This is a genomic window from Maribellus maritimus (assembly GCF_022267315.1).
GTDB classification, from domain to species: domain Bacteria; phylum Bacteroidota; class Bacteroidia; order Bacteroidales; family Prolixibacteraceae; genus Draconibacterium; species Draconibacterium maritimum.
This window is the reverse complement of record NZ_JAIKLE010000022.1, coordinates 57,672-115,342: the sequence shown is the minus strand read 5'-3', so window position 1 is coordinate 115,342 and position 57,671 is coordinate 57,672. Positions and strand designations below refer to the sequence as shown.

The window sequence follows — 57,671 nt, the reverse complement described above, 5'->3', positions numbered from 1 at the left end:
GATTTCGATTATGTTGGTTCTCCCTCAGTTCAGAAAATGTACAAAATGATTTTAAATGACATTCGCGGGATTACCACGATAAAAGGGCATAAGATTTTTGAACAGAATTACGAAATACTTCTCCATTTGAAATAGAAAACCAAAAAATAGTTATCCAAAAGTTGACAAACAATTAAAATTAGTTTTTATGAAACGAAAACAGATTACTTTCTTCATTCTTGGGCTTTTACTTTTTCACGGGGTTTGCGCCCAGGAAAAGTTATCGCTTGATATTGAAGCTGCCAAAGAGTATGCTTTGAATTTTAATAAAACGGTTAAAAACTCGGGGCTTTCTGTTGTGCAATCGCAGGAACAGCTGCGGGAAGCCATCGCCACCGGATTACCACAGGTTAATGCAACAACTGATTATTCAAACTCGCTGGGTGCAGAAATTAGCATTCAGTTTGACGAAAATGCTCCTGCATCGAAAATCCCGATTAAACCAACCAGCAACTTTAATTTGCAGGTTGGTCAGTTGATTTTTAACGGAAGTTACATTGTTGGTATTCAAACAGCAAAATTATACCAGAAAATGACGGAAAAAAATCTGGAAAAAACGGAACAGGATATTGTTAGCCAGGTGGTTGAGAGTTATTATTTGGTGCTGGTTTCCGGGGAGTCATTAAAAATACTGGAAGCCAATATGAAAAATCTTCGGGAAATTTACAAAAAAACTGCACCCATGGTTTCTGTGGGAATGATGGAAAAGGTAGAGCTCGACCAGCTATCTGTTCAGGTGAACTCATTAAGCAACGCTTTAAAATCAGCCGAGCGCCAGTATGAAATGACACAAAATATGTTGCGCCTCCAATTGGGAGTTTCCGCAGAAACAGAACTGGAACTCACTGAAAAGCTTGAAGAGATTATGAACGACGCCAATACAAACCAGCCAGTGGAAGGCTCTTTTGATATTGTTCAAAATATCGATTATCAATTGATGAATGTGCAGGAAAATATGTCGGAAAAACAGGTTGATTTGCAAAAAGCTGCTTATTTGCCAACCGTATCCGGCTATTACAATTACACCTACAAAATCCTGAAACCTGCATTTGATATGTCGCCGCCGCACATGGTTGGTTTACAAATGAATATTCCTGTTTTTTCAAGTGGAGAGAGAAGAGCAAAAGTGCGCCAGGCAAGAATTGATCTTGAAACGGCCAAAAATAACAAGGCGATGCTTGAAGATCAATTATCGATTCAGTACAAACAGTTGAAATTTAATTTTTTAAGCGCAATAGAAAGTTTTGAAACGCAGAAAAAGAATGTAGAGGTTTCACGTGAAGTTTATAAAAGCTTAAAAACCAAATATGAACAAGGTGTTATTTCCAGTCTTGAACTCACAACCGCAGATAATAATTACCTGAATGCGGAGTCGGATTACCTTACTTCGATGCTGGAAGTTTTAAGAGCACAAAATGAGTTAAATACGCTAACAGGAATAGTAAACAATTAAAAAACTATAATAATGAGACGATTAAACATTTATACATTTATGCTTTTTATGTTGCCGGCAGTTTTATTTTCCTGCACAGAAAAGCCTGCAGAAAATACCGCGGAAGGGGTTCAAAAAGCAAAAAAGGAAGTTGTGCGGGAAACAATACTTACCGAAGAAGAAATTTCCCGTTCAATTGAATACAGCTCAACATTCGAACCTTTTGAAGAAGTGCATCTGGCACCTGCTTCGCCCGGGAAAATAGAATCAATTCCGGTTGAAATAGGGGATAAGGTGAGTAAAGATCAGGTGTTGATTAAAATGGATGACACTCAGTTACTTCAGTCAAAGATTCAAATGAATAACTTACAAACCGATTTTTCGCGATTGGATACACTGCGTAAAGTTGGAAGTATTGCCCAGCAACAGTACGACCAGATGGAAGCACAATACGAAGTTGCTCAAAAAAATGTGAAACATTTGGCCGATAATACAACCATTACAGCGCCTTTCTCCGGCGTTATTTCAGGCAAATATTTTGAAAATGGCGAAATGTATTCAGGATCTCCGATTGCCGCAGTTGGAAAGGCGGCGATTGTATCGTTGATTCAAATTAACAAATTGAAAGCAATTGTAAGTATTTCGGAAAAATATTTTCCAAATGTAAAAAAAGGGATGGAGGCAAAAATTAAAGTTGATGTCTACCCGGATATGGAGTTTAGTGGAAAAATATACCGAATTTATCCCACCATTAATCCGCAAAGCCGCTCTTTTGATGTTGAAGTAAGTATTGATAACTCAAAAAATTTACTTCGACCGGGGATGTTTAGCCGGATTTCAATTGATTTGGAAGAGACAAATGCACTTGTTTTGCCTGCTGTCGCTGTATTAAAAATGCAGGGATCCAATGTGCGTTACCTTTTTGTTAATGAAAACGGAAAAGCGAAACGTATTGAAGTTGAGTTGGGGAAACGATTTGATGATAAGGTTGAGGTTATTTCCAATGAATTAAAAATTGGTGATAAAGTAATTGTAAACGGCCAGGCACGACTTCTTGACGGAGTTGAGATAGAGGTGGTCAATTGATTTTTGCAACCCAATCAACGATAATTTTAAAAAGAATCAAATTATGAGTATATATAAAAGTGCAGTAAATAAGCCCATAACCACATTGATGATTTTTGTGGCTGTTGTTGTGATGGGCATATTTTCGCTCATAAACATACCAATTGATTTGTATCCGGATATGGAACCGCCTTATATTTCGGTAATGACTTCCTATCCTGGGGCAAATGCATCAGATATTGAAGCCAATATAACCAAGGTTTTGGAGGATGCGTTAAATTCGGTTGACAAATTGAAAGAAATAACCTCGGTTTCTTCTGATAATTTATCTGTTATCTCGCTTGAATTTGAGTGGGAATCAAACCTCGATGAAGCTACAAACGACATCAGAGATGTGATTGACCGGGTATTTGATAATTTGCCCGAGGGATGTGATCGCCCAACTATTTTTAAATTCAATACCAGTATGATGCCGATACTTTTTTATGCGATTACTGCAGAGGAAAGTTATCCTGGTCTTGAGAAACTGATCGATGAGAAAATTATTAATCCTTTAAATCGTGTAAACGGCGTAGGATCGGTTTCAATGGTTGGAACGCCCAAACGAATGATTTATGTTGATGTTGACCCGCAACGATTGGATGCCTACAATTTGACCATCGAACAACTCGGAAGTGTTATTTCGGCCGAAAATATGAACCTTCCGCTGGGAAATGTGAAAATGGGGAAGATGGATTACCAGATTCGGGTTCAGGGGGAATTTACAGAAAGTGAACGTTTAAAAAACCTGGTTGTAGCCAATTACGGCGGACGCACAGTTTATGTGCACGATGTTGCTACAGTACGCGATACTTTGAAAGATGTAACACTTGAAGAAAAAATAAACGGTGAAAGCGGAGTCCGGATGTTTGTAATGAAACAGTCGGGTGCGAATACTGTAAAGGTTGCGCGCGACATAAAAGCAAATCTGGAGGAACTAAAAACTACTTTGCCACCCGATGTGAAAATTGAAGAGATCTTCGATTCTTCAAAATTTATCAAAGGTTCTATAAGCAATCTTTCGCAAACCTTGATGTGGGCAATGATATTTGTGATTTTTGTGGTCTTGTTTTTCCTTGGTCGTTGGCGGGCAACATTTATTATTGTTTTAACGATTCCAATATCGCTGATTGTGGCTTTTGTGTATCTCTATCTCACAGGAAGTTCGTTAAATGTAATTTCATTAACCTCACTTTCCATTGCTATTGGTATGGTGGTTGACGATGCGATTGTGGTACTCGAAAACATTACCAGACATGTTGAACGCGGCAGCAGTCCGCGCGAGTCGGCCATTTACGCAACCAATGAAGTTTGGCTTTCGGTAATCGTTACAACGCTTGTCGTTGTTGCCGTGTTTTTCCCACTAACATTGGTTACCGGAATGACAGGGGTACTGTTTAACCAGTTGGGCTGGATTGTAACTATCACAGTTGTAACTTCAACGATTGCAGCAATTTCACTTACTCCTATGCTTGCATCAAAATTTTTAAGGTTAAGAGCCAAAAAGAAGAGGCGGAAATTAAGTTACGAAAACACCATCGAAAAGTGGATGGATAAACTTGACCGTTTTTATGAACTTAGTTTGAGAAAGTTGCTGAAGTTCAAAACGATTGTTATTATTTTTACTTTGGTGATTTTTGTATCCTCCCTATTTCTTACCCAATTTATTGGGACTGATTTTATGCCGGAATCGGATGAAAGCCGAATGTCGGCAGCGATTGAGTTACAATCAGGTTTGAGAGTGGAAGAAACTACACAGGTAACCAGAAAGCTGGAACAGCTAATTAACGAAAGGTATCCTGAGGTTACGCTTATTTCTTCTTCGTCAGGTTCCGACGATGAAGGAGGTTTTCTCTCCATGTTTAGTACTACCGGGTCAAACATCATAAACTTAACACTGGCTTTAAAAGATATTGAAGATCGGGAGCGGTCGGTTTTTGAAATTGCCGATGATTTCAGAGAACAAATGGCTCAGTTCCCCGAAATTGTAACAGCCTCTATATCTACTTCAACTCAGATGTTGGGGGGCTCCAATACCGTAGATGTTGAGATTTACGGGTATAATTTTGATCTGACAAACGCTTACGCTGAAAAAGTATTGGAACGTTTGCGCGGAATGGACGGAGCAAAAGAAGTTATCATCAGCCGGAAAAACGATAAACCTGAGCTTCAGGTTGTTTTAGACAAAGATAAACTTGCCGAACACGGCCTTTCAACAGCACAGGTTTCTACATTTGTTCGGAACAGGGTGAATGGTTTAACTCCATCTTATTTTAAAGAAGAAGGGGAGGAGTATGATATTAAAATCAGGCTAAAAGAAGATTACAGAAATTCTATTTCAGATATTGAAGAGCTGACTTTAATGACTCCTACCGGCCAGAAAATAAAGTTAAAAGAGCTGGGTAAAGTAGAAGAGTTCTGGTCGCCGCCAAGTATTGATCATAAAAGAAGAGAAAGAGTCGTTACGATTTCTGCTCTTCCCGATAAAGTCCCGCTGGGTGTACTTGCAGCCAACATAAAAGCGGAGTTGACCGGAGTTGAACAGCCCCAGGAAATTTTAACAACAATTGGTGGTGCATATGAAGATCAGCAGGAATCGTTTACTGATCTGGTTATGTTAATGGTTTTAAGTTTGATTTTGGTTTATATTGTAATGGCTTCTCAGTTCGAGTCTTTAAGAATGCCTTTTATCATTATGTTCTCTATTCCTTTTGCTTTTACGGGGGTAATTTATGCCCTTCTTATAACTCATACAACATTAAGTGTGGTGGCAGCGTTGGGAGCTGTCCTGCTTATTGGCATTGTAGTTAAAAACGGTATTGTGTTGGTAGACTATATAAATCTGATGCGCGACCGTGGCTACGAATTGTATGAAGCCATTGCTATGTCAGGAAAGTCGAGATTGCGCCCGGTATTGATGACTGCCATGACTACCATTCTTGGTATGTTGCCTTTGGCTATGAGTACGGGAGAAGGTGCTGAAATTTGGCGCCCGATGGGGATTACTGTTATCGGAGGGTTGATTGTATCAACACTGGTAACAATGATTATTGTTCCAACCATGTACGCCGTGTTGGCAAGTAAAGGCGAACGCAAAAAGAAAGAGAAGATTAGAAAACAATTTGTATTTATGGACAAATAATTTTAAAAAAATGAAAGCTGTATTTATTGTCTTTAACCAGGCAAATACCGAAAGAGTAGAATATATGTTGGATAAGTTGGAAATCAGAGGATATACATGGTGGAATGATGTGATGGGGCGCGGTACTGAAACCGGTGAACCACGAATGGGAACACACACCTGGCCCGAATTAAATTCTGCTATTCTTACTATCGTTCCCGATGAAAAAGTAGATATTCTTCTTGAAAAAATAAAAAAGATGGATGATATTAATGTTGAAGTGGGTGTGAGGGCTTTTGTGTGGGACGTGTTACAAACAGTTTAGTGCCAGGGAAAAATTGTTGATTATTTACAGAAAACTGTTTGAAATTTGTTTTTGAGATCTTGTTTTCCGCAGTGTGTAAAGATCATAATCTTTTTTAATTGCAGAATGCACATACCACGATATTTCGATTTTTAATACGAGTGAGGAATTTGATAAAACAGAGTTCCGGGGCTTTTGGCTCCGGAATTTTTTTTAGTCGATTCGTTTCAGGTAATTAAACTCTGTTACGGAAAAGATTTGGATTCGTCAAATATAAATGTAACACCTCCTGCAAATCACTGCTTTCGGTTTTGAAAAAAGATGCAATTAAATGTTATGAATAAGACTATTTCAGCGGCTTTGTCTTTTTACTTTTTTTTCTTAAATATACTTTTAATTGCGTTCCAAAGTGGTCTCGTTTTTTGCTCTTCTACCTGCCTTTCTTTTCTTTCTTTTAGCTCTGCATCATCTTTCCCACCAAAAATTTTAGCCAGATCAAAGAATTTTTTATCCGCCTCAAGAATCTCCTTGTATTGAGGTTCATCCAACATTGCAAGCAGTTCCGGTTCCGGCTGTTTAAATGTACTGTATTTTAAAGAAGCAAACTTTTGGTCGCGATACGTTTTATAGAAGAATTTTCCTACAATGGGCAAAGCCATGTATGCACCTTGTCCGTAGGTTGTTGTTCTGAAATGTACCCGGGGATCATCAGCGCCAACCCAACACCCTGTAACCAGGTTGGGGGTTATTCCTATAAACCAACCGTCTGAACTGTTTTGCGTTGTACCTGTTTTGCCGGCGAAATCTCCGGGAATGTGGTACACCGTTCGTATTCCCTTTCCGGTTCCGACTTCAACAACAGCTTCCATCATATTGATAACAGCACGGCAATTTTCCGGTGACAGCCTTGATTTTTTATAACCAGGATAACCAAAGGTTTCCAGGGTATTTCCGTTGTTATCCATAATTTCAAGAAGATAATGTGCCTGAACCGGACTTCCGTCATTTACAATTCCAGCATACGCTTCTACAATTTCTTTTAGTGAAATTGATGCTACTCCCAACGCTAAACTGGGGGTTTGGGGCAAGTCGGCAGAGATTCCGAGACTTTTGGCCACATCAATTACATTGGAAACACCTGTTTCAAGCAATACATCAACTGAAATGGTATTTATTGATTGAGCAAGGGCACCTTTCATCGTATAATACCCCTGGTATTCTTCGTGCGAATTTCGGGGAGCCCAGTTGTCATAATCTTCATAAACTGTAAACTTGTTTTCAAAATACCGATCAGGCGATAATCCTGTTTCCAGTGCCGCCAGGTATACAAAAGGTTTAAATGTGGATCCTGTTTGTCGCGCAGCCTTAACATGGTCATATTTAAAGAAGCGAAAATCGATGCCTCCCACCCAGGCTTTTAAATCGCCATTTTGAGGTTCAACGGCAATAAACCCGGCATTGAGTAATTTCAAATAATGTTTTAATGAATCAAGTCTTGTTATTTGAACTTCTTTAAAATCATCCCAGGTAAAAAGGCTGGTTGTAATTTCTTTATTGTAGCTGGCTAAAGCTTTGTCGATATCTATATTTGAGTTTCCTTTTTCCTTTTCAATTCTTCTGATTGCACTTCTGATTATTTCCGGATTTTCTCTAAAAATATCTCTAGACTTCCAGTGGTTGTCAAAAACTTTCTGGAGATTTTTCATGTATTCTTTAACCGACTGCTGGGCATAGTACTGGAGATTGTAATCAATTGTAGTTTTTATTTTTAATCCATCGGTATATAAATTATAATTTTCACCTTTTTCGTTGGTGTTATTTTTACACCATTCCAAAAGTTGGGGTTTTAACATTTCCAGAAAATAGGGCGCCGGCCCCTGGTTGTATGAAATCACTCTGTACTTAATCTCAAGCGGTTTTGCTTTGTATTTTTCGGCTTGTTCATTCGTGATATATTCATATTTTGCCATTTGGTCTATCACCAGATTTCTTCTGTCTAGAGCATGTTCGGGATATTTTCTGGGATTATAATAATTATTTGCCTTTAATAATCCGACTAAAACAGCTGCTTCATGAAGTTCAAGATTGGCTGGTTTTTTTGAGAAAAATCGTTCGGCAGCCACTTCAATTCCATAAATATTTTCGGAGAATGGGACCGTATTCAGGTACATGGCAAGAATTTCCTGTTTTGAATAAATACGCTCAAGGCGGTAAGCGATGATAGCTTCACGAAGTTTGTTTACAGGCATTGAAAACGGGCCAAGTTCTTCGCGCGGGAAAAGATTTTTTGCAATTTGCTGGCTAAGTGTACTTCCGCCACCGGCACTTTTATCCCGCAGAAGAATGGATTTAACAAGAACACGCAACAAAGCAATTTCATCAATTCCCCGATGTTCGTAAAAACGGGCGTCTTCTGTTGCAACCAGAGCATTTATAACGTTTGGAGATATGGCTTCAAACCTAATATTACTTCTGTTTTCTACGTAATAGCGGCCAAGAACTTTTCCATCAGCCGAATAAACTTCAGAAGCAACAGGTGTACTTATCTGTTTGAGCTGATAAGATGAGGGAACAGGGCCCAGTATCCCTAAAAATACCAGTAAGAAAAAAATAATTCCCAACAACATCAGCGCACCAGCTGATTTTAATACAATGGGAAGTATTTTTCTTTTTTTGCCTCTACCGGCTTTTTGTTTTGTTCGTAGAGGAGCTTTTTTTGCTGAACGTGTATTGCTGGTCTTTTTTGTTGCCATATTTTAAAATACGAAACTAAATAAATAACTCAATAGCAATAAAAATAGTATAAATCTATCGCCACTCTTACAGAAATAGTACGATATTTCAGAGTTACTTTTTATTGTTTTTGTAGTATTCAAGTGCTTTGGGCATAATCTTTTCCAAATTGCTTATTCTGTTTTCAGGGTTGGGGTGTGTCGACAAAAATTCAGGCCCTCCGCTCTGTCCCTCCGATTTCATCCTTTCCCAAAATAAAGGTGCTTCAGTCGGATTATAGCCTGCCATTGCCATAAAATATAAACCCAATTCATCGGCTTCACTTTCATGACTTCTGCTGTAAGGCAATATTACACCCAGTTGCGTTCCTACTCCAAATGCAGTCATAACCAGGTTGTGGGTTTCTTCTCTTTTTTCTTCCATGGCCTGCGACAAAGCCATTCCGCCCATTTGAAGAGCCATTTGCTGTGTTAGTCTTTCATTACTGTGTCTGGCTACTGCATGTGCTACTTCGTGTGCCATCACTACAGCGATTCCAGCGTCGTCTTTACAAATTGGCATAATCCCTTCGTAAAAAGCAATTTTTCCTCCAGGCATACACCACGCATTCATCGTTTCATCCTGAATAACATTAAATTCCCATTCGTATCCGTTAATTAATTCTCCGCGTCCAATCTGATGGAGATATTCTTCAACTGCTGATGAGATACGTTTTCCAACTCTTGTTACTGCATTTTTATATGAAGTATTTTTTGACAAGGTCGATTCTTTTAATACAGTATCATAGTTTTCATTACTCAGAGATAACATCTCAGAAGACGGGATTGCAGTAAACTGTTGCCTGTTTGTCAATGGAACAGTTGAACATGCTGTAAGAAAAACCGCAAATGCGAAATAGACAATTTTTTTCATTTTAAATACATTTTTGAAGTTATGAAAACGAAGAGTGTGCCAGAATTGTTCGATGAAATTTTTCCTTTTAAAAACACGCTTCTTAAATGAAATTCAGATTTTCGTGTTCAGTCCGTTCTAAAAATACTGTCCCTAATCGTCCGCAATTTGTGGAAATTAGTCGCTGGTTTTATACCGCGTTAATAAAGAAAAGAGCAGTGTTTCAGTTTTACACTACTCTTTTCCTCCCACAAGTAAAAATAACTATTTTGCCAACTCAGCAGTATCGCCGAGAACTGGCATGTAAGGTCTGATACTATAGTTAAATTCTGTTTTTTCAGTTTTTAGCAGGTATCTGTCCATTGGCGGCGGGCCGCAACTTGCCCCGCCAAGTCCGTTATGAGCCACATCAATCGAAAGAATTGTTTCTTTTCGTTTTGTTAGTTCGTACGGATGACTGGCTTTGTCCAAATCCACAGGAGTATAATGAAGTGCGCTGAAATCCATCACATTTTTGGCTTTTATCATAATTCCCTTTCCGGTTCGGTCTGTAACAGTAACCCATCGTACATCGCTTCTGTTTCCGCAATCCTGCGTTCTAACGTAAGGAACAAACATATCGTCAACTGTCGTTTCGTATTTGCTGATTGCGGCAGCATGTTTGCGGTCGACATAGTTTTCAAATGGGCCGGCTCCAAAATATTCAACATTTTCAAATCCTTCAGGAAGATTGATAATATATCCCAGTTTGGGTAGTGGCCATTCGGTTTCATCCGGAGTAAAAGTTGATTTAACATCAATAAAACCATTTCCGTGTACAGTGAAAGTCGTGTTGGTTAAAACCGAAAAACCTTTTGGTGCTGATGATTTCGCTTCAACTTTAATTTCTACTGTCGAAGAGTTAATATTATCAACAGAAACACTTTTCACTTCAGTTGACAGGTTCCACAGTTCTTCATTCATCCAAAATCTGGAGAAAGCTCTGTCGTTATCAACCGGCGCCCTGAAGATATTGAGCATTGGACCACCAACCGCATTGTATGTGACTGTTGGAGGAGCAGGCGGCTCATTTCTTCTTCTGAATGAACGATGAATTTCTTTTTCGGACGTTAATATATTCTGGTTGTAGTAACTTAAGTCGGTAATGGTTCCTATTTTTTTTCCAAAAACAAGATCAAAGTATTTTCCTGAAACCGTGATGTCAAAGTCATCTTCCGTAACTTTCATTTGGGGTAATTCCTCTGTCGCAGCAGTAACAGCAGGAATCATGTAGGGTATCTTAAACTGTTCCCACGCGACTGAATGTCCCTGTTTGGCCCAAATCTCATCAGTTTTTGTCGAGAATAATACTTTTAGAAAATATTCGCTGCCCGGATTTAGTTCTGGTTTTTCAATCGGGATTGTAACCGTTTTTGAATCGCCGGGTGCCAAATCAAGAGAATGCATTCCGTTTGCCTGAATAACTTTTCCGTCGCACTCCAACTGGTAAGCCAGGTTAAAGGCACTGAGATTATTAAACTGATATTTGTTGGTAATTTTTATTTTACCATTCAATAGATCAACCGGTTCAAAACCAACATATTGATACACCTTTTTTACCTCTTCCATCTTTGGTGTAATCTGTCTGTCTGGAGTAGTTAGTCCGTTGATACAGAAGTTTCCATCATTAGGGAAGTCATTGTAATCGCCACCATATGCAAAAAAGTATTCTCCTTCTTTTCCAGGTACCGGTTTGGCCAAACCTTGGTCAACCCAATCCCAAATGCAGCCACCAATTAATCGCTTGTGATTTTCGATAACATCCCAGTATTCCTTTAGATTTCCAACCGCATTTCCCATGGCATGTGCATATTCGCACATAATAAATGGTTTAGGGTTGTCTTTTGCCCCGGTTTCATCCAGCCATTCTACACTTGGGTACATAACAGATTCGATATCGGCAACTTCGTTGTATCTTTCATAATGAACCGGTCGCTCTGTATCGCGTTCTTTTATTGCATCGGCACAGGCAGCAAAATTTACTCCCGGTCCTGCTTCGTTACCCAAAGACCAAATAATTATCGACGGATGATTCTTATCTCTTTCCACCATGCTTACGACGCGTTCAACATGTGCTTTTTGCCACCTGACATCGTGGCCGAGAGATTCTTCTCCATAGCCCATTCCGTGCGATTCAATGTTTGCCTCGTCAATGACATAAATCCCATAAATATCACATAATTTGTAAAAGTCGGGATGGTCAGGATAGTGACAGGTTCGTACAGTGTTGATGTTGAATTGTTTAAAAAGTTCAATGTCCCTAATCATCATGTCCAGTCCCACATGTCGCCCGTTAAATGGATCATGTTCGTGCCGGTTTACACCTTTAAAGAGGACACTTTTCCCATTTACCCAAACCTGCTGGTCTTTTATTTCAATCTTTCTAAAACCATAATGGTTGGACAGTACTTCGCTTACTTTTCCTGAAGCGTCTTTTATAACAAAATATATCTGGTAGAGGTTTGGTTCCTCTGCCGACCACAGTTTTGGATTGTTAACTGTAACTTTTTCACTGATTTCCGATAGTTTTTTTGAAGAGACATTTTGAGCTGAAACAGTAGCAATTTTATCCTGTTCTGCCGGGACTTTACCATATTCGGCAAGATAAATATCGCAACTTGCAGAACCACGACTTCCAAAATTTCTGAATTTCATGGAAATATCAACCTCTGCTACCGTCATATCGTCGTTAAAAGTTGATTTTAATCCAAAATCCCACAAATTAAGTTTTGGAACAGAATATAAAAATACGTCGCGGTAAATGCCACTTAAGCGCCAAAAATCCTGGTCTTCCAGATAGCTCCCGTCGCTCCAGCGGTAAACTTCAACCGCAAGTGTGTTTTCTCCTTCCTCAAGATATTGAGTGATATTGAACTCTGCAGGAGTCATACTTCCCTGGCTGTAACCTACCTTACGGCCGTTTACCCAAATATAAAATGCACTTTTTACACCGGCAAAATGAATCAATACTTCACGGCCGTCCCATTCTTTCGGTATTTCAAAAGTCCGTCTGTAAGAACCTACCGGATTGGGATTTGAGTGAGCTGTGAAATTTTCAGGCACCGGCTCCATAACTTTGGGTGGATTTTTTGTAAACGGGTATCTGATATTGGTATAAATCGGTACGCCGTATCCACGGGTTTGCCAGTTCGAGGGAACATCTATATCGTCCCAGTAAGAAACATCAAAGTCGGGTTTGAAAAAATCAGTCGGTCGAAGATCCGGATGTTTTACCCAGTTAAATTTCCATTTCCCGTTTAAGTCTACCACATAAGGCGAGGCTACCAAAACATCAGAAGTTGCTTCTTTCAAGTTTTTAAATGGAACAAAGTAGTTATGAGCACTTTCTTTGTTAGTGCCGATAACTTGTTCGTTTTCCCAGTCGTGTTGTGCGTTTAACAAAGTTACCAGAAAAATGCTCGTCAAGAGCAATACGATTGATTTCATGATTTTTTAATTTTTGAAATTTTGCACATTGGTGCAATGTTTAACATGGTTTAGATTTTAGTCTGTAAAGATACTTAAGCCTGACAGAAAGGCAAGTAAATAGCTAAAGGAAAAACGAAAATGTTGTGTTTTTATCAACTATCTGTTTTAATTCTAAATTGAATGAGCTTAGGTGGTTGATAGTCAAAAGAATATTGTTTTTTGTGCCAGACAGAGTTTAAACATTTTTTTTATATTTGATGCGTGATTGAGCTGAAGATTAAATTTTTGCGTTGCATATAAAAACTATGAATTCAATTTCCATTACAGGTGCCTTTATAATCACCCTTTCGCTGCTTTCGTATGGAATAGGAAGTATATCTTTGCAACGGTTTAGAATGGTATCGCCGGGAGTTTTATGGTTTCTAACTTTGGGAGTGGTGCTTGATATTGTTGCAACTATCTTTATGATTGTGGGGGCTAAAAATCCAGGTTTTACTTTGCATGGATTTTTGGGATATTCAGCACTTCTGGTGATGTTGATAGACGTTATTTTTATTTGGCAGATTTATTATAGAGAAAATATAAATGCACACGTAGGTAAAAAACTTCTTACATACTCAAAAATTGCCTATGGTTGGTGGATAGTTGCTTATATAACCGGCAGCTTGTTAATAATTTGGAGATAGTTTATGGCAAAAGACTGGAAAGAAAGATTGGGAGTTGTATTTTCTACAAATCCTGATTTTCAATATGAAAATAAAAAAAACGAGGAGCAGGAAACACTTCCACCTCAACAGCAAAATCTGAAAGTTTCATTAGACCGAAAAAAAAGAAAAGGTAAAAGTGTAACACTTATTTCCGGTTTTGTTGGTTCCATGGATGATTTAAAGGAATTGGGAAAATTATTGAAAACAAAATGTGGAGTAGGAGGAAGTGCAAAAGATGGCGAGATATTAATTCAGGGAGACTTTTGCTCAAAAGTGATTGAAATACTTCACAAAGAAGGATACAAAGCGAAACGTTCGGGAGGATAAAAAAAGTAAATGAAAATGATTTTAAAAGAAATATTTATTGTTTTTGCATTTTTGTTTTTTTTGAATGTTGCTAGTGCACAGAAAAACAAAGATGTATACATGTTTTCCTATTTTATGGGAAATGGCGAGGACGGACTACATCTGGCCTACAGTTACGATGGATTAAAATGGGATGCATTAAAAAATAATCAATCCTTTTTAGCACCTCAGGTGGGCAAAGATAAACTAATGCGTGATCCCTGTATAATTTCCGGTCCGGACGGTAAGTTTCATATGGTTTGGACTGTGAGTTGGGGCGAAAAAGGAGTAGGATATGCGTCCTCTGAAGATTTAATTCATTGGTCAGAACAAAGATATATTCCTGTAATGGAACATGAACCAGCGGCAAGGAATTGTTGGGCTCCGGAAGTTTTTTATGATAATGATTCAAAACAATATTTGATTTTTTGGTCAACCACTATTCCCGGAAGATTTCCTGAAACAGAGTCGGGAGGTGACTCAGGGTATAATCATAGAATGTATTACGTTATTACAAAGGATTTTAAGAAGTTCAGCGAAACAAAGCTTTTTTATGATCAAGGGTTTAATGTAATAGATGGAACATTGGTTAAAGCAAAAAACAAATATGTACTTTTTCTAAAAAATGAGACCAGAACACCGCCTGAAAAGAATATAAGAATTGCGACCAGCGAGAAATTAACGGAAGGATACAGTCAGGCATCGGAGCCAATAACAGGCGATTATTGGGCGGAAGGGCCTACTCCAATAAAAATTGGGCGATACTGGATTGTTTATTTTGATAAATATACAAATCATAATATGGGAGCCGTTCGTTCCGCTGATATGGAAAATTGGGAAGATATTTCAAAAATGATTAGTTTTCCGGAAGGAACCAGACATGGAACAGTTTTTAAAGTTTCAAAAAAAGTTTTAAATAAGTTAAAGTAAAAACGGTAAATAAAATTCACCTTGGCTGAAATAGGAAAAATAAATACGCTGAAAGTTGTCAGAGAAACAGAAAATGGGGTATATCTTGACGGAGAAAATCTGGGCGAAATATTAATGCCTCAAAAGTTTGTCACCAAAGAGATTCGTGAAAACAATGAAGCTGTTGTTTTTGTATATTCTGACTCGGAAGACAGATTGGTGGCAACCTCAGAGGATCCACTGGCAAAAGTCGGTGAATTTGCTTATTTAAAAGCAGTTGCAACAAGTAGGTTTGGAGCTTTCTTGGATTGGGGGCTTCCAAAAGATATACTCGTACCTTTCAGCGAGCAAAAAAATAAAATGGAAGCTGGGAAATATTATTTGGTATACTTATTTGTCGATTTGCTAACCAACAGAATTGCTGCCTCGGCAAAACTTAACAAGTTTTTGGATAATACACCGCCTGAATATAACCAGGGAGAAAAGGTACAATTGACCATTGTTGAAGAAACCGATTTGGGTTATAAGGCAATTGTTAACAACGAACATTGGGGGATTTTATATAAAAATCAGGTTTTCACTTCCCTTTCTACAGGACAAAGAGTTACCGGATATATAAATAAGATTAGAGAAGATGATAAAATAGATTTACTTCTTGAAAAGCCCGGTTACGAGAAAATTGATTCTATTTCTCAAAAAATATTAGATGTCTTAAGTGAAAACAGGGGATTTATTGCACTCACTGATAAATCTTCACCCGAAATGATTCAGGCCATGCTTGGAATTAGTAAAAAGAACTTTAAAAAGGCCGTGGGAAATCTATATAAGAAACGAATAATTGAGTTTAAGTCGGATGGAATAAAGCTGCTTGATTAAACCGGTAAACTTCATTTTTTTGTAATCTGATTTTTATTTTATTGATTTATGTCTTTGTGTTTGGTATTGATTTTTAGTTCGATACAAATGTACTGTGTTTTTATAAGACAATGAGTGTCATATTTACGTTTTATTTTGAAATTATCATTTTATTCACTATGTTCGTTTAAAAATAAATACTTAATAAACCATAAAACCAATAATAGAATGTATCTCAAAAAAATTTTAGGCGGATTTTTAGTGCTAGTGTCTTTTTTAGCAACAGCACAGAACGAAATTGTTGTAAATACTGACTTGGGAAAAGAAACGATCAGCAAGGATATTTACGGCCATTTTTCCGAGCACCTTGGTCACTGCATTTATGGTGGTTACTGGGTGGGCGAAGATTCAAATATTCCGAATACAAATGGGATAAGAAATGACGTAGTTGACGCATTAAAAGAAATTGCCATCCCAAATTTACGGTGGCCGGGTGGTTGTTTTGCCGATGAATATCACTGGATGGATGGAATTGGTTCGCGTGATGAGCGCCCCACCATGATCAATACGCATTGGGGAGGTGTAACCGAAGATAACAGTTTTGGAACACATGAGTTTTTAGAGCTTTGCAGCCAGTTGGATTGTGAACCTGTAATATGCGGGAATCTTGGAAGCGGAACTCCACAAGAGATGTCGCAGTGGGTTGAATATCTTAATTCGGGCAATGTAAGTCCAATGACAGATTTAAGAAAGGCAAACGGCAGAGAAGAACCCTGGGGCGTGAAATACTGGGGCGTTGGAAATGAAAGCTGGGGCTGCGGCGGAAATATGACAGCCCAGTTTTATGCCGATAATATGCGCCGGTTTTCAACCTTTACAAAAAATTATGGTGAAAATCGTTTGTATAAAGTAGCATGTGGTCCTAATGTTGATGACTATAACTGGATGGAAACCTTAATGAAAAACGGAAATCCCGGGGGAAGTTTTCAGGGAATCTCTCTTCATTACTATACCGTTTGTCACACGTGGAGACAAAAGGGGTCGGCTACTCAGTTCGATGAAAAGGAATATTTTACGACCATGGATAAAACTCTTTTTATGGATGAGTTGCTTCGAAATCATATAACAATAATGGATAAGTATGATCCACGAAACAGAGTTGGTTTGATTGTTGATGAATGGGGAAACTGGCATGATGTTGAGCCGGGAACGAATCCAGGCTTTTTGTATCAGCAAAATACGCTTCGTGATGCTATGGTGGCGTCGGTAAACCTCGATTTGTTTAATAAGTATTGCAGAAGGGTTAAAATGGCCAATATCGCACAAACCGTAAATGTGTTACAGGCAATGATTTTAACGCAGGATGGCGAAATGGTAAAAACACCTTCGTATTATGTTTTTAAAATGTATAAAGTTCATCATGATGCAACTCTTTTGCCTTCTGACGTAACTTGTGATAACTATACCTACGAAGAAGAATCGGTTCCTGCTATCTCGACTACGGCATCTAAAGCTGCCGACGGAAAAATACATATAACCTTAAGTAACCTGGATCCGCACAACAGTAAGGAAGTTCTTTGTGAAATGCGCGGAACTGATAAATTATCTTTTGTTACAGGAAGTATAGTAACCGGGGATAAAATAAACTCATACAACGATTTTGGGAAAAAAGAAGAAGTCTCTTTAAAAGACTTTAAAGATGTAAAAGTAAATGGAAATTCTTTGACTGTAAAAATGCCTGCAAAATCGATTGTAATGATCGAATTGAATTAGAAACCTTAATTGCATCATTTCAAATAAATAGTCGGATTTTGAAAAAGATTCGGCTATTTTTATAGAGTATAATCCAGTTGCTGATTGATGAGTTTAAAATTCAACTTTCTTTGGCCTAGTATATTTATGTAGTCCATACAATTGAGGTAGTGAAATTCATTTTTGTTTCCAAATACCTGAAAAGATTTCACAACCCAGTCTATGGCAGCTTCCAAATCACCCTGCATTTCACAAGCTACTCCAAGGTTATACATTGATTTTGCAGCGATTTTTTTGTTGGGATTTTTTACGTTGGCTTTCCATATTTCAGCTGCCTCGAGCCATTTTCCTTTTTCTACCAATTGTTTGGTTTTTTGCAGTTCTACATGTCCCGAAATGTAATAAAGCCTTTGTTCTGTGCTCCAATGAGGGATAAGTTTTTCAACCAGCCTTATTCCCATTATATCGGCTGCGTTTAGAACTGCATCCCTTCGCGGCGGGAGACTTTTTTCAACGTATGACTTAAGTTCTTCATGGCTGTCCCATGTTAGTGTATCAAGCTGGTCATAAAAAAAAGCAGATTTATAGGTTCTTAAATCATAGAAGTTCCATAATCCAACACCATAAACAGAAGTATTACCATAGAAATGATTTGTTGGCAGTTTTTGTACAAGTTCAACATCAACGGAAGAAAAATAGTCAAGAGAAATAAATAAATCGGCATGTGTCGAATCCGCGATTTTTTTTAACTCTTCTGTAGTATATAAACCAAGTTTGGGATCCAATATTTTTTGAGTTTGTTTTCCTATTCCCGCAAACTGGTTCTGTTTAGCTATTTGACTTAACAATAAAACTGAAGGATACAAAACATATTCATCTAATTTTGAAGTGTCAACTTCATGAAGGTGAACCAGGGAATCAATAATATAATACTGTGGTTTATCATTTTCGTTTAATTCAATTATGGAGTCGAAATAAATTTGTTTATTCAGATTTTCAATAGCAGAGTTAAAATAAATTATGGAAGCTAAACTATCCAATTTTGTAGTATCGATGTGAGCCTTCGAATTTATATAATAGGTACTGTTGTTTGAATAATAAGAATCCATGATATTATTGTAGCGGATGGCTGCTGTTGTATATTTTTCAGGAAGAATGAGTTTTCCCGGTTCAACGACCTCAATGTCAATCAAACTATAACTGTATAGTGTGTTGCAACCTTGTAGTGCGCCTAGTGTAATGATTAGGAGCAGGAAATAAAGGCTTGGCCTCATTTAGTTCTGGCTATTTAGTTTCGCAATGTCTTTTTTTCTTTGTTTTAATATATTCTGATACGAGAGTATCATTTTCAGTTCTTCTTTATTTCGGTATTCAACTGCAAGATTTTGAGCCGCATTTGCCCAACGTGAGGCCATCTCAATATCATCTTTCATTTCGTAGGCCAGCGCTAGGTTATAACGGGCGTTTATAGCCAGCTTGCCGTTGTTCTCTGAAGCATATTTTTCCCACAAAGCAATCGCTTTGTTCCAATCTCCTTCGCTAATATAATTAGCTGCCTGTTCAAAGTCGGGGAGTGGCGGTATGGAATATATCCTTTTTACGGTTTGCCACGATGCAAAGAAGCGTTTCGAGTAATTTTCCCCACTCAATTGTGATGCAATTCTCAATGCTGTTTCGCGTGGAGGTAACTGGTAATTTTTGTTGTAATTTCCGCTTTCATCGTATCCATTCCAAAAAACTGTATCGATTAATGCTTTTCTTTCCACCAGATTTTCTTGTACCGGATCAAATACCGCCCAAACATTTGCCGTAATTACCTCGTTCGATTTTGGCGATTCGTAACTTTCTGAATACTCAGAAAAAAAATACGAAAATGTTTCCAGAGAAATTAACAAGTCGGTGTGAGTTGTTTCTGTAATTTGTTTGACCAAATCAAAATCTAATGGAGGAAGTTTGCTTCCCGAATGTCTTTTAAAAGAATGATAAGGCATAATTTTAATATCAGTAAACGCATTCTTTGTTTTCAGGTTTTTTGCTAATTCATTTAAACACGCAGTAACCAGAATACTATCAAGTTTATCCGGATTCGTACGGGCTTTTCGAAGCTTGTAATCATCTTTATAGTAGCGTTGAAGGGTATCTGCAGGATATTTGAAATTTCTGTAAACCAAAACTACACTTTGGGCATCAGAAGGTATCGGAATATCGCCGGGTTTATAAATATCAATCGGATATTCTTTGTAAACGGTGCATGAAGAGAAAATGGCAATGATAAAGGTGAGTAAGATAAATCGGTTCATGGCTTTAAATTTTTAAGTTCTTTTTTCCTTTTCTGAAGTTTTTCCAAATAGGTATAAGTTTGCGACCTGAACATTGTTTCATATGATTTTACCGCCCATGTTACTGCCTGATCTATATCTCCCAATATTTCGTATGCTACAGCGATATTGAACTGTGCTTTACTTTTTATTGATTTTGAATCGCTGCTACTTTCTAATTCCTGCCATACAGCTATGGCTGCCTCCCATTCTCCATTTTTGGCCAAACTTGCTCCGTGTTCCAACTCATCCGGCCCCGAGGAAAAATAAGTTCTTCTTTCGCTTCGCCACCGGGTACTTATTTTATCGGAAAGATCGAGTGCAATGGCGATTCCAGCTTCTGTTAAAGCTTGCTTAACAGGTGTAAATTGACCAAAAAGTTGCCGCGCATTAATATCTGCATCTTCCCAAATTAATGTATCCCGCAAAAATTCGCGCAAAAGCACTTTTTCTTGCTCCGGATCGTAAACACGAAACATAACTTCATAGTTGATTTGCATTTGTGCAGCCGACGCTTCAAAATAGTTGTCGCTAATCGGGTCATAAAATGTTTCCCTGCCGTAATCAGTTTCAAGTGTCGTTTTGTAGTAGTCCATAGATAAAACTGCATCGGTATTGTATGTCTCACAAAGGTTCTTAACCTCTTCCCAAGACATCTCTAAACTCAGGAATGAATTTTTTCTGAAGTCAAGAAAACGATCAACGGGAATAACATAGTCGTACCTTCCTGACTCAAACAATAGTTCTCCCAAAGCTTTCATGGTTGTGTCAACAGCTTGCAAATCATAAATCGTGGTATCGAGATCAAACTGCTTTCTGAAAAATATATTTTGCAGAGAATCGGACTCAAGATTTTGATACTGATCATCCACTGTCCGGTTTACAATTGTCAAACTCCTGATGTTGGCTGGAAGTTCCTTGCTTCCGGGTTGCGGAATTTCAATGGTCAGATTTTGCGTCGTTACACACGAAACAAAAGTGACTGCAAAAATTATTATTGAAACAAATTTTAGTGCTCTTTTTAATTGTTGTTCCATATGCTCATGAAACCTTTTAATAAATACCCCAATATTTCCTCAAAAACCATTCCACGCTCAATAGTATTAGTACAACAGCAAACAGCCATCGCAGGTTTAACAGTTCATTTATCATTTCCTGAAAATAGACAGATGGTTTTAATTCCTGGTTGTTTTTTATATCGCTAATCAACTGTGAAGTTTGCCCGGGATGATAAAATTTTCCGCCACTTAATCCGGCAAGTTGATAAAGGACCTGATGATTTGCTTTACTCAATGTATTTTCGATATTTACAGTAACTACAGTAAAATTACCTGTTTCTGTAAATGTTTCCTTACCAATATTTACTTCTGCGTTAAAGGAGTAATCCCCCTCCGGCAGGTGTCCTGCATTTAAAAAGTAATTGTCGTTTTGCTCGTCAAAAGTAAAGTCAAATTCCTCGCCGGCCTCGTTTAAAATTTTGATTTTGATCTCTTCTGTTGTAATTTTTTCATACGATTCATTATATACTTCCGCTCTGAAAATAACTTCTTCGGTTTCTGCATAAACCGGTTGGAAATTAATAATAAAATTATCTTCATTTTCACGTAATGCGAGATACTGAACCAGTTGGCTTATAAGTTCATTAAACTGGGCCTGGTTTTGTTCAAAATAATAGTTGTACAGTCGCCAGCGCCAAAGACCTTCACCAAAAATAAAACCGGTTTTTCTTCCATTTATATTTCCCGTTATAATGAGTGGTTTGGCTGTTTCAATATTTTTAATTTTTTGGTAGAAAAGTGTGGAGAACTCGGGATTTGTTTCATAATCTGCAAAAGGGGCGAGTAGCGGAGGAAAACGTCGGGCTATTTCTGTTAGTTCTTCACTCAGTGTAAAAATGCGATATCCGGGGTTTATTGTCGCCTGCACTTCCTCTTCTGAGCCGGCCAGTGGTGTAATTTTCGCTCCCTGGTCCAGTGCATTTAGTTGCGGTAAAAAGGTTTTATTTCCAACAATAAACAAAAGAGGTAACCGATTTTCCTCAGCCTTGCTGATGATGGTTGCAGCTGATTTTGATGCGCTTGGCAACTGATTTAAAATGATAAGGTTAAAATCTTCCAGATTGGACGGATAAGGCTCGTCAGTAAAAACAGAAACTTCGTAAGTTTGCTGCAGATCGAGTGTGTTTTTTATTGCCCCGATATCAGGGTGTGGCCCGTCAGAAAGAATCAGAATTTTTTGTTTGTTTTCCAATACATTTATAACAAATTCCGATTTATTGTTGTCGGTATTTCTTTCTTTTTCTGCGTATTCTATTTGTACCGAAAAGTGTTTTAACCCAGGTGAGCCAGCCTCCAAAACAAATTCCTGCGTAACAAAATAATCGTCGTTGACGGGAGTGATAACTTTTTCTGTAACTTCGGTTTCATCTTCGTATACTGTTAACCTGAACGGTATATTTCTCAATTTTGAAAAATAGGTTTCAACTTCTACCGGAAAGCGGTTTCCTGAGAATGCTGTTCGGTTTACCCTAATATTTTCGATTCGGGCATCTGTCGTCTCAAGGGTATCACCTAATCCAATGGTGTAAACCGGGTAGTTTATCTCATCAGCGAGGTTTACAGGATTTTTTCCCTGGTTGTATATTCCGTCACCTGCAATAACAACTGCGCCAATATTTTCATTAAAATGATTGTTGTTTATGGTTGAAATCAGTTCACTGTAATTTGAATTTTTATCTTCAAAATTCGGTTCGCTTGTTAATCTTGTATTTTCACCAAAAGCATAACTTACAATGCTGTAGGAATTCCCCAATTCATCAGAAATTTGTTGCCGGGTGTTATCAATTTCATTTTTTATCCGGCTGGAATCCGGCACTGAAATCATAGATGCAGAATTATCCCACGCAGTAATGATTATCGGATTTTGAACAATTTTTTTTAGGTTTTTTATAAACGGAGACAACAATAAAAATGCAACTAAAAAAAACGAAATAAAACGCAATGCACTCAATATACGTATCTGATTTTTAGTTAATTCTTTATTGTTTGTGTTTTTGTAATAAAGAACAATTACTATTATTGCCGCAGTAACAATTATAAGCGGCAAAAATATAAACCAGTATTTTGTTCCAAAATCGATCAATGCTAAGTCAAATTATTTTAAGCCCGTAAATATACATAACTCCTTTTTTTAAATCGTGATTAATGCGTAATATTACAGGCTCATTTTATAAACAGTTTTATAATTCCATGTTGTGAAACAAGAATATAAATTGAACACAAATGAAAAACATAGTCTTTATTCTTCTTGTATTTGCAGTTGTTTCATGCGGTAAGATATATAATCCCGATATAACAGTTGAAGATTTAAAAACAAATATAACATATCTAGCATCAGATTCTTTAAAAGGTAGGAAAACAGGGGATGAAGGAGATCGTCTTGCTGCGGAGTTTATTCGAACAAAGTTTGGAAATGCGGGTCTGGACTTGTTATTTGATAATGGTTTTCAAAAGTTTAGCCTTGTGGCTTCAGCGGAAGTCGGTGAGAGAAATACTTTTTCTGTTAATGAAATTTCGTTTGAAGTTGAAAGTGATTATTTGCCCTACGCTTTTTCTGCAAATACAGAAGTTGAGGCGCCTGTTATTTTTGCAGGATACGGGATAGATATTGATAAAGATACGTTGATGTGGGACGACTTTGCAGGTATCGATGCCGAAGGCAAATGGATAATGGCTTTACAGGGCGACCCCGATATGGATAACCCTCAAAGCCCATTTGTGGAGTTTTCTTCGGAACGTGCAAAAGCATTAACAGCTTCAGATAAAAATGCTGTAGGTTTAATTTTGGTGGCAGGCCCCACTTTTAGTGAGAATGATGAGCTTTCGTCGTTGTTTTTTGATAAGAACAGCAGCAGATATTCCATCCCGGTTATCCAGATTACACGTGCTGTTGCCGATAAAATTCTGGCTGGAAAAGGGGAAACAGTCACATCCCTTGAAAAACAGATATCGGATGAAAACAAACCTGTTCAACTGGAAACAGATACGAAAGTAAAAGCAATCGTAAACATTCAGCTTAAAGAAACACAATCGCAAAATGTAGCAGCTATGCTTCCCGGAAAAGACGAAAATTTAAAAGGCGAATATATTGTGGTTGGTGCACATTTCGACCATTTGGGAATGGGCGGGCCAGGGTCCGGTTCGCGTGCTGTAGATACAATTGCTGTTCACAACGGAGCCGATGATAACGCATCGGGGGTAGCTGCAGTAATTGAACTTGCCGAAAAATTTGCCGCAACCGGAGAAAACAAACGAAGTATCATATTTGTAGCCTTCGGGGCTGAAGAGATGGGCTTGGTTGGATCAAAAGCTTTTACTGCAGATCCGCCTGTTGAAACAGAAAAAATGAAGGCTATGTTTAATTTCGATATGGTAGGAAGACTTGATACCACCACAAATGCAATAAGTATCGGAGGAACAGGAACTTCAAAAGAAGCTGAAGATTTATTAAAACAATTGAACAATGGTTTTGAACTTGCTTTTTCTGAAGAAGGGGTTGGGCCTTCTGATCATGCTTCTTTTTATTTACAGAATATTCCGGTATTTTTTATTTCAACTGGAGCGCATTCTGATTATCATACACCCAACGACGATCCTCAGTTTATTAATTATGAAGGAGAAAGAAAGCTGGTTGAATATTCGTATTCCCTTATAAAGGAAATTTCCTCGCGGGATGATGCTTTAACTTTTCAGGAAGCAGGGGCAAAATTTCAACGTAGTCGCGGAGGCAGGTTTAAAGTTACATTGGGAATTATGCCTGACTATGCGGGGCTTGAAAAACGAGGGATGCGAATTGATGCCGTCAGTAAAGGAAAACCTGCTGATAAGGGAGGGATGAAAAAAGGAGATATTATCACTGCCATAGAGGGGAAAAAAGTCGGGAATATTTATGATTATATGAATCGCCTGCAAACTCTTGAAGCCGGTCAACGAATTTCGGTTGATATCATCAGGGACGATAAAGAAACTGTATTAATAATTGAATTATAAATGAAGAAATTAATAATAGGATTTTTTGTTTTTTTTTTAACATCATTTCAGCTAAAGGCGCAACACTTTGACGTAGAAAAGTCAGTTTTGGTTTATAAACAGATAGACGGTCACCAGTTAGAAATGATAATTTACAGACCAACAAAACTGAGTGATATAAAATTGCCTTCCATTGTGCTGTTTTTTGGAGGAGGATGGGTTAGCGGAGATCCAAGCCATTTTCAATTGCAGGCCGAGTACTACGCATCAAGAGGCATGGTTGCTATTTGTCCGGATTATCGCACAAAAAACCGCCATAAAACTTCACCATTTGAGAGCGTGAAAGATGCACGTTCGGCAATGCGATATATAAAAATACATGCTGATGAGTTGGGGGTCGACACCAGTAAGATTGTTGCCGGAGGAGGCTCTGCCGGTGGACATTTGGCGGCCTGCACAGCAATTATCGATAAAGTCAATGAATCCACCGATGACTTATCAGTTTCGCCGGTTCCAAAGGCTTTGATTCTTTTTAACCCCGTGGTTGACACAGGAAAAAAAGGATATGGTCAGGAAAAAATGGATGGCCGGGAGTTTGCTCTTTCACCTGTTCATAATATTTCAACGGGCGTACCACCCACTCTTATTATGCATGGTAAAAATGATACCACCGTTCCCTATGAAAATGTGGTTCGCTTTAAACAGGCTATGAAACAAGAAGGTAATAAGTGTATTTTAAAAGGATATCGCAGGCAAACACATGGCTTTTTTAACTATAGTCGGAGTCCAAGAAATTTTCAAAAAACACTCAGAAGATCTGAAAAATTTTTGGAGAAATTGGATTATTTAAAAGGAAGCAGTTGGTTAAAAGAATATTGTGATCAAATAAAATAATTGAATTTATATCCTTTATATGATTTCCGGTTTTGTTTAATATTGAATTTTGTTTAAATCCCCTGACTACTTCATATATTACTTTTGTTTAGGAACTTTTACCATTTTGTGATACTTCTGTGATGAACTGAACATACATTTGTAATGTTAAACTTGAAAAAACAAAATGGAAAAGGTTCTCATCATTGAAGACGACAAAGATATTTCCGAATTGATATCGATTCACATATCAGATATGAATTTTGAAATTGACAAGGCTTTTGACGGGAAAACAGGACTGTTAAAAGCCTTAAATAATACCTATAAATTTATTCTACTTGACATTCGTCTTCCGTTTGTCGACGGGTTTGAAATTTGTAAAAAAGTCAGACAGGAAAAAATTAATACACCGATTTTAATGCTGACTTCCAAATCAGAGGAAATAGACAAAGTGTTGGGTCTTGAAATTGGTGCCGACGATTATATAACAAAACCGTTTAGTGTCCGCGAACTAATTGCCCGTGTAAAAGCAGTGCTTCGTCGTGTGGAAATTTCAAAACAACCACAAGAAGATAACGACAAACAGATAAAAAACGGGGAACTCTTTATAAATGTGGGGATGCGAATTGTCGAAATTGACAAAAAAAGAATTGAACTTTCACCAAAAGAATTTGACCTTTTGGTGTTGCTTGCTTCAAATCCCGGAAAAACGTTTACCCGAATGTCGCTCCTCAATCAGGTGTGGGGGTATGAATTTGAAGGATTTGAACACACAGTAAATTCCCACATCAATCGGTTGCGAACAAAAATCGAATCCAATTTAAATCAGCCCGAATACATTTTGACTACCTGGGGAGTAGGATATAAATTCAGGGAAAATTAATTTTTGGAAAAATGAGTACAAATAAAAACAACAAAGAAACTGATAAACAACGGTTTTTTAGCCGGCTTTTCTGGCAGGTATCGGCTATATTTCTATCAGTTCTGGGCGTTTTTGCAGCTATAGCATTGTATATTTCGGTGCAGGCGGCAAGCAATTATTCAGAAGAGGTGAATCAGAAACTGAACCGTGAACTGGCAAGCAATATGCTGGATGTTATTACGCCTATGGTTAAGGATAGTATTAATGAAGAAGCACTGGCTGATATTATGCATTCAATGATGGTGATTAATCCTACTGTTGAAGTATATTTACTGGACAAAGAAGGAACTATTCTGAGTTATGTTGTTCCCGAGAAAGATGTAAAACTTGAAAAAGTTTCGCTCGTTCCCATCCGGAATTTTTTAAACGATCACAAACAATCAGTAATCTATGGCAATGACCCGCGCAACCCGGGGGAGTCTAAAATATTTTCGGCGGCCCGGATTACCGAGGATAATCAGCTACTTGGTTATTTATACATTGTTCTGGCCAGTCAGGAATATATTTCGGCTTCACATCTCGTTATCGGGAGTTATATTTTGGGGCTATCTATTCGTTCGGTTATAGTCATTTTAATCGTAACCGCTTTTATGGGCCTTGTTGCTTTCTGGTTTTTAACAAAAAAACTAAATGTTATTACCAGTGGAATCCAAAAGTTTCGCTCCGGTCAGTACAATACGAGAATTCCGGTAAAAGATAAAAATGAGTTGGATAAGATTGGTTTGGTTTTTAATGAAATGGCTGAAACCATCGAAAAAAATATTGAAGAATTAAAAGGAGTTGATACACTCCGTAAAGAATTGATAAGCAATGTGTCTCACGATTTGCGGACACCCGTGGCATCCATTCAGGGATACGCTGAAACCCTTCTGCTAAAAAAAGATGATATTTTAAAAGAAGACAGAGAACGCTACTTGAAAACGATTGTTAAAAGTAGTGAACGTTTAAAAAAGCTGGTCTCTGAATTATTTGAACTTTCTAAATTGGAATCAAATCAAATAAAACCGGAAATGGAAACATTTGTGATTGCTGAGTTGATTTATGACATTGCCAACAAATATCGTATAATTTCACAGAAAAAAGGAGTCAGTATCAATACGGTTTTATCAAAAGATTTGCCGCTCGTGGAAGCTGATATTTCGCTGCTTGAACGTGCTTTACAAAATCTTATTGACAATGCAATTAAATTTTGCGAGGAGGGAGACACAATAAACATTGAAGTAAATACTGAAGAAGTTGGGAAAGTAAACGTGCAAATTTCAGATTCCGGACAGGGCATAAAACAGGAAGATATTCCGCATATTTTTGAACGTTACTATAAGGGACGGGAACATACCGAAAGCACCGGTTTGGGACTTGCTATTGTAAAAAAGATTATGGAGTTGCATCATTCCGATATAAAGGTGTTTAGCCAATTCGGAAAGGGAACCACATTTTCCTTTCACTTGCCGGTAGCTCAAATTGCATAACGTAATTTGTCGAGTTTATTTGATAAAGAGAAGACTTTGAGGTCTTCTCTTTTTTTTTTTTGTTTGTGTGTAATAGTTTGAAATTCAGTTATTAAAACTTTATAAAAGCTTAAAGCTTTTGTGATACTTGTGTGATACTTTAGGCGGATCTTTGAATCGTAACCAAAATAGTATTACCATGAAAATGAAATTATTTATCACACTAATTGGATTTTTGGCTGTGTTCGCAGCCTGTGAGAAAGACGATGACATGATGCCCGATCCGGGGCCAACGCCGGTAGATCCAAACACGGCAGAAAAAGCAGTGATTGACAGATTTAGTGCAGAAGCAGGACATTTAATGGTTCGGGATGGATCCAATGGCCTTCCGGAATCAAATCAGGCGATTGATTTTGATCAGGGACCCTTTATTACCCAGGGAATAGGACCGGGAGGCGAAGTTGTTAAATATTACAATTTCGATATTCAACCTGTAAAAGCGGCTCCTATTTATGCCCTTTTCAGGGAAGGAGAAAGCTCTCCTGTCTCGGGACAATTAAACATTATCGACGTAATTCCGGGGGATGAAGGCTACAACGACTTCTGGCATGTTAATAAAGTAACTGTACCAACGGATTATGTTGCCAATACGATTACCAGTGTTCAGGAGATAATGGACATGGACTATCCGGTGGAACGTACAAATATTGTTGTTAATTGTCCGGTCGTTCCGGAAGGATCAACGGCTTCCATGCGTTTTAATTCCAGCGAACCTAAAGGTTTAATAAATGGCTGGTATAAAGGAAAACTGGTTTTCTATTTCACTTTCGAAGAGAAGATGTTAACAGTTGATTTGCCATCAAGTGGCCAGCCTGATGTTCCGGTTTCCGATATTCTGGTCACATTCAACATTAATCCTGATATGGAAGGTGGTGGCCCGCCATCGGGTTTTGTAACTGAAGGGATGACCATGCAAACCCATAATGTTGTTCAAACTATTCCAACCGATGCAGGTTATTCTCCACTGTGGGACGTGGATGTTTATGACAACATGGATTTTAATATGGTTTACGACTGGATGAGTGCTTCGAACGCAAATGTATTGGCAATGGGGGTAGCACTCGTAAATTGCCCTGTTGTTTCTGTGGAAGAAGGGAATTTACCTGTGGACCCGGATATGGCTTCAAAAGCTTCTATCGACCGGTTTAGCGCAGAGGCCGGACATCTCATGGTTCGGGACGATATGAATGGTTTACCGGCAGCAAACGAACCAGTTAATTTTGACCAGGGGCCCTTTATTACAAAAGGTCTGGGGCCAAACGGAGAAAAAGTACAGTACTATAATTTTGACGTGATGCCGCTAAAATCAGCACCTATTTATGTTTTGTTTAAGGAAGGGGAATCGACACCGGTAGAAGGACAGTTGAATATTATTGATGTTATCCCGGGAGACGAAGGATATAGTGATTTCTGGCATGTTCATAAAGTTACAGTCCCTGATTATTACAGGGCAAATACTGTTACAAGCCTGGCTGAGTTGACGGCAATGGGATATCCAAATGAGCGAACAAACCTGATTGTAAACTGCCCGGTGGTTCCCGATGGTTCAACAGCGGAACTGCGCTACAAACCTGAAAATACGAATGGTTTAATTCGCGGGTGGTACAAAGATATGGTTGTTACTTATTTCGATTTTTCTGAAAAGACTTTAACGGTCGAGTTGCCTGATGAGGGACACCCCAATGCTCCTGTGTCCGACATTTTGGTTACTTTCAATATCAATCCGGACATGGAAGGCGGTGGCCCTCCTTCAGATTTTGTAACCGAAATGGGAACCGATCAGACACATAATGTGGTTCAAACCGTTCCGGAAGATGATATGTATTCGCCATTATGGAATGTGAATGTATATGATAACGCCGATTTTGATATGGTAAGTAACTGGATGAGTGCCATGAATGCAAATATTTTAGGAACCGGTGTTGCATTGGTAAACTGCCCAATTGTTATGGTTGAATAACAGACGGATTCATTAGAATAATACGCAATATTTTTTAGAGGGAGCGACTGGTCCAGCGGTTATCTCCCTCTTTTTCTGTTTGTATGGTAGATATAATAAAAAACAGAGATAGAAAATTTGTTTGCTGATGAAAAATACAACCTGAAATAAAATGTAAACTACAAATAAAGAATGTTCAGTTTAAAATTTAAATCCAGCCCCTCAGCTTATAATACGTGAGAGCTGCAAGCTCACGTGCAATCAGAATTTCATATTTCAAATGGTTCCAGAGCTGATAGCGCACCGAGATACTTTGTCCCACATCGGGTACAAACAATTTGTTTCCACCCAGTTCATCATCTTTAAACGAAAGATCGGCCTCGGTTGCATTTTCAAAAGCCGGAAGTGCATTCACTTTTTCAAAACCTGCTTTTCTGAAACAAAGCACAGCACGCCGCATATGTTCCGGCGATGATACCAGTAACACCGGGTTTTGCATTTTAATTATTCTTTGGCAGTTCATCGCCTGCGCCCGGGTGTTGGTTCCTTTATCTTCAAATGAAATGCGTATGTTTTTAACTCCCCTCAGTTCCAATTCTTTTCGCATTAAAACAGGCGTACTTAAACTATCTGCCAGATCACCGGGCATTGCAATTACTATTCCGGCTTTCGGGAAACTTTTAGCAGCCTTTTCAACATACCAGCTGCGCATTAGGTTCGACTCACTGGGCATTCCACCACCACCAAGTAAAACAATGGTTTTGGGTTCTTCCTTTAACTCCGACTTGCTTGTTCCCAGCCAATGAAATCCCCAAAATGGAAGGGTTGTAAACGCAAGTAGTAAACATAAAGAGAAGAAAATACCAATCAATACCAATAAATTTCGAAGTATCCTTAAAAAATAGATATTTTTGATTTTTGCCATAATTTTGCAGAAAGCATAAAAATACGTTTAATCTTTTAAATTTTAGCATTTGAAAACATCAGATAAAAACGAAATAATTCAACTTTTTGAACATCACTTTAATGAAAAGGTGGAAACTTTTGAAATGTTGCCGCCGTCGGGTTCCTATCGCGAGTATTGCCGTTTGCAAAATAAAAACAGAACAGCAATCGGCGCTTTTAACTCCGATGTAAAGGAAAACACGGCTTTTCTTTCGTTTACCAATCATTTTTTGACAAAGGATTTGCCGGTTCCCGAAATTTATGCCGTAAGTTCCGATCTTAGAAAATATCTTCTCAGAGATTTGGGAGATACCACTCTGTTTGATTTTTTAAGTAAAACCCGTGAATCCGAAGGATTTTCAAAAAATATTATTAATGAATATAAAAAGGTTTTAAAGGTTCTCCCCAAGTTGCAGGTAGTTGCCGGAAAAGAATTGGATTATTCAGTTTGTTACCCGCGGGCTGCTTTCGACAGCCAAAGTATGATGTGGGACCTGAATTATTTTAAGTATTATTTTCTGAAGCTGGCACAAATTCCTTTTGATGAACAAGCTCTTGAAGATGATTTTCAGACTTTTAGTGAATATTTGCTCAGCGCAGATTCAAACTATTTTTTGTATCGTGATTTTCAGTCGCGTAACGTTATGTTGAAAGATGATGAAGTATTTTTTATCGATTACCAGGGAGGAAGACGTGGAGCGCTGCAGTATGATTTAGCTTCGCTTTTATACGACGGAAAAGCAGATATTCCGCAAAGTGTGCGTAAAGAGCTTTTTGACTTTTACCTTGAAGAATTGCAGAAATACCTTCCTGTAAATAAAAAGGAATTTACAGTTTACTTTCGCGGGTTTGTATTGATTCGCATTATGCAGGCGATGGGGGCTTATGGTTTTCGGGGTTTTTATGAAAAGAAAGAGCATTTTCTAAAAAGTATTCCTTATGCTTTAAAAAACCTTGAGTTTTTACTGGAAGACCTTGATTTACCTGTTGAAATTCCTGAGCTAACCAAAGTATTAAAATTGCTTACTAAGTCGGAAGTTTTAAAAGAAATTGGGCAGGTAAAAAGTAATTTAACGATTCGCATCACAAGTTTTTCCTATAAAAAAGGGATTCCTGCCGATCCTTCAGGCAATGGTGGCGGTTTTGTTTTTGACTGCAGAGCTATCAATAATCCGGGGCGCCACCAGGAATACAAACAACTTACCGGCAAAGATTTGGAAGTACAAAAGTTTTTGGAAGAGAAATCGGAAATCAATATTTATCTTGATTCTGTAAAAGCTTTGGTTGATCAAACGGTGAAAGTGTATTTGGAAAGAGGTTTTTCACATTTGTCAATAAATTTTGGCTGCACCGGTGGCCAGCATCGTTCGGTTTACTCCGCTGAAAAACTAGCTGAATATATACAAAACAATTACCCCGTAAGTGTTGTTCTTATTCACCGTGAACAACAATTTTAGATATGGGGAAAGTTGCCTGTAAAACAAAAGATTTTAAAGACAAAGAAAATCCAAAATACGAATGTAAAAAATGCGGAGCCAAAGTAAAAAAAGAAGAAAAAGTATGTAAGCCCAGGAAGATTAAAATTAAATCATACAAAGAATAAGAGCTATTTTTTTGAATTTTGTGATTTGTACTTTGGTTTTTATCGTTTCTGTTTTTTATTTTCGCGGAAAATTTTCAATAATAAAATCTGAAACATGGGAAGAGCATTTGAATATCGGCGGGCAGCGAAAGAGAAACGCTGGGACAAAATGTCGAGAATTTTTCCTAAACTCTCGAAAAAAATTACCATTGCAGCCAAGGAAGGAGGAGCCGACCCGGATTTGAATGCTACTTTGCGCACGGCTATCTTAAATGCAAAAGCGCAAAACATGCCAAAATCAAACATCGATGCAGCGATAAAAAGAGCGTCGGGAAAGGATGCGGCAAATTATTCAGAAGTAAACTACGAGGGAAAAGGTCCGCACGGAGTTTTGGTTTTTGTGGAATGTGCCACCGATAACACAACGCGAACAGTTGCCAATGTAAAAAGTTATTTTAACAAAGCTGGCGGAGGTTTGGTGCCAACCGGCTCGCTTGAATTTATGTTTTCCAGAAAAGCGGTCTTTGAGTTTGAAAAACCGGAAGGTATGGATGTGGAAGAACTGGAGCTTGAATTGATTGACGCCGGATTGGAAGAGATTGAGGAAAACGAAGGAGAATACTATGCTTACGCCGATTATACCAGTTTTGGAGATATCGCACATGCACTTGAAAATTTAAATATAGAAGTGAAAAAAGCCAACCTGAAACGTTTTGCGAACGATCCGGTTGAATTCTCGGAAGAACAACTGGAAGAGATAGAAAAAATGCTTGATAAACTGGAAGAAGATGATGATGTTCAGGCTGTTTACACAAATATCGCATAGAAGATAAAAACATTCAATATTTCTAAAGGGCTTTAAAAGCCCTTTTTTTGTTTCCCTGCCAAATACCTTTTTTTGCCCCTTAAATTGCTTTCGTTCATCTAAAAAATAAATGGTTTTCGTATTGATTGGTTATTTTTACCTTAAACCACATTTATTATGCTAACGGTTAAAAATTATATCAGTCATTTTGAAAACATCTGGAATGAAAGCCCGCTTGATTTCCCTGTTTTTGAAAAAACATATTCGTTAAACGAGCAGAAAATACGTGAACAGCATTTTTCTGATTTTCAGCAAAAGATAAACGGATTAAAATCAAAACGTAAAGTGGAAGAATTGCGGAGGAGTGATCCTTCCAAAACATTTTTTCCGGTTTTTAAATCGTTTCTTAAAACCGTTTTTGATTTTGACCAGAAACATCTGGAAATCATTCTTTCCGATAAATTTAAAAATGTAAGCAGAGATTTTTTTTACAGAGCCCGTGAATTTGGACCGGAACTTTCGCCCGAGAATATTTATCAGGGAATGCGAAATGTTTGGATTATGAATGGAATTCAGCTGATGATGGATATCCCGGTGGATATTACTCCATCTGTTTTTGGTTACAGTATGATTTATCCGTACAGCGATAATTTGCTCGACGATCCAAATATTTCTGCCGAAGAGAAGCAATATTTTAGTGTCCGTTTTAACCGGCGATTGCATGGGGAAGTGGTGTTGGCGCAAAGTTTTACGGAGTTGCAGCTTTTTAAGCTGGTTGAAATGTTTGAAAAACAATTTCCAAGAACGGAGTTTCCAAAAGTTTTTGAAAGTTTGTACGCTATTCAACAGGGACAAACCAACAGTTTACAACTTAACGGAACAACAGAAATTTCAGATAACGAGATTCAAAAAATATGTTTTGAAAAGGGAGGCGCCTCTGTTTTGGCCGATGGTTACCTGGTGGCCGGCAGATTGACCGAGAATGAAGAACGGGCTTTGTTTGGATATGGGGTTTATCTTCAGTTACTTGATGATATTCAGGATGTAAAAGAGGATGCTGAAGCGCAAACCAGAACCATTTTTTCTCGCCGGAATGATTACGATCTGGATAAATTTGTAAATAAAACCATTCACTTTGGACGAAAAGCATTGGATGAAATGTATTGTTTTAAAGGGTCTCAGATAGAGACATTTATTAAACTGATGAATCGCAGTATTGAAACCATGATAATTGAATCGGTAGGAATGAATGAACAACACTATTCCGCCGATTATTTGGCCAAACTGGAAAAACAATCGCCTTTGCGTTTTGATTTTGTTCGAAGAAAGAGAAGTCAGTCAACGTCAAACCGATTTTCTTTTTTTAAGAAGTATTTTGAGCAAAATACCCCTGGCCGGGCCGTTCAGTTTTAAACTCTTGGCAGAAACGAATCAAAAAAAGAGTGCAGATTGCAACAAAAGATTTTTATAGGCCTGGAATGAACAGTAAAATTTTCTTAGCACGCTATCAAATAGGAAAATACAGATTTGAATCTGTTGAATATAATTTTATGAGTTTAATCGTTTATTGTTTCTGACTTTCAGTATTTTTGCATAGCCCGGCGGATAAAAATGCAGAATCAAATAAAAAGATATCAGGTTAAGAATTCTCTTTTAAAAAAGTATGTGAAATTTTTTTGGGAGATTCAAGCGGACTATTTGCTGCTGGAACATAAGGTTATCCCATCAAGAAATATTAATCTCAGGTTTAATTTGAGTGAGACAAAGCACTATTCGAGTTGTGGGGGTGAAGAGCGTTTGCTGGAGAATGTTTTTTTTGCCGGCTTATACGACAGTTATACTAACATTCACCTGAAATTAAATGGCAAAGTGCACATGCTGGGAGTATGTTTTTACTCTGATGGATTTTATCCTTTTTTTAAAGTTCCTGTGTCAGAATACAAAAATCAACTTTTCGGAGCTGCTGAAGCCGGATTTAAAATATCGGATACAATAACTGAGCGGTTAAAGGAAGCAACTCATACAATACATAGGTTGGAGATACTTGAAAATGAATTAATGTTAATGCTTGTGGATGAATACAAAGACCTTGTAAATTTTCAACTGTTATTTAATAAATTGAAACAAAATAACTATTCTTCAGCGATATCAGAATTTTGCCAAAATAACAACATAAATATCAGAAAACTGGAACGTCTTTTTAATAAGTACGTCGGATTACCAGCTAATACATTCTTTACTGTAAATCGTTTTCAAAATGGTTTAAACCAGCTGTTATACAGTGATTATTCAAAATTGACAGATATAGCCTACGATACTGGTTATTTTGACCAAATGCATTATATCAAAGATTTTAAGCGTTTTGCAGGGAATACTCCCGGGAATTTTATTCGGAAAAACAATTCAATGCTGCAAATAGGAAAATTTGTTTAACTGTCGTTTTCTTACTATTTCGTATTTTATAAGTGATTTAGTTTTGTTTTAAATCGTAATTAAAGATAAGTTATGAAAATTCAATCGCTAAAGTTGGTTTACTTTTCACCAACAGGAACAACTAAATCGATAATTGAGAGTATAGGTAAAGGCGTAAATCTGAATCATTCAGAAATAATTGACATCACAAAGCCTCAAATAAGACAGCAACCGATAAAAATAAAGGAAAATGAATTACTCATTGTTGGAGTGCCTGTATATATGGGAAGAGTTCCTGCTTTAGTAAATAATTGTCTAATTCAAATCAGCGCACATAAAACGCCGGTTGTTTGCGTTGTAGTATATGGCAACCGGACATTTGGTAACGCATTACTCGAATTAAAAGATATTTTATGGCAAACAGGATGTATCCCTGTGGCAGGTGGAGCTTTTATTGGTGAACATTCTTTCTCAAGTTCTGAATATCCGGTAGCACAGTCAAGGCCTGATTATGATGATTTGGAATATGCGGAACTGTTTGGACAGAAAATAAAACAAAAGCTTCAATCGGTCTCATCGTTTGAGAATCTTGCTGATATCGTTGTTCCCGGTGAACTTCCGTACGGAGGAACAACAAAACTATGGAGTGTTGATTTTATATCAGTTAGCGAAAAATGCAGTGGAAAAGGAATTTGTGCAGAAGTTTGTCCTGCCGGAGCTATTAAGTTTGAAAACACACGCAATATCGATAAAGAAAAATGCATTAGCTGTTGTGCATGTATAAAAAATTGTCCGGAACAAGCCAGGACGATAAAGGAAAGCCTGGTTAAGGAGGCAGCAATACGGCTAAACAGTTTATATCGTGAGCCTAAAATGCCGGAATTTTTTTATTAATCCTGAAAAATTAGATCTAAGTTTGTGGGAAAACCAAAAAACGCCGTATTAAAAAGCAATAAAATTGGAAATAAAATGTATTTGTTATGAATAAGATACTGCTGCTGTCGTTCTCTCTTTTCTTTCTTTTTACTTTGGGATGCTCAAAAACTAAAATAGAGAAGAAGCCAAATATTATATTAATTTTTATTGATGACATGGGGTGGGCTGATTTATCATGTTTTGGAAATACCGATGTACAAACGCCAAATATCGATAAGCTGGCTTCGGAAGGAATTGCCTTTGAACAGTTTTACGTTAATTCACCTATATGCTCACCTTCTCGTGTGGCCATTTCAACCGGTACTTATCCACAGCGTTGGAATATCACTTCTTATCTGGCACGTCGTGAGTTAAATCAGGAGCGCGGCATTGCAAATTGGTTAGATCCTTCAGCGCCAATGTTGGCAAGAAGTCTTCATGAAGCTGGTTATACAACCGGACATTTTGGAAAATGGCACATGGGAGGACAGCGGGATGTTACCGATGCACCGCAAATTACTGAATATGGTTTTGATGAATCGCTGACCAATTTTGAGGGAATGGGAGCAAAATTACTGCCACTCACAAGAGACGAAACAGGGAAAGTAGGGCGAATTTGGGAAGGCGCTGAAATACTGGGAGAACCATTTACCTGGATGCAACGCTCTGAAATAACTGCAGGCTTTATTGATGCAGCCATTCAGTTTATGGAAAAAGCCGATAGTACGCAGAAACCATTTTATGTAAACATCTGGCCCGATGATGTGCACAGTCCTTACTGGCCGCCTTATGAGGAATACGGAGTTGCCAAAGAAGCGGGGAAACGAGGACTGTACCTGGCAGTTCTGGAAGCGATGGACAAACAGTTTGGAAAATTGTTTGAGTATGTCCAGTCAAACGAAAGATTGCGCGACAATACTTTGATTTTGTTTTGCTCCGATAATGGTCCGGAACTGGGAGCAGGCAGAGCAGGTGAGTTGAAAGGGTATAAAACACATTTGTATGAAGGCGGTATCCGTTCTTCGTTTTTTGTTTGGGGACCCGGATTTATCGATAATAATGCGGCAGGAACACGCAATAAAGAATCGCTTCTTTCTGCTATCGATATTACACCATCGCTGCTTGAGTTTGCCGGAACAAAAGCTCCTGAAAATGTTGATTTTGATGGAGAAAATCTTCTAACAACCATTCTGGGTGAAGCAAAAAAATCGCATTCTTCGCCAATTTTTTACAGCCGGCCACCCGATAGGAAGAATTATTACGGTTTTGAAAATCTTCCGGATTTGGCTGTACGTGAAAACGATTGGAAGCTATTGTGCGATTACGATGGGAGCCGGCCGGAACTCTACAACATTGTATACGACCCGGGCGAAACCAAAAACATGGCTGAGGAGCATCCGGAGCTTACACAGTCAATGACTCAAAAAGTAGTTTCCTGGTACAAATCGATGCCGGTACTGGAACAGAAATAAACCAACTTGTTTGAAATTTGATAGCCGAAGAACAGCTCGGTGTCGTATGATTTGCAAGTTTTAAAAAGGATATTTTGGTCTTATTTTGTATCTTTGATTTTTACAAATCAGTTTGTAATCATGAAAGACATTGGAAACACTTCGCTTGATGAATTCTACGAGGAAGCTGCAAATTTTACAGGTAAGGATATTGATACACTTTTACCGCCGGGTATCGGCAAGGAGATTGGACATTTTAATGTTTTTGACATTTCTGAAACCATTAAAGAGTTTAAGCAGAAAAATACAATGCCATACAATCGCCGGGCCTATTATAAAATCAGTCTGATTAAGGGAAAAAACCGGGCTGAATATGCAGATAAGGTAATTGAAATAAAAAATAATGCCCTGTTGTTTGCTACTCCAAAAGTACCTTATCACTGGATTCCGCAGGATGAAAATCAATCGGGTGCATTTTGTGTTTTTACCGATGCGTTTCTGATTAAAAATAGAAGCGGTGTGGTTTTAGACGAACTGCCGATTTTTAAGTCGGGTGGTTACCCTGTTTTTGAAATTGCTGATGAAGAGGTGGAAGAGCTCAGTTATATTTTCAAAAAGATTAAAAAGGAGATTGTTTCGGATTATGAGTACAAGTACGATTTGTTGCGTAATTATGTTTTAGAGCTTATTCATTATGGTCAAAAGCTGCAACCAGCCAGTGCTTTGCGAAATAGTCAGACTGCCTCTGCGCGTATTGTTTCACTATTTGTTGAATTGCTGGAGCGTCAGTTTCCCATTGAATCGCCCAATCAGAAATTAATGCTTCGATCAGCAAAGGAATACGCAGAAAGGCTGGCGGTTCATTCTAACCATCTTAACAAAGTTTTGAAAGAGAATACAGGTAAAACAACTACTGAGTTTATCAGCGGGAGGGTTTTACAGGAGGCAAAAATTTTACTTAAACAAACCGACTGGAATGTTTCCGAAATTGCATACAGTTTGGGCTTTGAGGAGTTAGCCCATTTTTCCAACTTTTTCAAAAAGAAAACTTCAGTTGCTCCGTTGTCGTTTCGATCATAAAACTGATATTTGAATTTTGCAAATAAAAGATTGAAGTTTGCAAAGCGCTTTTCCCCTTTTTGTCTGAACTTTGTATTTATCAAATCATAAAAATTAAACAATGGAAACAAAAAGTAAGATTGCACTGGTTACAGGTGGTAGTCGCGGGCTGGGAAGAGAAATGGCTCTTAGCCTTGCTAAAAAGGGAATCGATGTTGTACTAACGTACAAAAGTAGCAAACAGAAAGCAGATGAGGTAGTTACTGAAATTCAGTCGTTAGGGCAAAAAGCAGCAGCGTTTCAACTGGATACCGCCAATGTTAAGGAGTTTGATGAATTTTTAAGCGTGGTAACCAACTACCTAAATGAAGAAACAGGAAGCAAAAATTTCGATTTTCTGATTAACAATGCCGGAACCGGTTTATATGTACAATTTGCCGAAACAACAGAAGAACAGTTTGATGAAATGACGAATATTCATTATAAAGGAGTGTTCTTTTTAACGCAAAAATCTTTGCCTTTTATTAATGACGGCGGACGTGTTATCACTATTTCGTCAGGACTTGCAAGGTTTGCAATGCCGGGTTATGCTGTTTACAGTTCGGCAAAAGGAGCTATTGAAGTACTAACAAAGTATCTGGCTAAGGAATTGGGACCACGTGGAATTGCTGCAAACGTAGTTGCACCCGGAGCCATTGAAACTGATTTTGGCGGAGGTTTGGTGCGGGACAACAAAGACATAAATACTCACATTGCAGGATTAACTGCTCTGGGCCGTGTTGGCCTGCCTGAAGATATAGGTGGCGTAGTTGCCTTTTTATGCACCGAAGAAGGGCGCTGGATTAACGCTCAACGAATTGAAGTTTCAGGCGGAATGAATCTTTAGTCTTTCAAAACTGTTTTTAGCCATGCCCCAAACGGGAGTGGGGCATGACTTATTTTTTACATGTACTGATTTAACTCTGCAAAAGCGTCATTCAAATCCTTTTCCATTTCCAAAATTTTATCGATACTTTCGTTGTAAACAGAAAGTTCGAGAATATAATCAATCAATCCAATTTCTCCGTGATTTAAAGCTTTCTCCAAAAATGACGCATTGTTTACATCTTCCATTCCACTTTTATATTCCACTACATTTTCTTGTAATTGTATAAATTTTTGATGTGTTGCTTTTAAAAGGTTGTAAAACTGCAATTTGTTATCTCTGGTGACGCTTTGTAGAGCTTCTGCCTCCGCTTTTGCATGTTTTACAGTATTTATGTTTTCCCACAAAGGAATGGTAACACCGATAATAAAACCCTGAAAATGTGCAGCATCTCTTTTTTCGCTCATGTAGCCTGTATTTATTTTAGGCAACTGTTCTGCTTTTGAAAGTTTTATTTTGTTTTCTCGTATTTGAACTTCTTTTTTTAGCCAGCTTAACATTGGATTTTTTTGTTCGGCTACCAAATACCACTCTTCAAAATCAGAAGGAATATTTAAAATTGGAAATTGTTTTAAACAGAAGTCAAGCGGCTTTCCCCCATTTAATCCTTGGAGTTTAATGAGAAGTGCTTTTTGTTCAATCTCAACGGCTTTCAGTTCTTTCTCAGCTGATAGTTTATTCAAACGCGATTTATTGTATTCCAGAATATTGGTTTCTCCTGCATCAAATTTTTGTTTGTACGCAACAAAAATACTATCTGCGAGCAATTTCCTTTTATCAAGTTCAGCGTGCATTGCATTAGTATATATAAGTTCATTGCATGTTAGTCTCGTTTCCAGCAGAACTTCTTTTTTTTGTTTTTCGAATTGAAGCTCTACTTGTTCGTTTTTTATATTCGAAATATTGTTTCTGAATTTATAGACGGTTGGGAAATCGAAAGATTGTGAAATGCTCACATCCGTTCTGTTGCCAACAGCATCCGGCTCCACCCATAAGTAGTGATATTCAACTTCCGGATTTTCCAGGAAAATTCCCGAACGGTTGTTTAGTTTTTCTGCATCGGCATTTTTTCTTAAAGCTGCCAATGTAGTATTGTTTTGTTCTACTGCCTGTAGCACGTCTTCTATTTTTTGCTGAGCGAAAAGCTCCCAATTTACCATTAACAGGGCGACAATTATGAATAGTTGTTTTTTCATGCTTCTTCTTTTTTAACGTTTCCGCGACCATTTAAAAGAACAAATACAATGGGAATGATGTAGACGTTAAGTAATGTAGATGTTAACAATCCACCTAAAATTACTTTTGCCATAGGGCTTTGGATTTCATTTCCTGAAAGATGACCTCTCATTGCCAAAGGAATTAATGCAAGTGCAGCGGTTAATGCAGTCATTAAAATAGCATTTAACCGATCGCTTGAACCTTTAATTACAGTTTCAGAGAGTGAGAAACCTTGTTTTTGCAGGTTTTGGTAGTTTGATATCAGAAGTATTCCGTTTCTGGTAGCAATTCCAAACAAAGTGATAAATCCAATAATTGCAGGAATACTCAAAATACCTGAAGTAAAATAAATAGCAAAAACACCACCAATGAGTGCCAGAGGAAGATTTAGCAAAATAATTCCTGCCAGTTTAAAGTTTCTGAATTCCTGAAATAGAAGAAGATAAATCAGTAGAATTGAAATTATCGACGCCAGCAAGAGCGTTCGGGAAGCTTTGGCTTCACTTTCAAACTGCCCGCCATATTCAACACGATAACCTTCAGGAAGTTCTATGTTTGCATTTATATTTTTTTGAATGTCCTCTACCACGCTGCGAAGATCGCGTCCTGCTACATTTGCCGAAATAACAAGTTTTCGCTGCACGTTTTCGCGACTGATAGAACTGGGACCGCTTGCCGATTTTATTTCAGCTACTTCTTCCAGTGGTACTTTTTTCCCGTCCCAGGTATCAATCAGCGCATTTTTGATACCTTCGATGGATTCAGTGTAATCTTTGTTGAGTCTCAAAATAAGGTCAAAACTTTGTTGCCCTTCAAAAATGTCTCCCATTTTTGCACCGGCGAATGCAATGTCAACAAACTTATTAAACTGTTCAATTGTAATTCCGTAGTTTGCAAGCAAATCCCTGTCGGGGCGGATTTGAATTTGTGGTATTTCTACTTGTTGTTGAACATTTACGTCAACGAGTCCTTCAATACCGATGATGGTATTCCTGATTTCATTTCCGATTGTAAACATGCGGTTTAAATTGTTTCCGAACAGTTTTATGGCAATATTGGCCCGTGTTCCCGAAAGCATATGATCAATTCGATGCCCCAGTGGTTGCCCCACGGTAAATGCAATTCCGGGAATAGATGCCAGCGTCTTTCGTACATCTGCCAAAAATTCTTCCTGACTTCGTTTTTCCAGTTGAAAGTTTACATCTATTTCAGCGCTGTTGGTGGTTTGTGAGTGTTCATCAAGCTCTCCGCGTCCGGTTCGGCGCGCTGTGGTTAAAACTTCAGGTATGGCAAGTAACTCATCTTCTACCAGGTTGCCAATTCGATTGCTTTCTTCCAGCGAAATTCCGGGTTTACTTACTACCGATAAGGTGAGTGAACCTTCATTGAATTCCGGTAAAAAGCTTCTTCCGAGTGTTGTAAATGCTATTAGGGCAATTCCAAAAACAACCAGCGTAGACGAAATAATTAAGGTTTTGTGTTTTAATGCCCACACAAGCGAACGTTCGTAAAATGAAGATAATTTACGAACCAGCCACTTTTCTTTTTTGTTTTTAGCCAAATATTTGTCGTTAGCCAAAAGCATTTTTGCCATCAATGGTGTCAGTGTCATGGCAACAATAAGCGACATAAATAAGGAAACGATAAAGGCAATACCCAAGGGTTTTAACATCCTTCCTTCCATTCCTGAAAGAAAAAAGAGTGGCAAAAATGCCACCATAATAATTAAAGTCGCATTTAATATTGAAGATCGGATTTCTTTTGAGGCTTCAAAAACTACTGTAAAATATGACTCTCTTTCGTTTAGCGGTTTTTGTCCGTTTTGGCGCAGTCGCTTATACACATTTTCTACATCAATAATGGCATCGTCAACCAGCGAACCAATAGCAATGGTCATCCCTCCCAAACTCATCGTGTTGATGTTTAACCCAAAAACTCTCAAAACAATAATAGCTCCGAGCAAAGAAAGCGGAATGGCCAACAGGGAGATTAAGGTAGTTCTGAAACTTCCGAGGAAAATAAAAAGAATAACAATTACAAAAATAGCCCCCTCGATCAACGCATTTTGTACGTTGTTTACCGAAGTATTGATAAAATCTGCCTGCCGAAAAATTTTGGTATCCAGATGTACATCGGGGGGAAGCGTATTTTTTAATTCTTTCAAATTTCTTTCAATCAGCTCTGTAACTTCCAGTGTATTTACGTGTGGCTGTTTTGACACGGATACAATAATTGCAGGTTTGCTGTTGTGCGATGCATAGCCCATTTTTACAGCACTTCCAATTTTTACTTCAGCCACATTGCGAATTCGAACCGGTTTTCCGTTTCGTGTTTTGATAAATGAATTTCCCAGTTCTTCCAGGTCAAAAGTTCGGGCTATCCCCCGAATGACATACTCATTTCCGTACTGACGAACTATACCGCCCATAGAGTTTTGACTGATTCCCTGACAGATGCCAGCCAGTTCTTCCAATGATACCTTGTAATATCCCATCTTTTGCGGATCGACCAACACCTGGAATTGTTTCAGGTCCCCACCAATTATTGTAACCTGAGAAACACCTCCGGTTGCAAGAATAAGTGGTTTTACATTCCATTCTGCAATGGTTCGCAAATCCATCATGCTGGTGCTGTCGGCCTGCATCCCAATAAAAAATATTTCGCCCATTACACTCGATTGTGGCGCTAAAATGGGCTGCCCGGCACCAACAGGCATTTGAGCTGTTACCTGAATCAGTTTTTCACTTACAATTTGCCGGGCTTTGTAAACATCTGTTCCCCAGTCAAAATCGACCCAAACAAATGAAAATCCCTGCGATGAGGAAGAACGCACTCTGCGAACGTCATTTGCGCCGTTAACAGCAGTTTCAATAGGAAATGTAACCAGTCGTTCCACTTCCTCTGAAGCCATCCCGTGAACATCGGTCATTATCACAACTGTTGGTGCGGTTAGATCTGGGAATACGTCTACGTCCATATTTTGAGCCGTGTAAGTTCCGAAAATAACCAATACCACAGAACTAAACAGAATGAAATATTTGTTCTTTAAAGAAAACTTTATAATATTATTCAGCATAGTGTCAGATTTTAGTGAACATGGCCTGCATGTGGATCTAATGCGCCGGAGGCTTGCGAAAGTTTAATAACAACTGCCCCTTTTGTAACAATTCTTTCGCCGGGGTTTAATCCTGCCAACACGGATGTTTTTAGTCCGTCGGAAGTCCCGGTTTTGATTTCGCGCTTTTCAAATAGTTCCGGTGTTAATTGAACATAAGCGTAATAGACGCCTTGCTCTTCCAAAAGTGATGAACTTGGGATTGTCAGCGCTTGTTGATCTGACGTCGTTTTTAAGTAGATTTTTACAAAATTGCCTGGATAAAATTCTCCGTTGTCTTCAATCTGAATATTTACCGGAATGAGGTAGTTGCTTTGATTGGCCGATTTGCCCCAGGAAACAATTTGGCCATTCAATTCTTCCAAAGAATACATTTTTTGCTGATTGGCAGTTGAGATATTTGCGGAATTAAGGAATACAAGGTCGCCCGCATATTTTGACTGAACTTCAGCGTAAAGCATCAAATTTTTGTTTTGCGAAACTATTGCAATGGCTTGTCCTGCTTCGACAAATTCACCATTCCGGACATACAAATGCTGAATAAACCCTTTCATCGGACTTTTTACTGTTTGTCCGAGAGCGCTGAAATTTTTGCTTAGGTTTGTATAAATAGCTTCTGCATTTTCAAAATCGTTTTTAGCTTCCAGAAGGCGGGCTTTGGTTACAATTTTATCTTCAGCCAATCCCTGAATTCTTTCATAGTCGAGTTTTGTTTTTTCGAAGTTGCTTTTGGCTTCTAAAAATTTAACGCCCGAGTTATTTTCTGCAAAACTATTGCCCGAAATTGAAAACAGGTTTTGTCCTTTTGAAACTTTGTTTCCCGGCAAAACCGAAGTGTTTCCAAATACAACAATACCACTCGTTTTTGCAGTAAGAACCTGCGCATCGTTAGGGGCCGACTGAACCTGAGCAGTAGTTTTTATAACCTGTCCAAAAGGTTCGGTCTTTGGGTAGGCAGTAGCAAAATCAATTTTCCACGACTGGCTTTTTGTGAACACTGTGGCATTTGTTTTATCGGGTACGGTCGCTTCAATAGTTTCGTGTGCTTCTGCGTCGTCTTTAAAAACAGTAATATCTGCTACTATTTTTTCATTTTCTGAACCGTTTTCAACTGCAAAAATAAGTTGCCCCTTCCCCGAAGCAGCGGGTTTAATCGTAAAGTTGTACATTCCTTTTTTTACCGGATTGTCAAGTGTTTTATTTTGTGTTTTCCCATTAACAAGCATTTGCATATTAATTTTCTCTGATTTTAATGGTGAGAAATCGGAAAGATTTGTAAAGTGTACAAGTACATCCGCCTCTTCTCCGGCAACAAAAGGATCGGCTTCAGCAAATACTTCATAAGTGTCGCTGTAAGCGGTGATGTATGATTTTAACTCTTCATGTTCATGTTCAACTTCATTCACTGCTTCTTCACGGTCAGCAGGCACTTCGTGGTTATGCCCCTGGTGCTCGCTTTCTTCGTGAAAGTGTTCGGCTTCTGTCTCATGGTTATGAGCATGCTCTTCGTGCACCTCTGTATGGTGGTGATGTTCGTGTTCGTCCTCACCTTCGTGAGTGTGAACGTGTTCCGCTTCATGGTTGTGTTCTGAATCGGATGAATGGGAATTTTGGTTGCTGCAGGCGGCTAAGTAAAAAGCTGCAACTACAGCTATTAGTAACTTATTTTTCATTCTAAAACGTTTGTATATGTATAATGGCCCTGTTCAAAAATCAAACAGGTTGTTGGTTTTAAAAAAATCTAGATATTACCAGATATTTGACTTTGAAAGTCCGGGAACTCTTAATAAAGGAATTGAGATTTTAGGCCAGGGGTGAGCCGCGCGAATTTATACTTCCGTTTCCGAGACAGGAATAAAACGAGTTAAGGTGAAAAAATATTGGTGGTTGGGTTGGAGGTGTAAAAAAATAGTCTTTAGAAAAATACAAAATGGCAAAAAGAACATCTGAACTGTCGTGTTGATCTTTTAGCCATTGCTGAAGTTCGTCTCCTGATTCTGTGTCGTTTGAACGGGCAAGATAAACTTGCTTTAGTAAGCAGAAATCGGCTTCGCTGCTGTCTTCTTCACTGTGTTTATGGTGATTGTGTTTGCAGTTCTCGATATTTCGGTGTTCAACCGAACCTGTAATTACAATTTCATCATCAAAATGAATATGTGGAACAACTGCATGAGCCAGTAACAAAATACTGACGACTATAACATGATAAACTGCTGTTGCCCTTCTAATCATTTTTAAACCTTTCGGGCAAAGTTAAAAAGATTTTTTTTTAACCGGAACTCTTTAACTAAACAATATGTTAATATGAATAGCATTTCAGGTTTTTCATTTCAAGCAATGCCTTCCGAAGCAACTGGCGAAATTATTTTTTATTCATATGAAATATTCCCGATGGTCTGGATGTTATGTTCCGCAGGCACAGATGTAAACAATGTTTTCAGTTCCTGTTCTGTTAATTTTGTTTCAGGCTGAAAATCGTGTGAATCCATATACTCCAAAATACTTTTATAAAACTGCCGCGCTTCCGGTTTATCCGGAATGGCTTTTAAATCCGACATGCAAATTAGCAATTTCCCTTCACCCACTGCAAACTCAAACACCAGACCCAGTTTATGGTTGCGTTCAATATTGTCAATAACCTGAACCAGAGGCTTGTAGTCATCCGGGGCATTATCGAGGATAAACGGCCGGCTTTTTTTAACAATGGGCCACCATTGCCAGTTGCTGTGAAATTCTGTTGGGAAAGACGTAAATAATGGATGTTCAGGGTTGGTTAAAATTCCCATTGTTCCCGGAGAAACCGGTTTGTTGTTGTTTTCCGAGATTCCCTTAAACATTTTATAATTCCAGTAATCGGTTGTAAATAACCCTCCAACCGAAAAGGCAACATATTTTTTATGGTTGGGGAATAGCAGTACTTTTCCTCCTGAATTTAACTGACTTATGGTTTGTGCATCTATATTTTCTGAGATATATATTTCTGAAGGAACACTTATATCTTTATTTTCCGGATATACCCAAATGGGGTAAGTGTTTTGGTAAGATGTTTCTGCGAGTACTATTTGCAGCGTGAGTTTTTGAGGTGCTTTTAATTCAGAGAGAGGTTGTTTTACCTCTGTAAAATTGAATACTTCGCCCTGTGGGACTGATTTGTTGTCAGAACCACTTCCTACAATTTCACCATCTGCATTTATAATTTGCCATGTCAGTTTCTGGTTTTCCAAATCAGATTCAGAATAGTTGGCCACTTGTATTTTTGCGGTGAAATTTTCACCGTTTGTCCAGCAATATTTTTCTGTAATTAAAAGGGGCACAACTTTATTAGAGAAATGCGAAAATTCTTCGGGAGTGATAAGTCCTTTGCTATCCATAAATGCATCGAGCAGTCCTACAAGTGCAGTCCCCTGGCCAGAAAAGTCTTGCAGATCGAGCAGTTGGAATCCGCCAAATCCGGGTGTACGAATGGCCATTTCAATATCAGCCCGGTAACCCAAAGCACTCAATGCACCCGATGCCCTGAAAAAATCTTTTGCCTGATCAGCCATTCCGGCGGCTTCCAAACGTTTTTTGAATATTTCCAGGTTCCATGGTTTTAGTACACCTGTATATTTTTTTATTTCATCGAAGTTAGGATACACCTGATACTGTGCAATTTCGTGTCCGATAACCGGAACTGAACATTTACTAATAGCCCCGGCGTAGTTCAAATCGGTAGAGGGGTATCTTCCGTTAATGTATCCGCCATCGTAAGCATCGGCAAACGAAAATGAGGCGCGTGTGTGTGTGCTGTAGCTTGTATCGGTATCAGCTCCTACCCGACAGGTGACTAAAAAATCTTCTCCTTCAACCTGGCCCCTGGTGCCAAGGTAATTATTTGAACCATAAGCAAACAGTTTCTCCGGGGCGAGCGGCCGGAGTTGTTTTACCATTTTTTGCATTTGTTCAAGGCTTCCACTGAGTTCATTTCCCAAGGCAAACATAACAAATGAGGCGTGGTTCCCATAACTTTCAATAATTTTTTCGCCTTCGTTTAACAGGAATTCATTTAATCCCGACGGATCATTTTCACGTAAACTCCCCCAAAACGGTGTTTCCGGCTGCATGTAAATTCCCTCAATATCAGCAGCAGCAAAAGCGGCGTTAGGCGGTGTCCATGAATGATAACGATAATGGTTTATTCCGTATGATTTTGCGATTTGAAATAATTCGATCCAACTCTCCACATCCATGGGAGGGTGAGCTGTTAATGGGAAAACACAAGCATTGTGTTCGCCTCTTAAGAATGTTGTTGTTCCATTGATTGTAAATTGAGTTCCCGATGTGGAAAAATCGCGAAATCCAAAATTTGTCTGTAAATTGTCGGTTCCATTTTCTGTAATCTGTTCTGCTGAAAGTTTGTAAAGAGCAGGGGAGAACTCACTCCAAAGCTGCATTTTATCTCCAACCGGATATTTTAATACTATCCGATTTTGTCCCGGATTCAGATTGACCTCATAGCTTTTGGCAGGAACATTATGATTTTCCTGTGTGTTCCAGGAAGCTGCTCTTAATTTAACTTTTACCTCCTGATTTTCTGCTTCATTTGAAAATATTCGAAGGGCGACAATGGCTTCTTTGGTTTTTATGTCGGGCGTGATAGCAAGTGACCTGATATAGTTTTTTACCGTTGCTTCCAGTTTTATTTCACCAATTATTCCATTCCAATTGGTTTGTGTATGTTCTGTCCAGGAGTGGGAGCCTTTTATTCCGTTCGGAACTGAACCATTTCCGTTATCTACAAGAATGGTTAATACATGTTTTCCTGGCGTAAGAGCAGGGGTGAGATTGTATTTTTGAGGAGACAAAATCGTAGCGTTTTCGCCTGTGAATTGTCCGTCGATCCAAATTTTTGCAGGTTTTGTCCGTTCGAGCGTCAAGAAAATTTCTTTACTTTTCCAGCTTTCGTTAATCGTTATTTCCTTTTGGTACCAGGCCCATCCTTCATACATTTTTTCACGCGACAATCGCATGGTTTCGTCGTAATTTTTATTTGGGATGCCTTTATCATTTTCATCCATTGTCCCCGGTAGTTGAACCGTTTCAGTTAATGATTCCGAGAACCAGTTTTTTTCTATTCCAACCTGCGCAGAATCCATCGCAAATTGCCATGTTCCACTTAAATCAATGGTTTCTCGTGTAGAAATAAATTCATTTCTGGTACACGAAAATTGAAAAATAACTCCTAAAAGCAGAAAAATACAGAAGTAAGTTTTTATTGGCATGGCTGATTTTGTTTTACAATTTGTTGGTATAAAAATAGAACTATTTATGAAAATGAGTGTTTGTTGAACATTTAAAATTTCTACTCATAAAAAAAATAAGGTAGAGGGAGAAAACAGACCACTATGTACTTTCTTTAGGGATCATTAAATTTCTTTGAGTTAATTTTTTTAACCAGATTTCTTTATGGTTTACGTAAAACAAAAAATTACTTTTACTAAAGATGGAAAATCGTGAAATTATAAATAGAATATGAAAAGGTTTTTAGTGGTTGGGCTGACATTTTGTTGGCTTTTGTTTTCAGTGGCTCAAACAAAGGCACAAAAAAGTGAAATTGGTTTAAATGAAGGGTGGAAAGCCAAGCGGGCAAGCGAGTTGCCTGCAGATGGAACGGTGATTTCGTCACCCGGTTTTCAGTTTTTCGACTGGATGGATGCTGTGGTTCCGGGAACAGTGTTAACTACTTTGTTGCACAACAAAAAAGTTCCGGATCCTTTTTATGGAATGAACAACGAGTTGATTCCCGATATTTATGAAACGGGCCCGGAGTATTACACTTTTTGGTTTCAAAAGGAATTTGAAGTTCCCTACTTAAAACCGGGGCAGCAGGTGTGGTTAAAATTCAGGGGAATAAATTATTCTGCCAATGTTTTTTTGAATGGAAAACGGGTGAGCTTTGACACACATGAAGGAATGTTTTTGCGTGAAAAATATCTGATAACTTCTTTTCTGAATGAGTCTGGAAAAAATAATCTGGCCGTGTTGGTTGAGCCGCCAAGTCCGGTAGGAAAAGCCAATGGAGGACAAGGGGGCGATGGTGTAATTGCTCGTTCTGTTACACAACAATACACTCCCGGCTGGGACTGGGTTTGTGCGGTTCGCGACAGAAATACCGGTATCTGGGATAACGTTTCCCTGGAAATTACTGGCAACGTTGATATTCGTGCTCCTTTTATAAAAACAAGAGTTCCCGGAAAACGTTTGCCCGGCGGAAAACAAGACCCGGCATTCTTGGATATTTCTGCAGAGCTTGTGAATACTTCGGAACAAGAGCAAAAAGGAGATCTTGTCGCATCGTTGGGCGATGAAAAATGGTCGGTACCGGTAACTTTGAAAAAAGGAGAAACACAAACCGTTTCTTTTCCTGAGATAGAAATCAAAACCCCAAAATTGTGGTGGCCCAATGGAGTAGGGGAGCAAAATATGGAGCACCTGAAATTGAAATTTAAACAGGCAAATCTTGTCTCCGATGAAGAAGATGTTGATTTTGGAATTCGTGAAACCAGCACTTATTTTGATGAAAAAGTAGGCGGACGTGTTTTCCTGGTGAATGGCCGGAAAGTTTTTATAAAAGGCGGAAACTGGATTTCATCCGATTTGTTGTTGCGTCTCACTCCAGAGCGCTACGATGCAGAAGTTCGTATGCACGCACAAATGAATATGAATATGATTCGTGTTTGGGGAGGTTCTATTACCGAACGCCCTGAATTTTATAATGCATGTGACAAATATGGAATTTTGGTATGGCAGGATTTGTGGATTACCGGCGATTGTAACGGTTGTTGGTTCGACCCGAAAAAGAAAGAATCGCAGGCACGGCGTCAGTCGTACCCCGATGATCATTCTTTGTTTTTTAGTTCTGTAATCGATCAGGTAAAGATGTTACGCAATCACCCAAGTTTATATCTGTATTGCGGAGGAAACGAATTTCCTCCACCGGCAGATATTGATTTAAAACTCCACGACGAAATATTCCCGGATGTAGACCCTACTCGTTTTTATGTGAGCTATTCAACTTCCGACAGTATCTTGCGAAATACCATTGGCGGAGTTGGTGACGGCCCTTACGGAATTCAGAATCCGTTGCGTTTTTTTGTAACTCGTTCGTATCCGTTTAATCCGGAACTTGGTTCGGTGGGAGTACCCAATGTGGAAGCCATGCGGAAAATGATGGATGAAAAAGATTTAACGCCACCGGTAAACGACCGTGGAAACAATGTTTGGCAATATCACAAGTACATTGGTTACGGCGATCACATTGAACGTTTTGGTGAGATTGCCGGAATTGACGACTTTTGTAAAAAGGCACAAGTAGTGAATTATGAACAATACCGGGCTTTGCAGGAAGGTTTTAATGCCGGAATGTGGGATGTTTATACAGGAATGCTGGTGTGGAAAAATCAAAATCCATGGACTTCGTTGCGTGGCCAGTTTTACGATGTATTTCTGGAACAAACCGGCGGATTTTACGGTTATCAACACGGAGCTACTCCCTTGCATGTGCAATTAAATTTAAATGATTCTGCTATTTGTGTGATGAACCAAACGATGGTTGCCAAAAACGGCTTGCGCGTAGAAGCAGAACTTTATAATTTGCATGGAGTGAAATTAAATACGCAGCAGTTAAAATTGGATGTTTCTGCCAACTCATATAAAATAGCGGGTAAGCTGGATTTGGAAAAAAAGCCTGCCGGATTATATTTTGCCCGTTTGTACCTGAAAAATAAAAAAGGAGAAATAGTAGATGAAAATCTTTACTGGTTGACCAATTCGCCAAAGGATATGCAGGATTTGCAAAAACTGGAAGAGGTTCAACCTGACGTTCGTTTGGGCGAAGAAAAGGACGGCAAATTGCTTTTAACGGTGAAAAATACAGAAAAAGAGACTGCTTTCTTTTCGCGCTTAAAAGTAGTCGATAAACAAAGCGGAAAACTCGTATTGCCTGTTTTCTTCAGCGATAATTATTTCACTTTATTTTCGGGCGAGGAAAAACAAATTCAATTGGATTTATCTGATTTGCCAACCAATGTAAAAGACAAAGATTTGCAGCTGGTTCTGGAACCTTGGAAAGGCCCGGCTGTAACAAAAGAATTATAGAGATTTTAATGACGGATGAAGAAAAGGATAGCATTCCCTCAAAAGGGGCTATCCTTTTTTATTTTTGGTAATTTTGAGATAATGGATTATCAATAAAAGGAGATAAAAAAGGAAAAGTCAGAAAATAAAAGGGGTCATTTTAATTCAAATAAAGAGAGATGCACTGCAAATTGCTGGTTTTTATTTATTAGGCAAGAATATTTTTAAGGGCTTTTCCATTTACCTTAATATGAAAAAATATAGTATGTAAATGGATGAGAGTCCTTGAAAAGAAAGGAGTTTTAGAATAAATTTAAATTTTAGACATACCTTTTTATGTACCTTTAGTGGGGGAATAGATAGGTTAGTGTTTTTTTAATGAGATAGAATAATTAGTTTTGACTAAAGACTTATTTATGAAACAAGATGATTTTCCACCAAATGAAAGTAGCTTTCATCTACATGAAGAATTCCTGCCTCTTAATGAAGATGAAGACTTGTATAAACAAATGTTCCAGTTTTCATTACTTCCAATTATAATTCACGACATGGATATGAATATTCTTGATGCAAATATTATGGCTGTGGAAGAATTTGGATATCCAAAAGAAGAATTGTTGGAGATGAAGGTATTCGATTTGCACATTGAATCAGAATTGGAACATTCTTCTAAGGTTTTGGAAGAAATGAAGCATAAAAATAAGTTAAGCGTTGAAACCAGTTTTGTGCGTAAAGATAAATCTGTTTTTATTGCTGAAGCAACACCTTGTAAATACATACTTAATAATAAGCCATTAATTCATGTGTATATACAAAATATTACGCAGCGAAAAAATGATGAAATAAAGTTAGTTAAAGCCATGGAAAAAGCGGAAGAAAGTGATCGATTGAAATCGGCTTTTCTCGCTAATATGAGCCATGAGCTAAGAACTCCTTTAAATGCGATACTTGGATATTCATCTTTTCTTAAAGATAAGAATAAAACAGATGACGATATTGAGAGATATGCGGATGTTATAAGAAAAAGCGGAGAACATTTAATGGCACTCATCAATGATATCATTGATATATCGTTGATTGAAGCAGGAAAAGTAAAAGTAGCTCAAAACCATTTTGAATTAAATAGTTTATTGATAGCTCTCTATAATTTTTTTCATTCATACCTGATATCAAAGAAGAAGTTTAATTTGTTACTAAAATTAGATATCCCTGAATCTGATTTTTTAATTGTCTCCGATGAAACAAGATTAAGACAAATTCTTACCAATTTATTAAGCAATGCGATAAAGTTTTGCGAAAAAGGTATAATTGAATTTGGCTACAGGATTGAAACAAAAAATATCATCTTTTTTGTTAAAGATACAGGTATAGGGATTCCTGTCGACAAAAAAGAAATTGTATTTGGGAGGTTTGTGAAAGTAGCAGAATCTAGAGAAAAATTATATGAGGGAACAGGTTTAGGCTTATCCATTGCAAAAGCTTGTACCGAGATGTTAAATGGCAAAATATGGTTTGATTCAGTGGAAAATATTGGAACTACGTTTTATTTTACAATTGAATATAAAGCTGGAACCCAGAGTAAAGAGCAATTGATTTCCTCCAATATTACTCCGTACGAGTTTAATAATGAACTTGTTTTAATTGCTGAAGATGATGAATATAATTATTCTTTTTTAGAGGAATCTCTAAAGGAATATAATTTGAGACTGATTAGAGCTGTTACCGGACAGGAAGCTATAAATAAAGTAATGGAACATGATGATATCAGTTTGATATTAATGGATATAAAAATGCCAGTCTTATCAGGAATTGATGCTACCATTGAAGTAAAAAAGCAGAAGCCCGAAATTCCAATAATTGCACAAACAGCCTTTGCTTATGAAAGTGATAAACGTGAAATTTTAAACGCAGGTTGTATTGAATGTCTTACAAAACCTATCGATAAAAAACTTTTGTTAGAGCTAATTTATAAAAACATTGTTGTAGAATAGTATTATTTCCAGCCTTCTTTTATTGCTGTTTTTTATTTTGATGCAGCTGCTTTGATTTAAACTTATACAGTCCGGAAATTAAGAACGAAATTTAATAAATTGATATGGCAATTTGCCATGATTTATCCTAATTTCCTCCAATTCAGAACATACCCTAAAATAAAAACGACCGTAAAAATTAGATTTGTTACCGAAAATGCCTGTCTGTTTACCCAAAACACAGGAAGCAACAAAATAAGTATTTGTGCTGCGGAATAAATCAAAACTCCGTCGCGATGAAACTTCCAGATTCTGATGGCACCGGCTAAAGAAATTGCATACAAGGCCATTAAAGTTGTAAAGTACAAAGGTGAAATTGTTTCGGTTGAATGCCAGGAAGAATATTTAATTATCAATTCTGAAACTTGTTCAAAAAAAAGTGATGATATAAAATAGCCTAAAAATGCAAATCCGCTTCCGATAAACGAAAGAATACATAAAGCACTTAAAAAATCAGGTCGTTTTGTGTTATTCATAATAAAAAAACTTTGAGTCAGAAGCGTTTGCTTGGCAACTCACTGTTAATTGTTCAAAAATAGTGGGTTTTTATTTACTTTATCAACAAAGGCCTCTTTTTAAAATGTATTACCTTTGTTTTTTAATTAAAAGAATTGACGAAAATGAAGAGAGATACCTTGGTTTTTGATATCATTCAAAAAGAACGGGAACGCCAGCTTAGCGGCATCGAATTAATTGCCTCAGAGAACTTTGTGAGTGATCAGGTTTTGGAAGCGATGGGGTCGGTAATGACCAATAAATACGCAGAAGGTTACCCTGGAAAACGTTACTATGGTGGTTGTCAGATTGTAGATATGACGGAGCAACTGGCTATCGACCGTATCAAAGAGTTGTATAATGCCGAGTGGGCAAACGTTCAACCGCACTCAGGAGCACAAGCCAACGCTGCTGTTTTGAGTGTTGTTTTAAAACCGGGCGATACTTTTCTGGGTTTGGATTTGTCGCACGGAGGTCACCTTTCTCACGGTTCTCATGTGAACTCATCAGGAATTCTTTACAACCCGATTGCGTACAAAGTGAAAGAAGATTCCGGTTTGGTTGATTACGATGAAATGGAAGCACTGGCACTGGCACACAAACCAAAATTGATAATTGGTGGAGCTTCGGCTTACAGTCGTGAATGGGATTACAAACGCATGCGTGAAATCGCGGATAAAATTGGTGCAATTTTGATGATCGACATGGCACATCCAGCCGGTTTGATTGCTGCTGATTTATTGAAAAATCCGGTGGAACATGCACATATTGTTACTTCTACAACGCACAAAACTTTGCGTGGCCCGCGTGGAGGTATCATTTTGATAGGTAAAGATTTTGAAAACCCATGGGGAATAACAACAACAAAAGGTATAGTTCGAAAGATGTCATCGTTGCTCGATTCTGCTGTTTTCCCGGGACAACAAGGTGGTCCGCTGGAACACGTAATTGCTGCTAAAGCGGTTGCTTTTGGCGAAGCACTTTCTCCTGAATTCAAAGAATACCAAAAGCAGGTGAAAAAGAATGCAGATGTAATGGCGCAGGCTTTTATCGATTTGGGTTACAAAGTTATTTCGGGCGGAACAGATAATCACTCGATGTTGATTGATTTACGTACTAAATTCCCTGAGATAACCGGTAAGGTGGTTGAAAATACTTTAGTGAAAGCGGAAATTACGGTGAACAAAAATATGGTTCCGTTCGATAGCCGTTCTCCTTTCCAAACTTCAGGATTACGCCTTGGAACTCCGGCCATTACAACACGAGGAGTAAAAGAAGATTTAATGCCGGTAGTTGTTCAGTTGATAGACGATGTTATCTCAAATATTGAAGACGAAAAGACTTTAAAAATGGTGGGAGGAAAAGTTCATAGCTTGATGAAAGACTTCCCGTTGTTTGCGTATTAGTTCAAAGTATCCCGGGTTCAAAGTTTAAATCTTATAGGTTTAAACTTTGAACTTTAAATATTCAACTTTTAGCTTCGTTATGGAATGGTACATGATTCTTGCTCTTATCGGTACCGGATTGGCAGCTGGTTTTATTAACACAACTGCGGGAGGTGGTTCGATGCTAACGTTGCCCTTGCTAATGTTTCTGGGACTTCCGGCCAATGTCGCAAATGGTACCAATCGAATTGCCATTTTACTTCAAAATGTTATTGGTGTAAATACATTTCGGCAAAAAAAGGTACTCAACTTAAAAACCGACTATAAACTTGCGGTTCCGGCAACAGCTGGTTCAATAATCGGTGCTTTGTTTGCAGTTGAGCTCGATCCGTTGCTGCTTAAAAAAATAATTGCCGGCTTAATGGTCGTTATGTTTCTGTTCGTGGTTGCAAAGCCAGAAATCTGGGTAAAGGAAAGAGTTGGTCAAACACTGGCAAAACCTACTTCTCTGCAGTATATTATTTTCTTTTTTATTGGATTATATGGAGGTTTTATTCAACTGGGTGTTGGTTTTTTTCTATTGGCAGGCCTGGTACTCGGGTGCGGGCAGGATCTTGTTAAAGCAAATGCTTTGAAGGTATTTATTGTCCTTATATATACCGTTTTTTCACTCGGAATTTTTATTGTCAACAAACAGGCAAACATTTCAGCAGGATTAATTCTTGCAGCGGGAAATATGGGCGGAGCGTGGTTCGGAGCTAATTTTGCTGTAAAAGGAGGTGCAAAATATGTGAGGTATGTTTTACTTGTTGCACTTGTAATTGTTATTTTAAACCTGTTTGGGGTATTTAGCTAGGTGAATCATTTTTTTAGTTTAAGTGGCTTTTTTATTTTTATTCACTTAAGATTTGAACGTTCTATATGCACAATAATTCAAAAATAATAGTTACTGTAATCACAGGTTTTTTAGGA

The 57,671-nt window shown here is 38.1% G+C and carries 42 protein-coding genes (2 of these 42 cut by a window edge); 28 read left to right on the top strand and 14 right to left on the bottom strand.

All coding sequences use genetic code 11. The features are described from left to right. The 5 genes in view from K5G00_RS18735 to K5G00_RS18715 are tightly spaced (at most 52 nt apart) and all read left to right on the top strand, a layout consistent with a single transcriptional unit that may run on beyond the window. Nucleotides 1–135, top strand: the end of a protein-coding gene (locus K5G00_RS18735) for a TetR/AcrR family transcriptional regulator (RefSeq protein WP_238767721.1). Its footprint begins 483 nt before the window's first position; only the last 135 of its 618 coding nucleotides appear in the window; its start codon lies off the left edge, out of view; it ends in the stop codon at nt 133–135. A 52-nt stretch (nt 136–187) separates the two neighbouring features. Then, on the top strand, nt 188–1,492 hold the full coding sequence (locus K5G00_RS18730) for a TolC family protein (RefSeq protein WP_238767720.1): 1,305 nt from the start codon (nt 188–190) through the stop codon (nt 1,490–1,492). Nucleotides 1,493–1,504: 12 nt separating this feature from the next. Then, nucleotides 1,505–2,557: an efflux RND transporter periplasmic adaptor subunit gene (locus K5G00_RS18725; protein WP_238767719.1), complete on the top strand. Its 1,053-nt coding sequence runs from the start codon at nt 1,505–1,507 to the stop codon at nt 2,555–2,557. 43 nt (nt 2,558–2,600) lie between these two features. Beyond that, nucleotides 2,601–5,717 (top strand): efflux RND transporter permease subunit, encoded by a 3,117-nt coding sequence (locus tag K5G00_RS18720; RefSeq protein ID WP_238767718.1) that lies wholly within the window; start codon nt 2,601–2,603, stop codon nt 5,715–5,717. A gap of 10 nt (nt 5,718–5,727) precedes the next feature. After that, nucleotides 5,728–6,021 carry a PG0541 family transporter-associated protein gene (locus tag K5G00_RS18715; protein WP_238767717.1) on the top strand — a complete coding sequence of 98 codons (294 nt, stop codon included), beginning with the start codon at nt 5,728–5,730 and terminating at the stop codon, nt 6,019–6,021. A 347-nt stretch (nt 6,022–6,368) separates the two neighbouring features. On the opposite strand, the gene K5G00_RS18710 is transcribed toward K5G00_RS18715, so the two are convergent. From K5G00_RS18710 to K5G00_RS18700, 3 genes are all read right to left on the bottom strand, one after another. After that, on the bottom strand, nt 6,369–8,753 hold the full coding sequence (locus K5G00_RS18710) for a penicillin-binding protein 1A (RefSeq protein ID WP_238767716.1): 2,385 nt from the start codon (nt 8,751–8,753) through the stop codon (nt 6,369–6,371). Between the two features lie 94 nt (nt 8,754–8,847). Further along, nucleotides 8,848–9,645 carry a M48 family metallopeptidase gene (locus K5G00_RS18705; RefSeq protein ID WP_238767715.1) on the bottom strand — a complete coding sequence of 266 codons (798 nt, stop codon included), beginning with the start codon at nt 9,643–9,645 and terminating at the stop codon, nt 8,848–8,850. Nucleotides 9,646–9,888: 243 nt separating this feature from the next. Further along, a complete protein-coding gene (locus K5G00_RS18700) occupies nt 9,889–13,110 on the bottom strand; it encodes a glycoside hydrolase family 2 TIM barrel-domain containing protein (protein WP_238767714.1) in 3,222 nt (1,073 codons plus the stop codon). A gap of 287 nt (nt 13,111–13,397) precedes the next feature. On the opposite strand from K5G00_RS18700, the gene K5G00_RS18695 reads away from it, so the two are divergent. The 5 genes from K5G00_RS18695 to K5G00_RS18675 all read left to right on the top strand — a co-directional run bounded on the left by K5G00_RS18695 (nt 13,398) and on the right by K5G00_RS18675 (nt 17,681). Next, nucleotides 13,398–13,778 (top strand): hypothetical protein, encoded by a 381-nt coding sequence (locus tag K5G00_RS18695; protein ID WP_238767713.1) that lies wholly within the window; start codon nt 13,398–13,400, stop codon nt 13,776–13,778. Between the two features lie 3 nt (nt 13,779–13,781). After that, on the top strand, nt 13,782–14,126 hold the full coding sequence (locus K5G00_RS18690) for a translation initiation factor (RefSeq protein WP_238767712.1): 345 nt from the start codon (nt 13,782–13,784) through the stop codon (nt 14,124–14,126). Nucleotides 14,127–14,135: 9 nt separating this feature from the next. Continuing rightward, nucleotides 14,136–15,074, top strand: coding sequence for a glycoside hydrolase family 43 protein (locus tag K5G00_RS18685; RefSeq protein ID WP_238767711.1), 939 nt, complete (start codon nt 14,136–14,138; stop codon nt 15,072–15,074). A gap of 21 nt (nt 15,075–15,095) precedes the next feature. Then, the gene (locus K5G00_RS18680; protein ID WP_238767710.1) at nt 15,096–15,929 is read left to right on the top strand and encodes a CvfB family protein; all 834 of its coding nucleotides are present in this window, start codon (nt 15,096–15,098) and stop codon (nt 15,927–15,929) included. A 207-nt stretch (nt 15,930–16,136) separates the two neighbouring features. After that, the gene (locus K5G00_RS18675) at nt 16,137–17,681 is read left to right on the top strand and encodes an alpha-N-arabinofuranosidase (protein WP_238767709.1); all 1,545 of its coding nucleotides are present in this window, start codon (nt 16,137–16,139) and stop codon (nt 17,679–17,681) included. A 59-nt stretch (nt 17,682–17,740) separates the two neighbouring features. Here K5G00_RS18675 and K5G00_RS18670 read toward each other — a convergent pair whose 3' ends face one another. Genes K5G00_RS18670 through K5G00_RS18655 form a run of 4 tightly spaced genes read right to left on the bottom strand, consistent with a single transcriptional unit; the run spans nt 17,741 to nt 23,083 of the window. Beyond that, nucleotides 17,741–18,934 carry a DUF6340 family protein gene (locus tag K5G00_RS18670; RefSeq protein ID WP_238767708.1) on the bottom strand — a complete coding sequence of 398 codons (1,194 nt, stop codon included), beginning with the start codon at nt 18,932–18,934 and terminating at the stop codon, nt 17,741–17,743. Further along, on the bottom strand, nt 18,935–19,960 hold the full coding sequence (locus K5G00_RS18665; protein WP_238767707.1) for a DUF6340 family protein: 1,026 nt from the start codon (nt 19,958–19,960) through the stop codon (nt 18,935–18,937). Continuing rightward, a complete protein-coding gene (locus tag K5G00_RS18660) occupies nt 19,957–21,015 on the bottom strand; it encodes a DUF6340 family protein (protein ID WP_238767706.1) in 1,059 nt (352 codons plus the stop codon). Before K5G00_RS18660 ends, K5G00_RS18665 begins: the two co-directional genes overlap by 4 nt. A gap of 16 nt (nt 21,016–21,031) precedes the next feature. Continuing rightward, nucleotides 21,032–23,083 carry a hypothetical protein gene (locus K5G00_RS18655; protein ID WP_238767705.1) on the bottom strand — a complete coding sequence of 684 codons (2,052 nt, stop codon included), beginning with the start codon at nt 23,081–23,083 and terminating at the stop codon, nt 21,032–21,034. Between the two features lie 176 nt (nt 23,084–23,259). Between K5G00_RS18655 and K5G00_RS18650 the strand changes: the two genes are divergently transcribed. The 5 genes from K5G00_RS18650 (at nt 23,260) to K5G00_RS18630 (ending at nt 30,268) form a co-directional block, all read left to right on the top strand. Further along, the gene (locus K5G00_RS18650; protein WP_238767704.1) at nt 23,260–25,026 is read left to right on the top strand and encodes a M20/M25/M40 family metallo-hydrolase; all 1,767 of its coding nucleotides are present in this window, start codon (nt 23,260–23,262) and stop codon (nt 25,024–25,026) included. Then, on the top strand, nt 25,027–25,899 hold the full coding sequence (locus K5G00_RS18645; RefSeq protein WP_238767703.1) for an alpha/beta hydrolase: 873 nt from the start codon (nt 25,027–25,029) through the stop codon (nt 25,897–25,899). It begins immediately after the preceding gene. A gap of 166 nt (nt 25,900–26,065) precedes the next feature. Next, nucleotides 26,066–26,761 (top strand): response regulator transcription factor, encoded by a 696-nt coding sequence (locus K5G00_RS18640; RefSeq protein WP_238767702.1) that lies wholly within the window; start codon nt 26,066–26,068, stop codon nt 26,759–26,761. Nucleotides 26,762–26,772: 11 nt separating this feature from the next. Next, nucleotides 26,773–28,269, top strand: a complete 1,497-nt coding sequence (locus tag K5G00_RS18635) for a sensor histidine kinase (RefSeq protein ID WP_238767701.1) — start codon at nt 26,773–26,775, stop codon at nt 28,267–28,269. Between the two features lie 178 nt (nt 28,270–28,447). Further along, nucleotides 28,448–30,268 carry a hypothetical protein gene (locus K5G00_RS18630; protein WP_238767700.1) on the top strand — a complete coding sequence of 607 codons (1,821 nt, stop codon included), beginning with the start codon at nt 28,448–28,450 and terminating at the stop codon, nt 30,266–30,268. A gap of 187 nt (nt 30,269–30,455) precedes the next feature. Here the strand turns inward: K5G00_RS18630 and K5G00_RS18625 are convergent, their stop codons facing one another. Further along, complete coding sequence (locus K5G00_RS18625; RefSeq protein WP_238767699.1) at nt 30,456–31,172, bottom strand: YdcF family protein; 717 nt, start codon at nt 31,170–31,172, stop codon at nt 30,456–30,458. Between the two features lie 49 nt (nt 31,173–31,221). Between K5G00_RS18625 and K5G00_RS18620 the strand changes: the two genes are divergently transcribed. The 8 genes from K5G00_RS18620 (at nt 31,222) to K5G00_RS18585 (ending at nt 40,302) form a co-directional block, all read left to right on the top strand. After that, nucleotides 31,222–32,649 carry a RapZ C-terminal domain-containing protein gene (locus tag K5G00_RS18620; RefSeq protein WP_238767698.1) on the top strand — a complete coding sequence of 476 codons (1,428 nt, stop codon included), beginning with the start codon at nt 31,222–31,224 and terminating at the stop codon, nt 32,647–32,649. Between the two features lie 240 nt (nt 32,650–32,889). Then, complete coding sequence (locus tag K5G00_RS18615) at nt 32,890–33,600, top strand: YebC/PmpR family DNA-binding transcriptional regulator (RefSeq protein ID WP_238767697.1); 711 nt, start codon at nt 32,890–32,892, stop codon at nt 33,598–33,600. A 156-nt stretch (nt 33,601–33,756) separates the two neighbouring features. Further along, entirely contained in the window at nt 33,757–34,992 is a 1,236-nt protein-coding gene (locus tag K5G00_RS18610; protein ID WP_238767696.1) for a class 1 isoprenoid biosynthesis enzyme, read from the top strand. Between the two features lie 198 nt (nt 34,993–35,190). Further along, nucleotides 35,191–36,012 carry a helix-turn-helix domain-containing protein gene (locus K5G00_RS18605; RefSeq protein ID WP_238767695.1) on the top strand — a complete coding sequence of 274 codons (822 nt, stop codon included), beginning with the start codon at nt 35,191–35,193 and terminating at the stop codon, nt 36,010–36,012. A gap of 72 nt (nt 36,013–36,084) precedes the next feature. Next, nucleotides 36,085–36,885, top strand: a complete 801-nt coding sequence (locus tag K5G00_RS18600; RefSeq protein WP_238767694.1) for an EFR1 family ferrodoxin — start codon at nt 36,085–36,087, stop codon at nt 36,883–36,885. Between the two features lie 86 nt (nt 36,886–36,971). After that, on the top strand, nt 36,972–38,378 hold the full coding sequence (locus tag K5G00_RS18595; protein WP_238767693.1) for a sulfatase-like hydrolase/transferase: 1,407 nt from the start codon (nt 36,972–36,974) through the stop codon (nt 38,376–38,378). 120 nt (nt 38,379–38,498) lie between these two features. Beyond that, entirely contained in the window at nt 38,499–39,437 is a 939-nt protein-coding gene (locus K5G00_RS18590; RefSeq protein ID WP_238767692.1) for a helix-turn-helix domain-containing protein, read from the top strand. Nucleotides 39,438–39,537: 100 nt separating this feature from the next. After that, complete coding sequence (locus tag K5G00_RS18585) at nt 39,538–40,302, top strand: SDR family oxidoreductase (protein WP_238767691.1); 765 nt, start codon at nt 39,538–39,540, stop codon at nt 40,300–40,302. A gap of 56 nt (nt 40,303–40,358) precedes the next feature. Here K5G00_RS18585 and K5G00_RS18580 read toward each other — a convergent pair whose 3' ends face one another. From K5G00_RS18580 to K5G00_RS18560, 5 genes are all read right to left on the bottom strand, one after another. Beyond that, entirely contained in the window at nt 40,359–41,537 is a 1,179-nt protein-coding gene (locus tag K5G00_RS18580) for a TolC family protein (RefSeq protein ID WP_238767690.1), read from the bottom strand. Continuing rightward, the gene (locus tag K5G00_RS18575) at nt 41,534–44,635 is read right to left on the bottom strand and encodes an efflux RND transporter permease subunit (protein ID WP_238767689.1); all 3,102 of its coding nucleotides are present in this window, start codon (nt 44,633–44,635) and stop codon (nt 41,534–41,536) included. The genes K5G00_RS18580 and K5G00_RS18575 overlap by 4 nt, the downstream gene beginning before the upstream one ends. Nucleotides 44,636–44,646: 11 nt before the next feature. Continuing rightward, on the bottom strand, nt 44,647–46,347 hold the full coding sequence (locus K5G00_RS18570; protein ID WP_238767688.1) for an efflux RND transporter periplasmic adaptor subunit: 1,701 nt from the start codon (nt 46,345–46,347) through the stop codon (nt 44,647–44,649). A gap of 130 nt (nt 46,348–46,477) precedes the next feature. After that, the gene (locus tag K5G00_RS18565) at nt 46,478–46,906 is read right to left on the bottom strand and encodes a DUF6769 family protein (RefSeq protein ID WP_238767687.1); all 429 of its coding nucleotides are present in this window, start codon (nt 46,904–46,906) and stop codon (nt 46,478–46,480) included. A gap of 137 nt (nt 46,907–47,043) precedes the next feature. Further along, entirely contained in the window at nt 47,044–49,935 is a 2,892-nt protein-coding gene (locus K5G00_RS18560; protein WP_238767686.1) for a sugar-binding domain-containing protein, read from the bottom strand. 250 nt (nt 49,936–50,185) lie between these two features. On the opposite strand from K5G00_RS18560, the gene K5G00_RS18555 reads away from it, so the two are divergent. Beyond that, nucleotides 50,186–52,810 carry a glycoside hydrolase family 2 protein gene (locus tag K5G00_RS18555; protein WP_238767685.1) on the top strand — a complete coding sequence of 875 codons (2,625 nt, stop codon included), beginning with the start codon at nt 50,186–50,188 and terminating at the stop codon, nt 52,808–52,810. Nucleotides 52,811–53,205: 395 nt separating this feature from the next. Further along, entirely contained in the window at nt 53,206–54,780 is a 1,575-nt protein-coding gene (locus K5G00_RS18550) for a hybrid sensor histidine kinase/response regulator (RefSeq protein WP_238767684.1), read from the top strand. Nucleotides 54,781–54,902: 122 nt separating this feature from the next. Here the strand turns inward: K5G00_RS18550 and K5G00_RS18545 are convergent, their stop codons facing one another. Then, the gene (locus tag K5G00_RS18545; protein ID WP_238767683.1) at nt 54,903–55,295 is read right to left on the bottom strand and encodes a hypothetical protein; all 393 of its coding nucleotides are present in this window, start codon (nt 55,293–55,295) and stop codon (nt 54,903–54,905) included. Nucleotides 55,296–55,439: 144 nt separating this feature from the next. On the opposite strand from K5G00_RS18545, the gene glyA reads away from it, so the two are divergent. The 3 genes from glyA to K5G00_RS18530 form a co-directional block, all read left to right on the top strand. Beyond that, nucleotides 55,440–56,720: a serine hydroxymethyltransferase gene (gene glyA / locus K5G00_RS18540; RefSeq protein WP_238767682.1), complete on the top strand. Its 1,281-nt coding sequence runs from the start codon at nt 55,440–55,442 to the stop codon at nt 56,718–56,720. Nucleotides 56,721–56,799: 79 nt separating this feature from the next. Beyond that, nucleotides 56,800–57,555, top strand: a complete 756-nt coding sequence (locus K5G00_RS18535) for a sulfite exporter TauE/SafE family protein (RefSeq protein ID WP_238767681.1) — start codon at nt 56,800–56,802, stop codon at nt 57,553–57,555. A 65-nt stretch (nt 57,556–57,620) separates the two neighbouring features. Next, nucleotides 57,621–57,671: the start of a CobW family GTP-binding protein gene (locus K5G00_RS18530; RefSeq protein WP_238767680.1), read on the top strand. 870 nt of this gene lie beyond the right edge of the window; the window shows 51 of its 921 coding nt (coding positions 1–51); its start codon is at nt 57,621–57,623; its stop codon lies off the right edge, out of view.

What these genes read in the sequence shown, in the direction of transcription:
- K5G00_RS18730 (WP_238767720.1), top strand. Translation starts at nt 188, where the DNA reads ATGAAACGAAAACAGATTACTTTCTTCATTCTTGGGCTTTTACTTTTT.
- K5G00_RS18725 (WP_238767719.1), top strand. Translation starts at nt 1,505, where the DNA reads ATGAGACGATTAAACATTTATACATTTATGCTTTTTATGTTGCCGGCA.
- K5G00_RS18720 (WP_238767718.1), top strand. Translation starts at nt 2,601, where the DNA reads ATGAGTATATATAAAAGTGCAGTAAATAAGCCCATAACCACATTGATG.
- K5G00_RS18715 (WP_238767717.1), top strand. Translation starts at nt 5,728, where the DNA reads ATGAAAGCTGTATTTATTGTCTTTAACCAGGCAAATACCGAAAGAGTA.
- K5G00_RS18710 (WP_238767716.1), bottom strand. Translation starts at nt 8,753, where the DNA reads ATGGCAACAAAAAAGACCAGCAATACACGTTCAGCAAAAAAAGCTCCT.
- K5G00_RS18705 (WP_238767715.1), bottom strand. Translation starts at nt 9,645, where the DNA reads ATGAAAAAAATTGTCTATTTCGCATTTGCGGTTTTTCTTACAGCATGT.
- K5G00_RS18700 (WP_238767714.1), bottom strand. Translation starts at nt 13,110, where the DNA reads ATGAAATCAATCGTATTGCTCTTGACGAGCATTTTTCTGGTAACTTTG.
- K5G00_RS18695 (WP_238767713.1), top strand. Translation starts at nt 13,398, where the DNA reads ATGAATTCAATTTCCATTACAGGTGCCTTTATAATCACCCTTTCGCTG.
- K5G00_RS18690 (WP_238767712.1), top strand. Translation starts at nt 13,782, where the DNA reads ATGGCAAAAGACTGGAAAGAAAGATTGGGAGTTGTATTTTCTACAAAT.
- K5G00_RS18685 (WP_238767711.1), top strand. Translation starts at nt 14,136, where the DNA reads ATGAAAATGATTTTAAAAGAAATATTTATTGTTTTTGCATTTTTGTTT.
- K5G00_RS18675 (WP_238767709.1), top strand. Translation starts at nt 16,137, where the DNA reads ATGTATCTCAAAAAAATTTTAGGCGGATTTTTAGTGCTAGTGTCTTTT.
- K5G00_RS18670 (WP_238767708.1), bottom strand. Translation starts at nt 18,934, where the DNA reads ATGAGGCCAAGCCTTTATTTCCTGCTCCTAATCATTACACTAGGCGCA.
- K5G00_RS18665 (WP_238767707.1), bottom strand. Translation starts at nt 19,960, where the DNA reads ATGAACCGATTTATCTTACTCACCTTTATCATTGCCATTTTCTCTTCA.
- K5G00_RS18660 (WP_238767706.1), bottom strand. Translation starts at nt 21,015, where the DNA reads ATGGAACAACAATTAAAAAGAGCACTAAAATTTGTTTCAATAATAATT.
- K5G00_RS18650 (WP_238767704.1), top strand. Translation starts at nt 23,260, where the DNA reads ATGAAAAACATAGTCTTTATTCTTCTTGTATTTGCAGTTGTTTCATGC.
- K5G00_RS18645 (WP_238767703.1), top strand. Translation starts at nt 25,027, where the DNA reads ATGAAGAAATTAATAATAGGATTTTTTGTTTTTTTTTTAACATCATTT.
- K5G00_RS18640 (WP_238767702.1), top strand. Translation starts at nt 26,066, where the DNA reads ATGGAAAAGGTTCTCATCATTGAAGACGACAAAGATATTTCCGAATTG.
- K5G00_RS18635 (WP_238767701.1), top strand. Translation starts at nt 26,773, where the DNA reads ATGAGTACAAATAAAAACAACAAAGAAACTGATAAACAACGGTTTTTT.
- K5G00_RS18630 (WP_238767700.1), top strand. Translation starts at nt 28,448, where the DNA reads ATGAAAATGAAATTATTTATCACACTAATTGGATTTTTGGCTGTGTTC.
- K5G00_RS18625 (WP_238767699.1), bottom strand. Translation starts at nt 31,172, where the DNA reads ATGGCAAAAATCAAAAATATCTATTTTTTAAGGATACTTCGAAATTTA.
- K5G00_RS18615 (WP_238767697.1), top strand. Translation starts at nt 32,890, where the DNA reads ATGGGAAGAGCATTTGAATATCGGCGGGCAGCGAAAGAGAAACGCTGG.
- K5G00_RS18610 (WP_238767696.1), top strand. Translation starts at nt 33,757, where the DNA reads ATGCTAACGGTTAAAAATTATATCAGTCATTTTGAAAACATCTGGAAT.
- K5G00_RS18605 (WP_238767695.1), top strand. Translation starts at nt 35,191, where the DNA reads ATGCAGAATCAAATAAAAAGATATCAGGTTAAGAATTCTCTTTTAAAA.
- K5G00_RS18600 (WP_238767694.1), top strand. Translation starts at nt 36,085, where the DNA reads ATGAAAATTCAATCGCTAAAGTTGGTTTACTTTTCACCAACAGGAACA.
- K5G00_RS18595 (WP_238767693.1), top strand. Translation starts at nt 36,972, where the DNA reads ATGAATAAGATACTGCTGCTGTCGTTCTCTCTTTTCTTTCTTTTTACT.
- K5G00_RS18590 (WP_238767692.1), top strand. Translation starts at nt 38,499, where the DNA reads ATGAAAGACATTGGAAACACTTCGCTTGATGAATTCTACGAGGAAGCT.
- K5G00_RS18585 (WP_238767691.1), top strand. Translation starts at nt 39,538, where the DNA reads ATGGAAACAAAAAGTAAGATTGCACTGGTTACAGGTGGTAGTCGCGGG.
- K5G00_RS18580 (WP_238767690.1), bottom strand. Translation starts at nt 41,537, where the DNA reads ATGAAAAAACAACTATTCATAATTGTCGCCCTGTTAATGGTAAATTGG.
- K5G00_RS18575 (WP_238767689.1), bottom strand. Translation starts at nt 44,635, where the DNA reads ATGCTGAATAATATTATAAAGTTTTCTTTAAAGAACAAATATTTCATT.
- K5G00_RS18570 (WP_238767688.1), bottom strand. Translation starts at nt 46,347, where the DNA reads ATGAAAAATAAGTTACTAATAGCTGTAGTTGCAGCTTTTTACTTAGCC.
- K5G00_RS18565 (WP_238767687.1), bottom strand. Translation starts at nt 46,906, where the DNA reads ATGATTAGAAGGGCAACAGCAGTTTATCATGTTATAGTCGTCAGTATT.
- K5G00_RS18560 (WP_238767686.1), bottom strand. Translation starts at nt 49,935, where the DNA reads ATGCCAATAAAAACTTACTTCTGTATTTTTCTGCTTTTAGGAGTTATT.
- K5G00_RS18555 (WP_238767685.1), top strand. Translation starts at nt 50,186, where the DNA reads ATGAAAAGGTTTTTAGTGGTTGGGCTGACATTTTGTTGGCTTTTGTTT.
- K5G00_RS18550 (WP_238767684.1), top strand. Translation starts at nt 53,206, where the DNA reads ATGAAACAAGATGATTTTCCACCAAATGAAAGTAGCTTTCATCTACAT.
- K5G00_RS18545 (WP_238767683.1), bottom strand. Translation starts at nt 55,295, where the DNA reads ATGAATAACACAAAACGACCTGATTTTTTAAGTGCTTTATGTATTCTT.
- glyA (WP_238767682.1), top strand. Translation starts at nt 55,440, where the DNA reads ATGAAGAGAGATACCTTGGTTTTTGATATCATTCAAAAAGAACGGGAA.
- K5G00_RS18535 (WP_238767681.1), top strand. Translation starts at nt 56,800, where the DNA reads ATGGAATGGTACATGATTCTTGCTCTTATCGGTACCGGATTGGCAGCT.